The sequence below is a fragment of the Buttiauxella cochleicola genome (assembly GCF_021282435.1).
Classification (GTDB): Bacteria; Pseudomonadota; Gammaproteobacteria; order Enterobacterales; family Enterobacteriaceae; genus Buttiauxella; species Buttiauxella massiliensis.
This window is the reverse complement of record NZ_JAJSOT010000013.1, coordinates 1-57,671: the sequence shown is the minus strand read 5'-3', so window position 1 is coordinate 57,671 and position 57,671 is coordinate 1. Positions and strand designations below refer to the sequence as shown.

At 49.4% G+C, this 57,671-nt stretch carries 53 protein-coding genes, 1 tRNA gene, 1 other RNA gene, 1 pseudogene and 1 other annotated feature; of the genes and pseudogenes, 34 read left to right on the top strand and 22 right to left on the bottom strand.

Annotated features, from left to right (window positions below):
• Positions 1-179 precede the first annotated feature (179 nt).
• The gene (locus LVQ77_RS21265; RefSeq protein ID WP_232905437.1) at positions 180-1,517 is read left to right on the top strand and encodes an NCS2 family permease; all 1,338 of its coding nucleotides are present in this window, start codon (positions 180-182) and stop codon (positions 1,515-1,517) included.
• Between the two features lie 147 nt (positions 1,518-1,664).
• Here the strand turns inward: LVQ77_RS21265 and LVQ77_RS21260 are convergent, their stop codons facing one another.
• Together LVQ77_RS21260 and LVQ77_RS21255 are read right to left on the bottom strand one after the other, a co-directional pair.
• Positions 1,665-2,006: a RamA family antibiotic efflux transcriptional regulator gene (locus LVQ77_RS21260; protein ID WP_232905436.1), complete on the bottom strand. Its 342-nt coding sequence runs from the start codon at positions 2,004-2,006 to the stop codon at positions 1,665-1,667.
• 21 nt (positions 2,007-2,027) lie between these two features.
• Positions 2,028-3,143 (bottom strand): MBL fold metallo-hydrolase, encoded by a 1,116-nt coding sequence (locus LVQ77_RS21255; protein WP_232905435.1) that lies wholly within the window; start codon positions 3,141-3,143, stop codon positions 2,028-2,030.
• A 189-nt stretch (positions 3,144-3,332) separates the two neighbouring features.
• Here LVQ77_RS21255 and LVQ77_RS21250 point away from each other — a divergent pair, with 189 nt between their 5' ends.
• Positions 3,333-3,905, top strand: a complete 573-nt coding sequence (locus LVQ77_RS21250; protein ID WP_232863994.1) for a TetR/AcrR family transcriptional regulator — start codon at positions 3,333-3,335, stop codon at positions 3,903-3,905.
• On the opposite strand, the gene LVQ77_RS21245 is transcribed toward LVQ77_RS21250, so the two are convergent.
• The 7 genes from LVQ77_RS21245 to rpmH form a co-directional block, all read right to left on the bottom strand.
• Positions 3,902-4,468 carry an NADPH-dependent FMN reductase gene (locus LVQ77_RS21245; RefSeq protein ID WP_232863993.1) on the bottom strand — a complete coding sequence of 189 codons (567 nt, stop codon included), beginning with the start codon at positions 4,466-4,468 and terminating at the stop codon, positions 3,902-3,904. The genes LVQ77_RS21250 and LVQ77_RS21245 overlap by 4 nt on opposite strands.
• A 34-nt stretch (positions 4,469-4,502) precedes the next feature.
• Entirely contained in the window at positions 4,503-5,231 is a 729-nt protein-coding gene (locus LVQ77_RS21240) for a 4'-phosphopantetheinyl transferase family protein (RefSeq protein ID WP_232863992.1), read from the bottom strand.
• A 212-nt stretch (positions 5,232-5,443) separates the two neighbouring features.
• The gene (mnmE, locus tag LVQ77_RS21235) at positions 5,444-6,808 is read right to left on the bottom strand and encodes a tRNA uridine-5-carboxymethylaminomethyl(34) synthesis GTPase MnmE (RefSeq protein ID WP_232905434.1); all 1,365 of its coding nucleotides are present in this window, start codon (positions 6,806-6,808) and stop codon (positions 5,444-5,446) included.
• Between the two features lie 107 nt (positions 6,809-6,915).
• Positions 6,916-8,562 carry a membrane protein insertase YidC gene (gene yidC / locus LVQ77_RS21230; protein WP_064514830.1) on the bottom strand — a complete coding sequence of 549 codons (1,647 nt, stop codon included), beginning with the start codon at positions 8,560-8,562 and terminating at the stop codon, positions 6,916-6,918.
• Between the two features lie 2 nt (positions 8,563-8,564).
• Positions 8,565-8,822, bottom strand: coding sequence for a membrane protein insertion efficiency factor YidD (gene yidD / locus LVQ77_RS21225; RefSeq protein ID WP_072009476.1), 258 nt, complete (start codon positions 8,820-8,822; stop codon positions 8,565-8,567).
• Positions 8,786-9,145, bottom strand: coding sequence for a ribonuclease P protein component (gene rnpA / locus LVQ77_RS21220; protein ID WP_034499799.1), 360 nt, complete (start codon positions 9,143-9,145; stop codon positions 8,786-8,788). Before rnpA ends, yidD begins: the two co-directional genes overlap by 37 nt.
• Before the next feature lie 17 nt (positions 9,146-9,162).
• Positions 9,163-9,303 carry a 50S ribosomal protein L34 gene (gene rpmH, locus LVQ77_RS21215; RefSeq protein ID WP_003849659.1) on the bottom strand — a complete coding sequence of 47 codons (141 nt, stop codon included), beginning with the start codon at positions 9,301-9,303 and terminating at the stop codon, positions 9,163-9,165.
• 889 nt (positions 9,304-10,192) lie between these two features.
• Here rpmH and dnaA point away from each other — a divergent pair.
• From dnaA to gyrB, 4 genes are all read left to right on the top strand, one after another.
• Positions 10,193-11,512: a chromosomal replication initiator protein DnaA gene (dnaA, locus tag LVQ77_RS21210; RefSeq protein WP_370639827.1), complete on the top strand. Its 1,320-nt coding sequence runs from the start codon at positions 10,193-10,195 to the stop codon at positions 11,510-11,512.
• 4 nt (positions 11,513-11,516) lie between these two features.
• Entirely contained in the window at positions 11,517-12,617 is a 1,101-nt protein-coding gene (gene dnaN, locus LVQ77_RS21205; protein WP_232863989.1) for a DNA polymerase III subunit beta, read from the top strand.
• Positions 12,618-12,752: 135 nt separating this feature from the next.
• Entirely contained in the window at positions 12,753-13,826 is a 1,074-nt protein-coding gene (gene recF / locus LVQ77_RS21200) for a DNA replication/repair protein RecF (protein WP_154153886.1), read from the top strand.
• Between the two features lie 28 nt (positions 13,827-13,854).
• Positions 13,855-16,269 (top strand): DNA topoisomerase (ATP-hydrolyzing) subunit B, encoded by a 2,415-nt coding sequence (gene gyrB / locus LVQ77_RS21195; RefSeq protein ID WP_232905433.1) that lies wholly within the window; start codon positions 13,855-13,857, stop codon positions 16,267-16,269.
• 41 nt (positions 16,270-16,310) lie between these two features.
• Here gyrB and LVQ77_RS21190 read toward each other — a convergent pair whose 3' ends face one another.
• Positions 16,311-16,940 carry a hypothetical protein gene (locus tag LVQ77_RS21190; RefSeq protein ID WP_232905432.1) on the bottom strand — a complete coding sequence of 210 codons (630 nt, stop codon included), beginning with the start codon at positions 16,938-16,940 and terminating at the stop codon, positions 16,311-16,313.
• Positions 16,941-17,018: 78 nt separating this feature from the next.
• Positions 17,019-18,428, bottom strand: coding sequence for a hypothetical protein (locus tag LVQ77_RS21185; RefSeq protein WP_232905431.1), 1,410 nt, complete (start codon positions 18,426-18,428; stop codon positions 17,019-17,021).
• 173 nt (positions 18,429-18,601) lie between these two features.
• On the opposite strand from LVQ77_RS21185, the pseudogene LVQ77_RS22420 reads away from it, so the two are divergent.
• The 4 genes and pseudogenes from LVQ77_RS22420 to yidA form a co-directional block, all read left to right on the top strand.
• Positions 18,602-18,694 (top strand): annotated as a pseudogene (locus LVQ77_RS22420) (DNA gyrase subunit B family protein); the annotation flags it as partial.
• Between the two features lie 842 nt (positions 18,695-19,536).
• Positions 19,537-20,262, top strand: coding sequence for a fimbrial protein (locus tag LVQ77_RS21180; RefSeq protein WP_232905430.1), 726 nt, complete (start codon positions 19,537-19,539; stop codon positions 20,260-20,262).
• Between the two features lie 135 nt (positions 20,263-20,397).
• Positions 20,398-20,787, top strand: coding sequence for a YidB family protein (locus tag LVQ77_RS21175; RefSeq protein WP_232863986.1), 390 nt, complete (start codon positions 20,398-20,400; stop codon positions 20,785-20,787).
• 252 nt (positions 20,788-21,039) lie between these two features.
• Positions 21,040-21,852 (top strand): sugar-phosphatase, encoded by an 813-nt coding sequence (gene yidA / locus LVQ77_RS21170; protein ID WP_232905429.1) that lies wholly within the window; start codon positions 21,040-21,042, stop codon positions 21,850-21,852.
• 74 nt (positions 21,853-21,926) lie between these two features.
• Here yidA and LVQ77_RS21165 read toward each other — a convergent pair whose 3' ends face one another.
• Positions 21,927-22,994: an FAD-binding protein gene (locus tag LVQ77_RS21165; RefSeq protein WP_232905428.1), complete on the bottom strand. Its 1,068-nt coding sequence runs from the start codon at positions 22,992-22,994 to the stop codon at positions 21,927-21,929.
• A 280-nt stretch (positions 22,995-23,274) separates the two neighbouring features.
• Between LVQ77_RS21165 and dgoR the strand changes: the two genes are divergently transcribed.
• The 6 genes from dgoR to LVQ77_RS21135 all read left to right on the top strand — a co-directional run bounded on the left by dgoR (position 23,275) and on the right by LVQ77_RS21135 (position 29,309).
• Positions 23,275-23,958, top strand: a complete 684-nt coding sequence (dgoR, locus tag LVQ77_RS21160) for a D-galactonate utilization transcriptional regulator DgoR (RefSeq protein ID WP_232863984.1) — start codon at positions 23,275-23,277, stop codon at positions 23,956-23,958.
• The gene (locus tag LVQ77_RS21155; RefSeq protein ID WP_232905427.1) at positions 23,955-24,839 is read left to right on the top strand and encodes a 2-dehydro-3-deoxygalactonokinase; all 885 of its coding nucleotides are present in this window, start codon (positions 23,955-23,957) and stop codon (positions 24,837-24,839) included. Before dgoR ends, LVQ77_RS21155 begins: the two co-directional genes overlap by 4 nt.
• Positions 24,823-25,443, top strand: coding sequence for a 2-dehydro-3-deoxy-6-phosphogalactonate aldolase (locus tag LVQ77_RS21150; RefSeq protein ID WP_232905426.1), 621 nt, complete (start codon positions 24,823-24,825; stop codon positions 25,441-25,443). Before LVQ77_RS21155 ends, LVQ77_RS21150 begins: the two co-directional genes overlap by 17 nt.
• Positions 25,440-26,588 carry a galactonate dehydratase gene (gene dgoD, locus LVQ77_RS21145; RefSeq protein ID WP_232863981.1) on the top strand — a complete coding sequence of 383 codons (1,149 nt, stop codon included), beginning with the start codon at positions 25,440-25,442 and terminating at the stop codon, positions 26,586-26,588. Before LVQ77_RS21150 ends, dgoD begins: the two co-directional genes overlap by 4 nt.
• A gap of 66 nt (positions 26,589-26,654) precedes the next feature.
• Positions 26,655-27,992, top strand: a complete 1,338-nt coding sequence (locus LVQ77_RS21140; protein WP_232905425.1) for an MFS transporter — start codon at positions 26,655-26,657, stop codon at positions 27,990-27,992.
• A 48-nt stretch (positions 27,993-28,040) separates the two neighbouring features.
• Positions 28,041-29,309, top strand: coding sequence for a YidR family protein (locus tag LVQ77_RS21135; RefSeq protein ID WP_232905424.1), 1,269 nt, complete (start codon positions 28,041-28,043; stop codon positions 29,307-29,309).
• Here LVQ77_RS21135 and LVQ77_RS21130 read toward each other — a convergent pair whose 3' ends face one another.
• Positions 29,310-29,630 (bottom strand): YceK/YidQ family lipoprotein, encoded by a 321-nt coding sequence (locus tag LVQ77_RS21130; RefSeq protein ID WP_134185972.1) that lies wholly within the window; start codon positions 29,628-29,630, stop codon positions 29,310-29,312.
• 247 nt (positions 29,631-29,877) lie between these two features.
• Positions 29,878-29,954, top strand: a sequence feature (ROSE (Repression Of Heat Shock gene Expression) occurs in the 5'-region of heat shock genes and acts as an RNA thermometer to modulate expression.).
• On the opposite strand from LVQ77_RS21130, the gene ibpA reads away from it, so the two are divergent.
• The 5 genes from ibpA to LVQ77_RS22415 all read left to right on the top strand — a co-directional run bounded on the left by ibpA (position 29,948) and on the right by LVQ77_RS22415 (position 34,719).
• On the top strand, positions 29,948-30,361 hold the full coding sequence (ibpA, locus tag LVQ77_RS21125) for a small heat shock chaperone IbpA (RefSeq protein ID WP_064514809.1): 414 nt from the start codon (positions 29,948-29,950) through the stop codon (positions 30,359-30,361). It overlaps the preceding feature by 7 nt.
• A 113-nt stretch (positions 30,362-30,474) precedes the next feature.
• Entirely contained in the window at positions 30,475-30,903 is a 429-nt protein-coding gene (gene ibpB, locus LVQ77_RS21120) for a small heat shock chaperone IbpB (protein WP_232863978.1), read from the top strand.
• Between the two features lie 124 nt (positions 30,904-31,027).
• Positions 31,028-32,683 carry a putative transporter gene (locus tag LVQ77_RS21115; RefSeq protein WP_232905423.1) on the top strand — a complete coding sequence of 552 codons (1,656 nt, stop codon included), beginning with the start codon at positions 31,028-31,030 and terminating at the stop codon, positions 32,681-32,683.
• Positions 32,684-32,971: 288 nt separating this feature from the next.
• A complete protein-coding gene (locus LVQ77_RS21110) occupies positions 32,972-33,712 on the top strand; it encodes a pentapeptide repeat-containing protein (protein WP_232905422.1) in 741 nt (246 codons plus the stop codon).
• 113 nt (positions 33,713-33,825) lie between these two features.
• Positions 33,826-34,719, top strand: coding sequence for an HNH endonuclease (locus LVQ77_RS22415; protein WP_232905421.1), 894 nt, complete (start codon positions 33,826-33,828; stop codon positions 34,717-34,719).
• Positions 34,720-34,807: 88 nt separating this feature from the next.
• Here LVQ77_RS22415 and LVQ77_RS21100 read toward each other — a convergent pair whose 3' ends face one another.
• Positions 34,808-35,536 (bottom strand): GntR family transcriptional regulator, encoded by a 729-nt coding sequence (locus LVQ77_RS21100; RefSeq protein WP_232905420.1) that lies wholly within the window; start codon positions 35,534-35,536, stop codon positions 34,808-34,810.
• A 296-nt stretch (positions 35,537-35,832) separates the two neighbouring features.
• Here LVQ77_RS21100 and LVQ77_RS21095 point away from each other — a divergent pair, with 296 nt between their 5' ends.
• Complete coding sequence (locus LVQ77_RS21095) at positions 35,833-37,455, top strand: alpha-glucoside-specific PTS transporter subunit IIBC (RefSeq protein WP_232905419.1); 1,623 nt, start codon at positions 35,833-35,835, stop codon at positions 37,453-37,455.
• A complete protein-coding gene (locus LVQ77_RS21090; RefSeq protein WP_232905418.1) occupies positions 37,452-38,774 on the top strand; it encodes a 6-phospho-alpha-glucosidase in 1,323 nt (440 codons plus the stop codon). The genes LVQ77_RS21095 and LVQ77_RS21090 overlap by 4 nt, the downstream gene beginning before the upstream one ends.
• Before the next feature lie 93 nt (positions 38,775-38,867).
• Here LVQ77_RS21090 and dsdA read toward each other — a convergent pair whose 3' ends face one another.
• Both dsdA and dsdX read right to left on the bottom strand, forming a co-directional pair.
• Positions 38,868-40,196, bottom strand: coding sequence for a D-serine ammonia-lyase (dsdA, locus tag LVQ77_RS21085; protein WP_232905417.1), 1,329 nt, complete (start codon positions 40,194-40,196; stop codon positions 38,868-38,870).
• Between the two features lie 18 nt (positions 40,197-40,214).
• On the bottom strand, positions 40,215-41,552 hold the full coding sequence (gene dsdX / locus LVQ77_RS21080; RefSeq protein WP_232905416.1) for a D-serine transporter DsdX: 1,338 nt from the start codon (positions 41,550-41,552) through the stop codon (positions 40,215-40,217).
• Positions 41,553-41,777: 225 nt separating this feature from the next.
• Between dsdX and dsdC the strand changes: the two genes are divergently transcribed.
• The 4 genes from dsdC (at position 41,778) to LVQ77_RS21060 (ending at position 45,200) form a co-directional block, all read left to right on the top strand.
• On the top strand, positions 41,778-42,701 hold the full coding sequence (dsdC, locus tag LVQ77_RS21075; protein ID WP_034460646.1) for a DNA-binding transcriptional regulator DsdC: 924 nt from the start codon (positions 41,778-41,780) through the stop codon (positions 42,699-42,701).
• A gap of 185 nt (positions 42,702-42,886) precedes the next feature.
• A complete protein-coding gene (locus LVQ77_RS21070; RefSeq protein ID WP_370645074.1) occupies positions 42,887-43,624 on the top strand; it encodes a basic amino acid ABC transporter substrate-binding protein in 738 nt (245 codons plus the stop codon).
• A 102-nt stretch (positions 43,625-43,726) separates the two neighbouring features.
• Positions 43,727-44,491: an amino acid ABC transporter permease gene (locus LVQ77_RS21065; RefSeq protein ID WP_151993883.1), complete on the top strand. Its 765-nt coding sequence runs from the start codon at positions 43,727-43,729 to the stop codon at positions 44,489-44,491.
• On the top strand, positions 44,478-45,200 hold the full coding sequence (locus LVQ77_RS21060; RefSeq protein ID WP_064514790.1) for an amino acid ABC transporter ATP-binding protein: 723 nt from the start codon (positions 44,478-44,480) through the stop codon (positions 45,198-45,200). Before LVQ77_RS21065 ends, LVQ77_RS21060 begins: the two co-directional genes overlap by 14 nt.
• Positions 45,201-45,273: 73 nt before the next feature.
• Here the strand turns inward: LVQ77_RS21060 and emrD are convergent, their stop codons facing one another.
• Both emrD and LVQ77_RS21045 read right to left on the bottom strand, forming a co-directional pair.
• On the bottom strand, positions 45,274-46,458 hold the full coding sequence (gene emrD / locus LVQ77_RS21055) for a multidrug efflux MFS transporter EmrD (protein ID WP_232863969.1): 1,185 nt from the start codon (positions 46,456-46,458) through the stop codon (positions 45,274-45,276).
• A 773-nt stretch (positions 46,459-47,231) separates the two neighbouring features.
• On the bottom strand, positions 47,232-47,528 hold the full coding sequence (locus LVQ77_RS21045; RefSeq protein ID WP_232905415.1) for a hypothetical protein: 297 nt from the start codon (positions 47,526-47,528) through the stop codon (positions 47,232-47,234).
• A gap of 199 nt (positions 47,529-47,727) precedes the next feature.
• Here LVQ77_RS21045 and LVQ77_RS21040 point away from each other — a divergent pair, with 199 nt between their 5' ends.
• Entirely contained in the window at positions 47,728-48,345 is a 618-nt protein-coding gene (locus LVQ77_RS21040; RefSeq protein ID WP_232905414.1) for a hypothetical protein, read from the top strand.
• 57 nt (positions 48,346-48,402) lie between these two features.
• Here LVQ77_RS21040 and LVQ77_RS21035 read toward each other — a convergent pair whose 3' ends face one another.
• Positions 48,403-49,065 (bottom strand): OmpA family lipoprotein, encoded by a 663-nt coding sequence (locus tag LVQ77_RS21035; RefSeq protein WP_232905413.1) that lies wholly within the window; start codon positions 49,063-49,065, stop codon positions 48,403-48,405.
• Between the two features lie 166 nt (positions 49,066-49,231).
• Here LVQ77_RS21035 and LVQ77_RS21030 point away from each other — a divergent pair, with 166 nt between their 5' ends.
• Complete coding sequence (locus LVQ77_RS21030) at positions 49,232-51,562, top strand: molybdopterin guanine dinucleotide-containing S/N-oxide reductase (protein ID WP_255666922.1); 2,331 nt, start codon at positions 49,232-49,234, stop codon at positions 51,560-51,562.
• Here the strand turns inward: LVQ77_RS21030 and LVQ77_RS21025 are convergent.
• Positions 51,531-51,971 carry an N-acetyltransferase gene (locus tag LVQ77_RS21025; protein WP_232863967.1) on the bottom strand — a complete coding sequence of 147 codons (441 nt, stop codon included), beginning with the start codon at positions 51,969-51,971 and terminating at the stop codon, positions 51,531-51,533. The two genes, LVQ77_RS21030 and LVQ77_RS21025, sit on opposite strands and share 32 nt — an antisense overlap.
• Entirely contained in the window at positions 51,968-52,531 is a 564-nt protein-coding gene (tag, locus tag LVQ77_RS21020) for a DNA-3-methyladenine glycosylase I (protein ID WP_232905412.1), read from the bottom strand. Before tag ends, LVQ77_RS21025 begins: the two co-directional genes overlap by 4 nt.
• A 170-nt stretch (positions 52,532-52,701) precedes the next feature.
• Here tag and LVQ77_RS21015 point away from each other — a divergent pair, with 170 nt between their 5' ends.
• Positions 52,702-53,415 carry an autotransporter domain-containing protein gene (locus LVQ77_RS21015; RefSeq protein ID WP_232905411.1) on the top strand — a complete coding sequence of 238 codons (714 nt, stop codon included), beginning with the start codon at positions 52,702-52,704 and terminating at the stop codon, positions 53,413-53,415.
• 238 nt (positions 53,416-53,653) lie between these two features.
• Complete coding sequence (locus tag LVQ77_RS21010; RefSeq protein WP_232863964.1) at positions 53,654-54,856, top strand: L-lactate MFS transporter; 1,203 nt, start codon at positions 53,654-53,656, stop codon at positions 54,854-54,856.
• On the opposite strand, the gene LVQ77_RS21005 is transcribed toward LVQ77_RS21010, so the two are convergent.
• Positions 54,847-55,431, bottom strand: coding sequence for an HD domain-containing protein (locus tag LVQ77_RS21005; RefSeq protein ID WP_151993874.1), 585 nt, complete (start codon positions 55,429-55,431; stop codon positions 54,847-54,849). The genes LVQ77_RS21010 and LVQ77_RS21005 overlap by 10 nt on opposite strands.
• Before the next feature lie 269 nt (positions 55,432-55,700).
• On the opposite strand from LVQ77_RS21005, the gene eptB reads away from it, so the two are divergent.
• From eptB to LVQ77_RS20990, 3 genes are all read left to right on the top strand, one after another.
• Entirely contained in the window at positions 55,701-57,386 is a 1,686-nt protein-coding gene (gene eptB / locus LVQ77_RS21000) for a kdo(2)-lipid A phosphoethanolamine 7''-transferase (RefSeq protein WP_232905410.1), read from the top strand.
• A gap of 100 nt (positions 57,387-57,486) precedes the next feature.
• A tRNA-Pro gene (locus tag LVQ77_RS20995) sits at positions 57,487-57,563 on the top strand.
• A 35-nt stretch (positions 57,564-57,598) separates the two neighbouring features.
• Positions 57,599-57,671: non-coding RNA, RtT sRNA (locus LVQ77_RS20990), on the top strand; the annotation flags it as partial.

Sequence of the window (57,671 nt, the reverse complement as noted above, 5' to 3'; positions counted from 1 at the left end):
ACTTCTTCCTTTTATTAAAGTGAAGGGCCATCTTACCCAATTTGCGCAATTTTTGCGGCACGCAATCGTTGCCGTATAAGAAAATTCAATGAAAAAAATCTGCGTTGGACATCATGTTTTGTCATTTTTGGTATAGGATAGCGACGGATTTTCCCTCTCAATGTTCGGAATTAAGACTAATGAGCCAACCACAATCTACTCCGGCCGCAAATCCGGGGCTGCTCGAGCGCGTGTTTAAACTGCGCGAACACGGCACCACGGCACGCACTGAAGTGATCGCCGGTCTTACGACCTTCCTGACGATGGTGTATATCGTTTTCGTCAACCCGCAGATCCTTGGCGCCGCTGGTATGGATACCCAGGCCGTTTTTGTCACCACCTGTTTGATTGCCGCATTAGGTAGCATCCTGATGGGTATTTTCGCCAACCTGCCAGTGGCACTGGCTCCGGCAATGGGCCTGAACGCGTTCTTCGCCTTCGTGGTGGTTGGCGCGATGGGGATCTCCTGGCAAATCGGGATGGGCGCCATTTTCTGGGGTGCTGTAGGCCTGCTGTTGCTGACCATTTTCCGCGTGCGCTACTGGATGATTGCCAATATCCCAATGAGCCTGCGCGTAGGGATCACCAGCGGTATTGGGCTATTCATCGGGATGATGGGCCTGAAAAACGCCGGTATTATCGTGGCGAACAAAGACACCCTGGTGACCATTGGTAACCTGACTTCGCACAGCGTACTGCTGGGCGCGCTGGGCTTCTTTATCATCGCTATTCTGGCATCACGTAACATTCATGCAGCTGTGCTGGTCTCAATCGTGGTGACTACGCTGCTGGGTTGGATGTTGGGCGATGTTCAATATAACGGCATTGTTTCTGCACCACCAAGCGTGCTTTCGGTTGTTGGTCAGGTTGATTTAGCCGGTTCGCTGAACATCGGTCTGGCGGGCGTTATCTTCTCCTTTATGCTGGTTAACCTGTTTGACTCATCCGGCACGCTGATTGGTGTGACAGATAAAGCAGGTCTTGCCGACGAAAAAGGGAAATTCCCACGCATGAAGCAGGCGCTGTACGTTGATAGCGTGTCTTCCGTGGCGGGTGCGTTTATCGGAACATCTTCCGTTACTGCGTATATCGAAAGTTCTTCTGGCGTGTCGGTTGGCGGGCGTACTGGTCTGACGGCGGTGATTGTTGGTCTGCTGTTCCTGCTGGTAATCTTCCTGTCACCATTAGCGGGTATGGTTCCTGCGTATGCAGCAGCAGGCGCTCTGATTTACGTTGGCGTGTTGATGACATCCAGCCTGTCGCGCGTGAAATGGGATGACCTGACAGAAGCGGTTCCGGCGTTTATTACTGCGGTAATGATGCCATTTAGCTTCTCAATCACCGAAGGCATCGCATTGGGCTTTATCTCTTACTGCGTGATGAAGCTCGGCACCGGTCGCTGGCGTGAAATCAGCCCATGCGTGATTGTTGTGGCGCTGTTGTTCATTCTGAAGATCGTGTTTATCGACGCACACTAATACCCGTCATACTTCAAGTTGCAGGTGCGTTGGCTGCGGCCGCGCGCGCCAGTCACATAGTTATCTATGTTCCTGGGGACTTACGGCCTGGCCGCCTTCCTGCAGCTCGAATTATTTTGGGTATTGGATGTACTATAAAATAGCCAGTTATTGCGACTGGCTATGATTCTCTCTGCGATACCTGCCCGGCGGCTGATTAAACGTACGCGTAAATATCCGCGTAAACGTCTGCTGCGAATCAAAACCATACTTCAAACTAATATCGTAAACCTTGTTATCGGTATCGCGTAAATCACGCGCCGCCAGCAGCAATTTGCGGTCGCGAATGTACTTCCCGAGACTCTCGCCTTTGTACTGCATAAACAAACGCTGCAAGTGCCACTTCGAATAACCCGCATGACCGGCAATATCGTCAATGCGTAATGGCTGGTGCAAATTGTCGTCAATCCATTCAACGATGGTGTCGATAACTTGAGCGGAAATCGTCATACATCCCCCTGCGCGGTTCGCTTACATGGCACTGGTCGGTTCCCACCAGGTGCTAAATTGTTGTGCGTTGTCATTCACCAGTACGGGTTCGCCCTGCTTTGGTGTTAACAGGCGGAATGGTTCGCCGGAACTTGCTTCGGTCAGGCTTTTATAGGGTGCATCCCAGGTATGTTTTGCCAGCACAAAACGGCCTGCATGGCCCGGCAAAATAGCGCGCGCGTTCAAATCTACGGCAGCCTGCGCGGTTTCTTTCGGCATCATATGAATATTGTTCCAGTCATCGTCGTACTGGCCGTTTTCCATAATCGCCAAATCCACTGATCCAAATTGCTCGCCGATAGCTTTGAAATGCGGCCCGTAGCCGGTATCGCCGCTGTAATAGATTTTGTGATCATTAGTCACGAACATAAAACTCGCCCAAAGCGTCTGGTTTCTTTTCAGGCCACGGCCTGAAAAATGACGCGCAGGCAAAACGTGAACGGTCAGTACGTTCGAGACTTTTACGGCCTGATTCCAGTCTTTTTCATGAATGATGTCGTTATTTATTCCCCAGTAACGCAGGTGCGAACCGACACCGAGCGGCGTGATCACCTGGCGGATTTTAGGTTTCAGCGCTTTGATGGTGGCGTAATCCAGATGATCGTAATGGTCATGGGAAATAATCAGCAGATCGATTTCAGGCATCGACTCCGCCGTCCACGGGTAATCCCCTGGGAAGGCTTTATTCAGAAACGGAAAGGGCGCGGCGTAATGACTGAACACCGGATCGATAAGAATGCGTTTTCCCGCCAGTTGCAGATACCACGAAGAGTGGCCGAGCCAAACCATAGTGTCTTGTTCCAGCGGCAAGCTGGCCAGATCGGTTTTCACTAACGGCAACGGCTGCTGCGGGCGCGCGTTTTCAGTGCGCGTGGTTAAAAATTCCCACGATGCCGCGAGGATACTTTTCTTCCCAGTATAACTTTGGGTTGGCACCTGGTTGCGGAATTGGCCGTCAACGTAATGGGCAGAACGTTCGACTAAACTTAAACCTTCTCCCTGCGGAGCCTGACCAAATCCGGCATTCAGGACAAAAGGCAAACTGGCTGCTGTAGCAATCAACATAATAATAACCGCGCAAAAGGAGAGACGTTTCATATCCTGGCCTGCATGTACGCCCCATCCTTTGGAACGTTGCGAACAAAACTTGATAATGAGTGAGTAAGCACTCATTATAGATGGCAAGTGACTTGCGTCAAGATGCTTTTCAAACGCTGACATTCAGCGTTGCAGTGGCGTAGCTCGCGTGATTCAATTCGGTTTCGTAAATTTAGAGGGTTAAACGTTGTGGCTCGTCCGAAGAGTGAAGATAAAAAACTAGCGTTACTGGAAGCGGCGACCATCGCTATTGGTCAGTCGGGTATCGTTGCGTCCACGGCGCAGATTGCCCGTGCCGCAGGGGTTGCAGAAGGCACGCTGTTTCGCTATTTCGCCACTAAGGATGATTTGCTCAACGAGCTTTATCTCCATTTGAAGCAGGGTTTGCTGCTTGCGATGCAGGCGAATCTCGACCGCACGTTGAAGGAACCCAAGGAATACACCCGCTATATCTGGAACAGCTACATCGACTGGGCGATTGCCAATCCGCAGGCGCATCGCGCGATTCGCCAGCTCGCAGTGAGCGATAAAATTGATGAAGAAACTAAGCAGAAAGTGGCTGAGTTGTTCCCGGAATTACACGAAATTTGCTCGCAATCGATCTTAAAAGCCTTCAGCAGCGGGCCGTATCGCGCGTTTAGCGATGCTATTTTTTCTTCACTGGCAGAAACGACGATGGAGTTCGCCAGCCGCGAACCGGAACGAGCTGGCGATTTTAAAGCGCTTGGTTTTGAAACGATGTGGCGCGCTTTGGCTAACTAGCGTTTAACGCGCTGAATATAGTCGCCAAATGCGGTGAGTTGCCCAGCCAGATGGTCGAGCGTGCTTTGATCGACCACTTCACCTGTTTGCGTATCGACTTTATTCTGAATCACGCCGCCCATAAATTCTGGCTTGTTCATGACCATCGCGTCGAGGAACACCAGAATCTGGCGTAGATGGTACTGACAACGTGCGCCGCCAATGGCGCCCATTGAACTGGTTTGAATCAGCACAGGCTTACCCGCCAGAGGCTGCTCAGGCAAACGAGATAGCCAGTCGATGGCATTCTTTAGCCCGCCCGGTACCGAGTAGTTATATTCCGGGGTGACAATCACCACGCCGTCAGCGGCGCGAATTTGCTCGGCAATGGCTTCAACTGTCGCCGGGAAACCCTCTTCTTGTTGCATATCCGCGTCATACAATGGAATGTCTTTAATCGACGGCAACGCATCGATGCTCATTCCCGCAGGAGCGATTCCGGGCAAAGTACGAGCAACCATGGCATTGAATGAGCCATGACGCAGGCTACCTAATAGCGTCACAATCTTTAACGTGTCGGACATGAGTACTCCTTGGTGTCAGTACGTTCGGAAACGATCAGTTTTGATATAACACTTTTTCTGATGGCATGCTGGTTAAGCGAATAATGCTGCCATTGGGATCCCGATAGCGAGATTTTACATCCCCCAGACTATGCCAGTTCTGCGGAGCTTCAAATTCCCACAAACTGAGCTTTTCAATGGCTGGTGACACCACGCATCCCCAGATCAATAGTCCTTCCACATCGCTGATCGCTTCAATTTCTGATTGGTCGTTAGCGCGTATTCGCCCAGCGCCTGGCAGAAGTTGCAAACTTTCTTCGCGGCCTGTCAGTTTAAAAGTGCTTTGATGCAATGTGCGTAGCTGTGCGCGGGCTTCAGCTGGGTTTTTTTGATTGTTTATCCAGATGGATTCATTGCTGCGAAAAGTGGAGCCTGAAGCGACAGAGGGGAGATGGCCAAAAGACTGATTAATCTCAATATCTAATCCACACCGGCCTTCTGTTGTTATCAAAACGGCGACATTGTTTCCGGCATAGGCAATGCTGAAGTCCATCAATGAAGGATCGGCAAAGTGCGGGCGTCCAGCTGCCGTGGCGATTATTCTCGGTAGTTGTTGAATGCCATAAAGCATATGTAGCAATTCAGCTAGCAGGCTACGAGAGGCTAAATACCGTGTTCGGCGATGCTCGGGCATTTGCAGAGCTTCAGCCTGGCACTCTTTATTCAGTCGGCTCGAAAAGGGGTATTTCTGGTTGATCGTCCATCTTGCGAAGTGCGTTGCCATTTGTCTCTCCTTGATAATGGGCACTGTACTTAGCGATAGATTGTAGGTTTTTTAAAGCGGAAACGCACGGACAGGTGTGTGTAAAAAAGCGTCAATAGATCGACCCTATGAATATTTAGCTTTTAATGCACCAGACAAAAGGGCAAAAAAATCCCGCAATACTGGATATATTGCGGGATGAATGAAAAGTAAGCGCCTGCTTACTTTTTCACTTATTTACCGATACAGAAACTCGAGAAGATACGTCCGAGCAAATCATCCGAAGTAAATTCCCCGGTGATTTCGCTCAGGCTCTGCTGAGAAAGACGCAACTCTTCGGCGAGTAATTCCCCGGCCCATGCGCCCAGAAGCTGCGCTTTGCCTTGCTCCAGGTGCGTTGCCGCCTGTTCGAGCGCCTGCAAGTGGCGACGACGCGCCAGGAAGCCGCCTTCCATATTGGTTTCAAAGCCCATGCTCTGTTTTAGATGATCGCGCAGCACATCTACACCTTCACCGGTACGCGCAGACAGGCGTACAAGTGAGTGACCATTCACATCGCTCAGGCCCAGCGTTTCGCCGGTGACGTCTGCTTTGTTACGCACCACGGTAATCGGCAGGCGTGTTGGTAAGCGCGCAATAAAGTCTGGCCAAATATCTGCCGGGTCTGTGGCTTCGGTGGTGGTTCCATCAACCATAAACAGCACGCGGTCTGCTTGTTCGATCTCATTCCACGCACGTTCGATACCGATACGCTCAACTTCGTCACTTGCTTCGCGAAGACCTGCGGTATCGATGATATGCAGCGGCATACCGTCGATGTGGATATGTTCGCGTAATACGTCACGGGTTGTCCCGGCAATATCCGTCACAATTGCCGCTTCGCGGCCAGCAAGGGCGTTCAGCAGGCTCGATTTCCCGGCGTTTGGACGGCCGGCAATCACCACCTTCATCCCTTCGCGCAGCAGACTCCCCTGGCGTGCTTCGGCGCGAACCGCGTCCAGATCGCCGATCACCTGGTTTAGCTGCGCTTCAATTTTGCCGTCAGAGAGAAAATCGATCTCTTCATCCGGGAAATCAATCGCCGCTTCAACGTAAATTCGCAGATGGGTCAACGCTTCAACCAGATGGTTTACGCGAGCCGAGAAAGCGCCCTGCAAAGAATTTAGCGCGGAACGAGCGGCCTGTTCTGAGCTGGCGTCAATCAGGTCGGCAATTGCCTCGGCCTGAGCCAAATCCAGCTTATCGTTAAGGAATGCACGTTCAGAGAACTCGCCAGGCCTTGCGATGCGCAGCCCTGGGAGCGCCAGGATGCGTTTTAATAGCAGATCGAGGATAACCGGGCCACCGTGCCCCTGAAGTTCCAGCACGTCTTCGCCAGTGAAGGAATTCGGGCCGGGGAACCACAGCGCGATGCCTTGATCGAGCACGCTGCCGTCCGCATCACGGAATGGCAAGTAATCGGCATAGCGTGGCTTGGGGAGTTTACCCAGAATCGCTTGCGCGACTTCACGCGCCTGAAGGCCGGAGACGCGCAGAATACCGACCCCACCACGTCCCGGCGGTGTCGCCTGGGCAACGATTGTCTCGTTATGGCTCATGATTTTCCCTTTCGAGATTGAAGGTGGATAGCGCTTCGCTTATCCACCCTACGAAATAAAAAAGGCGGTCAATTGACCGCCTTTCGTAAGCTACTCGCTAATTTTTATCAGGTCTTTTTCTTATCGCGGCTGTGTAAGCCACGTTTCTCAAGACCGCGATAAATCAGCTGCTGCTGGATGATGGTCACTGTGTTACTGACGATATAGTACAGTACCAGGCCTGACGGGAACCACAGGAAGAACACCGTGAAGATGACCGGCATAAAGGTCATGATCTTCTGCTGCATCGGGTCGGTCACAGTGGTCGGCGACATCTTCTGAATGAAGAACATCGTCAAGCCCATCAGGATCGGCAGGATGTAGTACGGGTCTTGTGCAGACAGGTCATGAATCCACAGTGCGAACGGCGCATGGCGCAGTTCCACAGAACCCATCAGCATGTAGTACAACGCCAGGAAGATTGGCATCTGGATAACCAGCGGGAGACAACCACCCAACGGGTTAACCTTCTCAGCTTTATACAACGCCATCATTTCCTGGCTCTGGCGCTGCTTATCGTCACCAATACGCTCACGCATGGCCGCCAGTTTTGGCTGCAACATACGCATTTTCGCCATGGAGGTGTACTGCGCTTTAGTCAGCGGGTACATGATGCCACGAACGATAAAGGTGATAACGATAATGGAGAAGCCCCAGTTACCGATGAAGCTGTGCAGGAATTTCAACAGCTTGAACAGCGGCTGAGAAATAAACCACAACCAACCATAATCCACTGTCAGGTCAAGATGCGGCGCAACGGCTGCCATTTTGTCCTGAATTTCCGGGCCGACCCACAGGGTGCTACCCAGTTTAGCGGTCTGACCTGGCTGAACCAGTTGCGGCGAAGATTTATAACCAATCGCTGCCACATCGTTGTTCAGTTTGGTGGTATAGAAGTTGTTGGTACCCTGATTATTTGGAACCCACGCTGTTGCGAAATACTGCTGCAACATCGCAACCCAACCATTGCTGGCGTTAACGTTCAGGTTTTCACCATCAGCGATTTTATCGAATTTATATTTTTCGTATTTCGCATCTGGAGTCGAGTACGCAGCACCACGGAAGGTATGCAACGCAAAGTTGTTGCTTCCTGTATCGCGGTGAGTCGGCAGATTGATGGACTGCTTCAACTGACCAAAAGTAGCCAGCTCCAGCGGTTTCTCACCGGCGTTCTTCACATCGTAATTCACGCTTACCGCGAACTCGCCGCGTTTCAGGGTGAAGGATTTAGTGAAGGTATTGCCCGCCGCATCGGTATACGTCATTGGGATAACGATTTCGTTCTGGCCTTCTGGCAGCACGAAAGTATCGCTAGCAACGTTATACAGAGGACGCTCACCATTAGCCGGGTTATCCGGGCCATCGCGACCGGTCAGGCCACTTTGTGCCTGGTAGACAAACTCTGGCGTAGTTTCCAGTAACTGGAACGGCTCATTAGATTTGAGCTCTTTCGGGTAGGTCAATAACAGCGCCTGCTCAACATCACCACCACGGGTGTTGATGGAAAGCTCAAGAACGTCAGTTTTAACCGTGATGATTTTACCCTGGCCACTGGTCGGCACACCCTGGTTTGCGGCGTTACCTGCTGCGGTGGTCGTAGTCTGCGTGGTCTGTTGCACCTGAGGTTGTGGAGCGTGGTCCTGCTCCCAGGCTTGCCAGATCATGAAAGACACGAACAACAAAGCGATGAGAAAGAGATTGCGTTGCGAATCCATCGTTAGTGTTCTCTGGTATCAAAAGGTCCAGGTGGGACGGGATCGTCTCCACCGGGGTTCAAAGGGTGGCATTTTAATACGCGTTTCACTGTCAACCAACTGCCTTTTAACACCCCAAACCTGCGCAATGCCTCAATTCCGTAGTGAGAACAGGTTGGAGTAAAACGGCAATGCGGCCCGAGAAGCGGACTTATCAGGCGCTGATAGACCCTAATCAGGCCTATCAAGAGCCGGGAGAAAGGCGACAATGACGGCGCCATAACTTTTCCAATGCTTCCGATAAAGCCCGGTTATCCAGGTCTGCAACCCCTTTCTTAGCCACTACCACGAAATCCATTGGAGGAAGTTCGTGCTGACGCAAACGGAAACTCTCACGCGTCAGACGTTTAATCCGATTGCGTTCGTGTGCACGTTTAACATTTTTCTTAGCGACTGTAAGACCGATGCGGGGATGCCCCAGCGAATTTAGGCGGCCGAGGATGGTGATTTGCGGCGTGCCAGCCCGTTGAGGCTGCTGGAAGACGAAAGTGAAATGAGTGGGAGTTAACAAGCGTAACTCCCTGGGAAATGCGAGCTTAACCACTCAGGGGTTAGCTTTTATTACTTAGAAACGGTCAGACGGGAACGGCCTTTAGCACGACGACGTGCCAAAACCTGACGACCATTTTTAGTTGCCATACGAGCACGGAAACCGTGTGAACGGTTACGCTTCAGTACGGACGGTTGAAAAGTGCGTTTCATGGCGATTTCTACCTAAACTTGGATAAATTTCACTGGGTTAGCGAAGAGCCTTGCAGAAACTGCAAACGACTTACGCCTCAGTGTGGCTGATTAAAGAGGCCGGATTGTAATAATTGTACACTCCGGAGTCAATTCTCTTTCCTTATTCCCGTGCCTTAATTCGCTTTTTGACCCCTGAAACGACCAGGATCTGACCAAAATAAAGCCGTGGTGACACGCGACGGGTGGGGAATTATACGGCGTCCCCACTAAAGCGCAAGGATCGTTGGGGATCTTCCTTAGATCAGATAAGTCGATTTTGTGCACTAGTCATTAAATTTTCCAATATAGGAAGGTAAAGCGCTGCGCGTCTGACAGGATCGTTTACACTTAGACTCCACAAAACAGCCCTGTGGATAAATCGGGAAGAAACTGTGAGAAACAGAAGATCTCTGGCGTACTTTAGGCTATGATCCGCGGTCCCGATCGTGATCCTTTAGCGTTCACCCTGGGGTATACCCGAGTGACTTCAGGATGTAGGTAGGCGGCAATCGAATGACAAATTCGTCGGGAACGAATTTGACCAGCCAAAGGCTGGCCTTCGGTGAGAGACAGGAGTCTCTCATTAATCCCGATGAGCTTACTTCAGTAAGTGATTTGGGTGAACGAGAGCAGCCAACAACCCTACATCTTGAAGGGCGATGGGTATAAACCGCAGATAGCGGTTCGCACGCTTCCCGAATCGGGGTTCCGTTGTGGAAGAGTCGGCGTGTGTCAACAATCATGAATATAAACTTTCAGTCTTCGTCATTTTATCGACTTTGTTCGAGTGGAGTCCGCCGTGTCACTTTCGCTTTGGCAGCAGTGTCTTGCCCGATTGCAGGATGAGTTACCAGCCACAGAATTTAGTATGTGGATACGCCCCCTACAGGCGGAACTAAGCGATAACACGCTGGCCCTGTATGCGCCAAACCGTTTTGTTCTCGATTGGGTGAGAGACAAGTACCTCAATAACATCAATGGCTTGCTCAATGATTTTTGTGGTACTGATGCGCCCGTATTGCGTTTTGAAGTAGGCAGCAAACCGGTCAGCCAAACGCTGAATCAGCAGACTGTTACTACTGCTCCGGCGCATGTACACATTGCACGCCCTACTGCTCATCTTCGCCCAAGCTGGGATAACTCTCCGGCTCCGGCTGAACACTCCTATCGCTCTAACGTTAACGTAAAACATACTTTCGATAACTTCGTTGAAGGTAAGTCGAACCAACTGGCTCGCGCGGCAGCACGTCAGGTGGCAGACAACCCTGGTGGCGCTTATAACCCTTTATTCCTTTATGGCGGCACCGGCCTGGGTAAAACGCACCTTTTGCATGCTGTTGGCAACGGTATTATTGCGCGCAAACCGAATGCAAAAGTGGTGTACATGCACTCTGAACGTTTCGTTCAGGACATGGTAAAAGCACTGCAAAATAACGCTATTGAAGAGTTCAAACGTTACTACCGTTCTGTTGATGCACTGCTAATTGATGACATTCAATTCTTTGCTAATAAAGAACGTTCACAAGAAGAATTCTTCCACACCTTCAACGCCCTGCTTGAAGGCAACCAACAGATCATTCTGACTTCGGATCGTTATCCAAAAGAGATCAACGGTGTTGAAGATCGTCTGAAGTCCCGCTTCGGTTGGGGGTTAACGGTTGCCATCGAACCACCAGAACTGGAAACGCGTGTTGCGATCCTGATGAAAAAAGCAGACGAGAACGATATCCGTCTGCCAGGTGAAGTGGCCTTCTTTATTGCCAAGCGTTTACGTTCAAACGTGCGTGAGCTTGAAGGGGCATTGAACCGTGTTATCGCTAACGCCAACTTTACTGGCCGGGCGATTACTATCGACTTCGTGCGTGAAGCGCTGCGCGATCTGCTAGCGCTGCAAGAGAAGCTTGTCACCATCGACAATATTCAGAAGACGGTGGCAGAGTACTATAAAATAAAGATTGCTGACCTGTTGTCCAAGCGTCGTTCCCGCTCTGTTGCCCGTCCACGTCAAATGGCAATGGCTCTGGCGAAGGAACTGACTAACCATAGCTTGCCAGAAATCGGCGATGCCTTTGGTGGCCGCGACCATACTACGGTTCTGCACGCCTGCCGTAAGATTGAGCAGTTGCGTGAAGAAAGCCACGACATCAAAGAAGATTTCTCTAACCTAATCAGAACATTATCTTCGTGACGCTATGAAATTTACCGTTGAACGTGAAACTTTATTAAAACCGCTGCAACAGGTGAGTGGCCCGTTAGGTGGCCGTCCGACGTTACCGATTCTCGGCAACCTGCTGTTGCAAGTCGCACAAGGAACTCTTTCATTAACAGGTACTGACCTGGAAATGGAGATGGTGGCGCGTGTCGCGTTGGTGCAACCGCATGAGCCGGGTGCCACAACGGTTCCAGCACGTAAATTTTTTGATATCTGCCGTGGTTTGCCGGAAGGTGCAGAAATCGCTGTTACGCTTGAGGGTGACCGCATGTTGGTGCGCTCCGGGCGTAGCCGTTTCTCGCTTTCAACGCTGCCTGCTGCTGATTTCCCGAACCTGGACGACTGGCAGAGCGAAGTAGAATTCACGCTCCCGCAAGCGACCATGAAACGCCTGATTGAAGCCACGCAGTTTTCTATGGCGCATCAGGACGTTCGTTACTATTTGAACGGTATGTTGTTTGAAACCGAAGGCGAAGAACTGCGCACCGTGGCGACCGATGGTCACCGCCTGGCTGTGTGTTCTATGCCGGTCGGTCAGTCTCTGCCAAACCATTCGGTGATCGTGCCGCGTAAAGGCGTGATTGAGCTGATGCGTATGTTGGATGGCGGCGATTCACCGTTGCGTATCCAGATCGGCAGCAACAACATCCGCGCTCACGTCGGCGACTTTATCTTCACTTCCAAGCTGGTTGATGGCCGTTTCCCGGATTATCGCCGCGTATTGCCGAAGAACCCGGATAAACATCTCGATGCCAGTTGCGATTTGCTGAAACAAGCATTTTCACGCGCGGCAATTTTGTCGAATGAGAAATTCCGTGGCGTTCGTCTGCAAGTGATTGCCAATCAGTTGAAAATCACCGCTAACAACCCGGAGCAGGAAGAAGCCGAAGAGATTCTGGACGTCACTTATGACGGCACAGATATGGAAATCGGCTTTAACGTCAGTTACGTGCTGGATGTTCTGAATGCACTCAAATGCGAGAACGTGCGCATTTTGCTGACCGACTCTGTTTCCAGCGTGCAGATTGAAGATGCAGCCTCTCAAGCGGCGGCTTACGTCGTTATGCCAATGCGTCTTTAGTATCGGGCTATCTTACTTGTTATTCTGGTTCCGGGCAGTGTTCACAATCCTCACGTACTTCAGTACGCTCCGGTTGTTGCGCGCTGGCCGTAATCAGACTAACTGCGCCGATAACGCCCTGGTTGTGAGTTAAATATGTCGCTGTCGCGTTTGTTGATTAAAGACTTTCGAAATATCGAAGATGCGGATCTGGCTCTATCTCCAGGGTTTAATTTCCTGGTGGGGGCCAACGGAAGCGGCAAAACCAGCGTGCTTGAGGCGATTTATACCCTCGGGCACGGGCGTGCTTTCCGTAGTCTGAAAATTGAGCGCGTGATCCGCCATGAAACAGAATCCTTTGTACTGCATGGGCGTATACAGAACGGCGAGCGGGAAACCTCTGTTGGCCTGACCAAAGACCGTGCAGGCGACAGCAAAGTGCGTATCGACGGCAGCGACGGCCACAAAGTGGCTGAACTTGCTCTCTTGATGCCAATGCAACTTATCACCCCTGAAGGATTTACATTGCTCAACGGTGGCCCTAAATACCGTAGAGCTTTCCTCGATTGGGGATGCTTCCATAACGAACCAGGTTTTTTTGTTGCCTGGAGCAATCTCAAGCGCCTGCTTAAGCAACGCAACGCTGCGTTGCGACAGGTAACGCGCTATGCGCAACTACGGCCATGGGATCAAGAGCTTATCCCACTTGCGGAGCAAATTAGCCGCTGGCGTGCCGAGTACAGCGCAGCCATTGCTGATGATATGGCTGACACCTGTGCACAATTTCTGCCGGAGTTCTCGCTGAACTTCTCTTTCCAGCGCGGCTGGGAAAAAGAGAGTGACTACGGCGAGCTACTGGAACGCAACTTCGAACGCGATCGTATGCTGACCTACACCGCCCACGGCCCCCACAAAGCTGATTTTCGGATTCGTGCAGACGGTGCGCCGGTAGAAGATACGTTGTCGCGTGGGCAGCTTAAATTACTGATGTGCGCCTTACGACTGGCGCAGGGTGAGTTTCTCACCCGACAGAACGGGCGACGTTGCCTGTATCTGATAGATGATTTTGCCTCTGAACTAGATGATGCACGCCGTGGTCTATTAGCCAGCCGGTTAAAGGCGACGGAATCACAGGTTTTTGTTAGCGCGATAAGCGCAGAACATGTGATGGATATGGCGGACAAAAATTCGAAGATGTTCGCCGTGGATCAGGGTAAAATAACGGATTAACCCAAGAATAAATGAGCGAGAAACGTTGATGTCGAATTCTTATGACTCCTCCAGTATCAAAGTCCTTAAAGGGCTGGATGCGGTACGTAAGCGCCCGGGAATGTATATCGGTGATACGGATGACGGCACCGGTCTGCACCATATGGTATTTGAGGTCGTAGATAACGCTATCGACGAAGCACTTGCCGGTCATTGTAAAGACATCGTTGTCACCATTCATGCTGATAACTCTGTCTCAGTAACCGATGATGGTCGTGGTATTCCTACTGGTATTCACCCGGAAGAAGGTGTGTCTGCTGCCGAAGTTATTATGACCGTGCTTCACGCCGGCGGTAAGTTCGATGACAACTCCTATAAAGTTTCTGGTGGTCTGCACGGTGTTGGTGTTTCTGTCGTTAACGCCCTGTCCCAGAAGCTGGAACTGCTGATTCGCCGCGAAGGCAAAGTGCACCAGCAAACTTACATTCACGGCGTGCCACAGGCACCGCTGGCGGCGACTGGCGATACTGATGCGACCGGTACTCAGGTTCGTTTCTGGCCAAGCCACGAAACCTTCACCAACGTGATTGAGTTTGAATACGACATTCTGGCCAAACGCCTGCGTGAGTTGTCGTTCCTGAACTCCGGTGTTTCTATCCGTTTGATTGATAAGCGTGATGGCCGCCAGGACCACTTCCACTATGAAGGTGGTATCCGCGCGTTTGTTGAGTATCTCAACAAAAACAAAACCCCAATTCACCCAACCGTGTTCTATTTCAGCACTGAAAAAGACGGCATTGGCGTGGAAGTGGCGTTGCAGTGGAACGATGGTTTCCAGGAAAACATCTACTGCTTTACCAACAACATCCCCCAGCGCGATGGTGGTACTCACCTGGCAGGTTTCCGCTCGGCGATGACACGTACGCTGAATGCGTATATGGAAAAAGAAGGCTACAGCAAAAAAGCGAAAGTTAGCGCCACCGGTGACGATGCCCGTGAAGGCCTGATTGCTGTTGTCTCCGTAAAAGTTCCAGACCCTAAATTCTCTTCTCAGACCAAAGACAAACTGGTCTCTTCTGAGGTGAAAACAGCGGTTGAGCAGCAGATGAACGAACTGCTGTCTGAATACCTGTTGGAACACCCGTCTGACGCGAAAATCGTCGTCGGCAAAATTATTGATGCCGCTCGTGCTCGTGAAGCAGCACGTCGTGCACGTGAAATGACTCGTCGTAAAGGCGCGCTGGATTTGGCTGGCTTGCCAGGCAAACTGGCTGACTGCCAGGAACGCGACCCGGCTCACTCCGAACTGTACCTTGTGGAAGGGGACTCTGCGGGCGGCTCTGCAAAACAGGGGCGTAACCGTAAGAACCAGGCGATCCTGCCGCTGAAAGGTAAAATTCTGAACGTTGAGAAAGCGCGCTTTGACAAAATGCTCGCTTCTCAAGAAGTTGCCACGCTGATTACCGCGTTGGGCTGCGGCATTGGCCGTGACGAATACAACCCGGACAAACTGCGTTACCACAGCATCATCATCATGACGGATGCGGACGTCGATGGTTCGCACATCCGTACCTTGTTGCTGACCTTCTTCTACCGTCAGATGCCTGAAATCGTTGAGCGCGGCCATGTGTATATCGCACAGCCACCGCTGTACAAAGTGAAGAAAGGCAAGCAAGAGCAGTACATTAAAGATGATGAAGCGATGGACCAATACCAGATTGCAATCGCTCTGGATGGCGCTACGCTGCACACCAATGCCAACGCACCAGCTATCGCTGGCGAAGCGCTGGAAAAACTGGTGTCTGAGTTTAAAGCCTGCCAGAAAATGATTGGCCGCATGGAGCGCCGTTATCCGCGCAATTTGCTAAACAACCTGGTGTATCACCCAACGCTTGAAGATGCCGATCTGACTGACGAAAGCAAAGTGACTGCCTGGGTTTCTGCTCTGGTTACTCAGCTTAACGAAAAAGAACAGCACGGCAGCACCTGGAATTCCCTGGTTCGTCATAACCGTGAACTGAATCTTTTCGAGCCGGTGATTCGTGTGCGTACCCACGGTGTGGATACTGACTATCCGCTGGAGCAAGAGTTTATCGTCGGTGGCGAATACCGTCGTATTTGCACGCTGGGCGAGAAACTGCGTGGCCTTATCGAAGAAGACGCGTTTATCGAACGTGGCGAACGCCGTCAGCCAGTTGACAGCTTCGAAGAGGCGCTGGAATGGCTGGGTAAAGAATCCCGTCGTGGCCTATCTATTCAGCGTTACAAAGGCTTGGGCGAAATGAACCCGGATCAGCTGTGGGAAACCACAATGGATCCACAAAGCCGCCGTATGCTGCGCGTGACTGTTAAAGACGCGATTGCAGCGGATCAGCTGTTCACTACTCTGATGGGCGATGCGGTTGAACCACGTCGTGCATTTATCGAAGAAAACGCCCTGAAAGCGGCGAACATCGATATCTAAGTTAGTTGATGCTGGTGGGCAATCTGCTCACCAGCTTCACCCTACCACTGAGGTGCTTTACAATAGCTTGTGCTTTTAGTTTTGGGGTAGGTTGTTTTATAACCCTTGTTACCAATATAAAAACTTGTCAGAGAATCTGATAATTTTTTATTATTTAAATAAGGGCGTTCATGATTTTTGCAAAATGCCTCATGATCTTTCTTGGAACATATACCAACAACACAAAGAGTTTGCGTGATAATATATCCGCCGTTATTTGCTTCTAACGCCAGATATAATTTATTTCTCTCCTGCTTACCATTTGTGGTCCATGTCCATGGATATACAGCTCCTGACTTAATGTATTTATTTGATGTGTTGAGTAATGTTTGATATTGCTCTGTTGTTAATCCATCATTTGCACATAGCGTTTCAGCAGCGTTATATGTGTCATTTATAATTTTTGCAGAAAACAGATCGGCTGATTTCAAAAGAGATTTCTGTTCTCCTCGAGAGATTTTATCATTGTTAGCATCAATGATTATTGGAGCGCTGTAATCTGTTTCTTGACTGCTTCTTTTCCCAAATGGACAAAATTTATTCTGATCAAGAGAGTAGCATCCGGACAAAAGTGACATGCTGCTAATCAGGGTGATTAATCTAATCATGCATTTCCAGTTAACCTTAAACATTCAAATTCCTTTTTATTTAATAGTCGGCAATACATCAAGTTAGTAGAATTAAGTATTTATTATTGATTGAATGCGCCATTATTTTTTCGCACCGCAAACTTCCCCGATCCGTTGCGTGCCGTTGCGCATTAAATACCCATCATCCTCCTTAAGGAAATTAGACAACGCTTCCCGGAGTTGCGTACAGGTTATACCCGCGCTATGTAATGCGCTGACCACATGCGAACCTTCCTCATCGGTATAAAACCCGTGAGCAAGCTGTGATGGCGACCATGGTGCACTGTGCTCTAATATGTCACGCATCACGATTGTCAGTACCTGCGGGTCGTCACTATTATATTTTCCTGCTCGACCGATAGCCGCTTCCAGCACCGGATTATTCCCATCTTTGTCTTTATAATCCGCCCACTGCACCACGTTTCGCTCAAGAATGGCCTGGAGCACTGGACGCGGAGTATACTGAACCAGGTACTCCCACAGCGATTTAGAGTATTCAGCGGCAGGCTTCTCCTTAAGAATTTCTGGAGTGGCGGCGATTTTATCCGCGACAATTACCATACCCAACATAGCTTCGGCCTGAATACGGTAGACTGATTTTTCAGGAGGATGGTACCCCCATAAAAACTGAATAAGCTCCGCATTTGCTTCCGGTAGAATTCTGGCATAAACCCCATCACTCAGTAGCTCTGGCATCTTATCGAGGATTACTTTTACGGTGGTTTTATACTGTTGTTTTTGTTCTTCCGTTGGTGTAACCGAGAAGTAGAAATGCTGCTCTAACGGATTGTTCTTGAGCAGAAAAGCTCGGTTGTTTTCAGCCTGTTCATTATCGCCATCCAGTTGCTCGATAAACACGCGAAGCGCATTAAGATTATGATGTTCTACCGCAGTTGAGAAGATGGAGCCATTAAAGGCATAGGTCTGAAATGGATTCGCGCCTCTGGCCAGCAATCCCCGAAATGTTGCTTCAGGCATATCCGGGCGATCCACGGCTTCAACCAACATATCCTGCCGAAATTCCGTATCCTCAAGCTGCCGATTAAATGCCTTGCTACTCTGGGCGATATCACGTAGCTGGTGCATATCTCTGCCAGTCTGCACTTCGGTAAACAAATTGGGATTGAAGCTATTAAAGACGCCGAAAAACAATGCTAGTGCGACGAGATGGCCTATTGCTAGTCCGGCAACGGTTGATTGAAGAGCATTGAAGAGGAGAGCATAAACCACGATCCCCCCCAATATTGTTATACAAGCAGGGAGTAAAATGCTGAAGGTCGTGCCGGCTTCATAGAAATTTAACCCCCACCATAAGATTAGCGTGACCAGAATTTGGGGTAAAACGAGCCATAGCAAAATCTTACGGCTGTCTGAATATGTTAGGGATCTTATAACCAAAAATAGAATCACAGCCCCCAGAATATAAGGGCTCGCTATAAGCACTAATATTTTAAGAACATCAAACCAAGTCAAACTGATGGAACTAAGCATTACCAACACTCCTTGTATGGGTATTCTAGGATACGGGTATAATTGGCAAGAGCAATCGCTTGAGCATCTCGACCGTGGCGCGTTCGGCAAAATCGTCGTAACAGGCTCGTGATTGACTACACTTCTTATTGCACACTTCGTGATTACAAGAGGACACGGCCATGGGTTTATTCGATCAATTGACTGGCCTGATGGGTGATGCGGTTGAACCACGTCGTGCATTTATCGAAGAAAACGCCCTGAAAGCGGCGAACATCGATATCTAATCGTATTAGCCTCTTCTCCCCTTGTGGGGGGAAGAGGTTTTCCTCCCAATCTGCGCTTCTTCTCTTTTTTAAATATACTGTGAAATAAAAAACTTATTCGTACCAAGATATTTGTTTAGGGAATATTGTTTACACTGTTTTCCTAAAGACAAATAATTTCATATGCCTTAAATATGACTCGGTGGTATGATATTTGTCAAGGCGTAATCTAATTAATATAACTCGCGCGTAATTAGATGGATTTTTTATTCTAAATGCATTCGAGAACCATTCATAATAAATAATGTTGTTATTAGGTTAACTACTAATATATTTACTTCATCAATTACCACTATCAAATTATACCGTGATTTTTGTTGCAAGCTTATGAAAAATATTTAAAGGGCAGAGTTATGAGTAATTTAAAATATTTGCTGTTATTCATCTGTCTCTTATGTTGTTTTTCAGCCTCTGCGACGACCGTCAACTGTACGAATCAAACTGGCGCAACACCCATAGTAAACCAGTTGCTGCCCTATAGCAGCTAGCTTGATTCCCTCACGGCGCCCGGCAATCCATCTCAGTACAAGGCTCTTTATACCTGGACTGCATTTATATGGGGGTGGACCTATACTACCGTGACATGTTCCCCCAATGCGCAGGTTAATTATCTTCAATATGTCGTCCCGCCTGCGGGTTCAGTGCCTGTTAAAGATACCGCAAGTGGTAACTGGATATTCCCCATACCGGGCACTGGGTTTGGTTTGTCATTTTATAATTTAGATCAGGTAACTGGCCCTATGGGCAATTTTCAAAACCCTGTGAAGAGCTATACGGGGACCACAACTTCGGGCGGCAGGTTCATGATTAGAGTTATTCTGTGGAAACTACCGGGGGCAGAAAACCCTGGTAACGTTATAAATTTTGATGGCTTCCAGGTGGTGAACGCTTTGCAGCCTGTAAGCGGATCGGATAACTGGGGAAGCCTTCCCAATAATGGCCCTAGTTTGATTAGCAATACCTTCACCACAAACACGGCAGTTGTTTCAGGGAATATCACTCTTTCAACCGGTACTTGCGAATTTGATAATAAAAACGTTCCAATGGGGAGTTATGATGTTTCCTTACAGGGAGCTGACAGAGGAGCGCCTTCGCCATGGAAGGATGCCAGTTTTACTTTGAAATGCCCGCCGGCTATGGGCTATGGCCGAACGGGTTCGGTAAATACCAGCAACAATACCGTATCATCGCGAACCGCGGTTACGACCAGTAACCGGAACCTCAACATTAAAGTCGTACCACGTTCGGAAGTAATTGATAACACGCAGGGAATTATGGCACTTAACAGCGGTGGTGCGGAAGGATATGGCATTCAGCTTGCCTGGGGAAGTTCCGCGCAACCAGCAGTACTTAACCCGGCTCAACCCGTTATATTCAATACCCCTATTCAACGGGCCACGGCAGCTATCGCGATTGGCTCAACGTATACTTCATTCGTGTATATGTCAGCTCGTTACGTTCGCACCGAGGGTGACGTACAGGCTGGACCGGCAAATGCTGTCGTTGAAATTATCGCTAATTATAATTAGTGAACCTGAAAAGATGACATCCTGCGGAAAAACCGTTTTGACCCGTCAATGATTTTTTAGGTTTAAAAGGCGGTTAGTGGTCGGAATTGACTACACTTCTTATTGCACACTTCGTGATTGCAAGAGGACACGGTCATGGGTTTATTCGATCAAGTTACTGGCATGATGGGGGGTGGCGATGCAGGTAAATTCAAAGTCATCCTTACATGGATTAATGAACAAGGCGGCATTCAGGCAATTCTTGAACGGTTTCGGGAAAAGGGATTCTCAGATGTCGTCACCTCCTGGCTGAGCGGCGCGCATAACCAAAGCGTTAGCCCAGAGCAAATGCAAGACGTGCTGGGCACACCAGCAATCAGCGGTCTGGCTGAAAAACTTGGGATTGATGTAGGAAGTGCATCTCAACTGCTGGCAGAGCAGTTCCCGAAAATCGTCGATACTTTATCACCTGCAGGTGAAGTCGCTCACGATGAAGATTTGCTGACTAAAGGCTTCCATATGCTGAAGGATAAATTCTTCAGCTAGTGCCCGTCATTCTTCAAGCCGCAGATGCGTTGGCTGCACATGCTCACCCAAATCACTTAGTTGAGTAAGCTCATTGGGATTCCCGTGTTTGCCGCCTTTCTGCAACTCGAATTATTTTGGGTATCAACGCCACTTTCTTCGGGGGGGCGTTTTTTCATCCAAAAAACGGACCTTTTTCACCCGTAACGTAGCGCTATTTTTGCGAGCTTAATCGCGTTAGCATGAGATAAACTCATTACCTCAGAAAATCCTATGCCTATAAAACTCATTGCTATTGATATGGACGGCACATTGTTGCTACCTGACCACACCATTTCTCCAGCCGTTAAAGCCGCTATCGCCAGCGCGCGCGAACGCGGTGTAAATGTTGTTTTGTGTACCGGACGCCCTTTTGCAGGTGTTGAGAGCTATCTCCGCGAGCTGCACATGGATAAGCCGAATGACTACTGCATCACCTATAACGGTGCGTTAGTGCAGAAGGCCAGCGACGGCAGCACCGTGGCACAAACCGCGCTGAGTTACGACGACTACCGCTATCTGGAACAGCTTTCCCGTGAAGTCGGTTCCCACTTCCATGCGCTGGACAGGCACACCCTGTACACCGCTAACCGTGATATCAGCTACTACACCGTTCATGAATCCTTTATTGCCAATATCCCGCTGGTGTTCAGCGAGCCAGAAAACATGGATAAAAACGGTGCATACCTGAAAGTGATGATGATCGATGAGCCGGCTATTCTGGACAAAGCGATCGCCAAAATTCCAGCCGATGTTTATGAGCGTTATACGCTGCTGAAAAGCTCGCCATATTTCCTTGAGATTCTCGATAAGCGAGTCAACAAAGGTACTGGCGTAAAAGCGCTGGCTGAATCTCTCGGCATCAAACAAGAAGAAGTGATGACGCTGGGCGACCAGGAAAATGACATCGCGATGCTGGAATACGCAGGCATCGGTGTTGCGATGGATAACGCTATCGATAAAGTGAAAGAAGTCAGCAACTTTGTTACTAAATCAAACCTTGAAGATGGCGTTGCGTACGCGATTGAGAAGTTTGTTTTGAATTAATGACGTTGTGGTGGTTTCTGTCAGTCTGGTTGCCTCTGCGGGAGTCAACCAGACTCAATGGCTGAACCGCTGCATTACACGTCCGGTATCACTGGCACATCGGCAAATCGGCTTTTCATGACTAATTTTCTCGACCATGCCGAGGTCAGGATTTTGGCTTTTATCACCTTTGCGAACAGTTTCCTTCTGATTTTCCCCGTTCGTTTCTGATAGACAGCATTTGGTCGTGAATGCTGTTCATTGAAGATATTTCCCAGTATCTCGGCGCTATCAAGCGCATAACTTATCCCTTCGAGCGAACTTGCACTAATAAATACCGCCGCTTCACCAATCAGAAATGCATTGTCTTTCCCGCAAACAAAGTCACGCCACTTTGACGGGCAAAGCACGATACATTTTTCTTCCTTTTCAGGGGTGCTAAAGACAAAACCGCGTTCGGTCATTTTCTCTTTTAGGTGGAAGAACCGCTTTTTGCCTTCTTTCATTGGAAAGGCACCACCAAAAATAAAGTAGCCATCCTTCGACATACTCCATGAATAACAGTCCGTTACCTGATTATCGAAAATGCAGGAATAGAAAGGACGGGCATGCAGCTCCTTAAACCACTGCTGAATGGCCTGATATTTTCGAATATTGAGCTGCGGATAAAGCGTCCGGCGCAGCAATGAATTTGCACCATCGGCACCGACAATATATTGCGCAGTGATTTCCTTAGTTACTCCGTTGTCCTCAAATATGAGGCGATAGCTATCACCCTCTTTTTCAATGCGTTTGCACAGTGTGTCATGGCGAACATCTACCGTTTGCGGGATAAGCGTTTTACGCCATAAATCGAAAGCATGGCGATTGATATTAATGTATGACCGCTGGTAGTTGCAGGTGATATTTGATTGTAAATCAATGGTTTTTACGCTGAATATTTGTGGGTTTGCCAGCACGTGCACGGGCAGGTTTATACCGGAACGGATAAACGAACGTTGAGCATCAGGCGCCAGTAACCCGCCGCAGGGCTTCTGAAACCCATCTTCTCCTTCCCGCCGCTTCTTATCCAAAGCAATTATTTTGAATTGTGGTTCGAGGATCCGCGCAAGCGTAGCCCCTGCGGGGCCGAGGCCAATAATCGCGATATCGTAATGTTCCATTTGAGCGTTCCGTTGGCTGGGGGTTGGAACGGAAACGTAATCTGCTTGTGTGAAGTTGCGATGAAGTGGCGGGTAAGTTTTCTGCGCGTCGGTTTTTTTTCGCCATTTTTTGCTATCAACTGTCCGTTTTGTGATCCAAATTGTAGTACAACATATAATGTTTGTACTACATTAACCCCATCAGAAGCGCTATCAGATTCACATTTGTACTTCAAAATAGCGGTGTTTTTCAGCGCTCGCGGTAAAGTGTGGTTAATACCTAAATTGAACAGGGCAAACCATGACTAAGACCGATCGCATCATCGTGACGCTGGGTAAACAGATTGTCGGCGGCAAATACACTCCGGGCGCAGCATTGCCGTCAGAAGCCGACTTATGTGAGGAGTTCGAAACGTCGCGCAACATTATCCGCGAAGTTTTTCGTTCTCTTATGGCGAAGCGGTTAGTTGAAATGAAGCGTTATCGCGGAGCCTTTGTGCAGTCGCGTAACCAGTGGAATTACCTCGATACCGAAGTGTTGCAGTGGGTGCTGGAAAACGATTATGACCCGCGCCTGATTAGCGCCATGAGCGAAGTGCGAAACCTGGTCGAGCCTGCCATCGCGCGCTGGGCCGCAGAACGGGCTACATCAAGTGACCTGGCGCGAATCGAAGACGCACTCAACGACATGGTGGCAAACAATCAGGATCGGGATGCTTTTAATGAAGCCGATATTCGCTATCACGAAGCGGTGCTGGATTCGGTTCATAACCCGGTGCTACAGCAGTTGAGTATTGCCATCAGTTCACTTCAACGTGCGGTTTTCGAGCGCACCTGGATGGGTGATGAAGCCAACATGCCGCAAACGCTTCAGGAACATAAGCAGCTGTTCGATGCGATTCGTCACCAGGACAGCACGGCTGCAGAAAGAGCGGCGCTGACAATGATTGCCAGCTCCACCAAACGACTAAAGGAAATCACATGACATCACGCTACATCGCTATTGATTGGGGTTCGACTAACCTGCGTGCCTGGCATTACCAGGATGGAATTTGCATTGATAGTCGGCAAACCACAGCGGGCGTTACCCGTCTGAATGGTAAAACCCCAAAAGCGGTGTTCGATGAAGTCACTCAAGGTTGGCGTGAAAAAACCACGCCAGTTTTGATGGCCGGGATGGTGGGCAGCAATGCCGGGTGGAAAATCGCCCCTTATCTCCCATGCCCGGCGCGTTTCTCTGATTTAAGCCAGCAACTGACTCCAGTGCTTGATAACGTCTGGATTATTCCCGGCCTCAGCGTAAAAAGTGACGACAACTGCAACGTGATGCGTGGTGAAGAAACCCAGCTTCTCGGTGCAAAAACGCTTGGCCCGGCTTCGCTTTACATAATGCCGGGTACGCACTGCAAATGGGTGCATGCCGATGAACACACGGTGCAGGATTTCCGTACGGTGATGACCGGTGAACTGCACCATATCCTGCTCAACCACTCCTTAATTGGCGCAGGCCTGCCTGAGCAACAAAGCAGCCATCAAGCATTTTTGGCTGGGCTGGATCGCGGCATTAATGACAGTGCTTTGTTGCCACGACTTTTCGAAATACGTGCAGCCCATGTGCTGGGCGAATTGCCGCGTAGCGAAGTCAGCGAATTTCTTTCCGGGTTGTTGATTGGTAACGAAGTGGCGGCGATGACTCGCCAGTACGCTCCGGACACTCAACAGCCTGTCACCATTGTTGCTAATCCATCCCTGAGCCAGCGTTATAGCAACGCGCTCGAGTTATTGGGCTACCAGGCAAAAGTGTTGGATGGCGACAATGCATTCCAGGCAGGAATAAGGAGTATTGCAAATGCAGTGGCAAACTAATCTTCCGCTCATCGCCATTTTGCGCGGTATCACGCCAGGCGAAGCGCACGCACACGTTGCGGCGTTGCTGGATGCGGGATTTGATGCGATAGAAATCCCAATGAACTCACCAGACTGGCAGCAAAGTATCGCGGCGATGGTGACCGAGTTTGGCCATCGGGCGTTGATAGGCGCGGGTACCGTTTTGAAAACCGATCAGGTTAATGAACTGGCCGCCATGGGTGGCAAACTGGTGGTAACGCCGAATACGCAGCCTGAAGTTATCCGCCGTGCGGTCGCCAGCGGAATGACAGTATGCGCGGGCTGTGCAACGGCAAGCGAAGCCTTTACCGCATTGGATGCCGGTGCTCAGGCGCTGAAAATTTTCCCTTCTTCCTCTTTTGGCCCGGATTACATCAAAGCGCTGAAAGCCGTATTACCGCCAGAAGTGCCGGTCTTTGCGGTCGGTGGTGTGACGCCTGAAAACCTGGCTATTTGGCTAAAAGCCGGATGTGTCGGTGCCGGGCTCGGTGGCGATTTATATCGGGCGGGGCAATCTGTGGAATGCACCGCTGAGAAGGCAAAAGCATTTGTTAAAGCGTATGAAGAGGCTGTGAAGCAATGAAAATCACTAAACTGACGACCTACCGTTTACCACCACGTTGGATGTTCCTGAAAATTGAAACCGATGAAGGTATTGTCGGCTGGGGTGAGCCGGTAATTGAAGGGCGAGCAAAAAGCGTTGAAGCTGCGGTACATGAGCTGAGTGAATTATTAATCGGCCAGGACCCGGCGCGTATAAATGATTTATGGCAAGTGATGTATCGCGGCGGTTTTTATCGTGGTGGGCCTATTTTAATGAGCGCAATTTCCGGTATTGACCAGGCATTGTGGGATATTAAAGGAAAAGTATTAAATGCACCTGTCTGGCAATTAATGGGCGGCCTGGTTCGCGATAAAATAAAAGCCTACAGCTGGGTTGGTGGCGATCGTCCGTCAGATGTGATCGACGGTATTAAATCACTGCGTAACATCGGCTTTGATACGTTTAAATTAAATGGCTGCGAAGAAATGGGGATTATTGATAATTCCCGTAAAATTGATGAAGCCGTGAATACCGTAGCACAAATTCGTGAAGCATTCGGTAATGAAATTGAATTTGGCCTTGATTTCCATGGCCGTGTTAGCGCGCCAATGGCAAAAGTATTAATTAAAGAGCTTGAGCAATATCGCCCGCTGTTTATTGAAGAACCGGTGCTGGCGGAACAGGCTGAATACTATCCGCGTCTTGCGGCTCAAACGCATATTCCTATCGCTGCGGGTGAGCGTATGTTCTCGCGCTTTGAGTTCAAGCGTGTGCTGGAAGCGGGCGGACTGGCGATTCTCCAGCCTGATTTGTCACACGCAGGCGGTATTACCGAATGCTATAAAATTGCCGGAATGGCAGAGGCCTATGACGTGGCGCTGGCTCCGCATTGTCCGCTCGGGCCGATTGCGCTGGCTGCCTGCCTGCATATCGATTTTGTCTCCCGCAATGCCGTGTTCCAGGAGCAAAGCATGGGCATCCATTATAACAAGGGCGCTGAATTGCTCGATTTCGTTAAAAATAAAGAAGACTTCAAAATGGATGGCGGCCACTTTATGCCATTAATGAAGCCAGGCCTTGGCGTTGAAATAGACGAAGAACTGGTTATCGAGCGCAGTAAAAATGTGACTGATTGGCGTAATCCTTTATGGCGCTATCCAGACGGGTCTGTAGCCGAATGGTGATAGTTATTTTATAAAAAACTAGTCATACCCAAATAAATATAAAACACCCTCTGTATATAACAGGGCATGGTGGCCGGTATTGCCATGCTCAAATTCTGGAGACAGAACACGATGGATATTTCTGTAACCGCTACAAAACCTACGCGTCGCCGTTATGTGACGCTCATTATGATCTTTATTACCGTGGTTATTTGTTATGTCGACCGCGCGAATCTGGCCGTCGCCTCTGCCCATATTCAGGAAGAGTTTGGCATTACAAAAACTCAAATGGGTTATATCTTCTCGGCTTTTGCCTGGCTCTATACTTTATGCCAGATTCCTGGCGGCTGGTTCCTTGACCGCGTCGGCTCGCGCATGACCTATTTCATCGCTATTTTTGGCTGGTCGGTGGCAACGCTATTCCAGGGTTTTGCCACCGGTTTAATGTCGCTGATTGGTTTGCGTGCAATTACCGGTATTTTCGAAGCACCCGCATTCCCGACCAACAACCGTATGGTCACGAGCTGGTTCCCGGAACATGAGCGTGCGTCTGCAGTAGGCTTTTATACCTCCGGCCAGTTTGTCGGGCTGGCGTTCCTCACGCCACTGCTTATCTGGATTCAAGAAATGTTGAGCTGGCACTGGGTGTTTATTATCACCGGTGGTATCGGCATCATCTGGTCGTTTATCTGGATTAAGGTTTATCAGCCACCGCGTGCCAGCAAAGGCATCAATCAGGCTGAACTGGATTACATTCGTGATGGTGGTGGTCTGGTTGATGGCGATGCGCCAGCCGAGAAAAAATCCCGCATTCCAATGACGGCTGCCGACTGGAAACTAGTCTTCCACCGCAAACTGGTTGGCGTGTATCTCGGCCAGTTCGCGGTTACGTCCACGCTGTGGTTCTTCCTGACCTGGTTCCCGAACTACCTGACGCAAGAAAAAGGCATTACCGCCCTGAAAGCCGGGTTTATGACTACCGTTCCATTCCTTGCCGCGTTTGTGGGTGTGCTGCTTTCTGGTTGGGTAGCAGACCGTCTGGTGCGTAAAGGATATTCGCTGGGTATCGCGCGTAAAACGCCAATCATCTGCGGTTTGCTGATCTCGACCTGCATTATGGGCGCGAACTACACCAACGATCCGGTCTGGATTATGACATTAATGGCTATCGCCTTCTTTGGTAACGGCTTTGCCTCGATCACATGGTCGCTGGTCTCTTCGTTGGCACCAATGCGTCTGATTGGCTTGACCGGTGGAGTGTTTAACTTTGTTGGCGGCTTGGGTGGGATCACCGTTCCACTGGTTGTAGGTTACCTTGCTCAGGGATATGGTTTTGCACCTGCGCTGGTTTATATCTCAGCCGTGGCACTGCTTGGCGCACTCTCCTACCTCCTGCTGGTCGGCAAAGTAGAAAGGGTGGGATAAAAACCATCAATGATTTACCCTGAGGCGTCCAATATCTCGGGGTAAATCATGACCAAACAACTCACCTTTGCACCACGTAACCACCAACTCACTAACATCAATACCTGGACACCAGATAGCCAGTGGTTGGTGTTTGATGTTCGCCCTTCTGGCGCCTCGTTTACCAGTGAAACGATTGAAAGGGTTAACGTGATGACTGGCGAAGTGGAACTGATCTATCAGGCATCGCATGGCGCGCATGTCGGTGTGGTGACCGTGAACCCGCAGCAACCCGAGCGCTATATCTTCATTCACGGCCCGGAAAACCCCGACGAAAGCTGGCATTACGATTTCCATCACCGCCGTGGTGTGGTGGTCGAAAACGGTATCGCAACCAATCTCGATACAATGGATATTACCCCACCGTTTACCCCCGGAGCTTTGCGTGGCGGCAGCCATGTCCACGTCTGGAGCCCAGATGGTGCGCGCGTGAGCTTCACCTATAACGACCATGTGATGCATGAATATGATGCGGCAAAAGATCTGCGTAACGTCGGTATTGCGCTACCATTCGGCCTGGTGACGCCTGTTAAACAGCATCCTCGTGAATATGATGGTAGCCATTATTGCGTGCTGGTAAGCCGTACTACGCCATTACCACAACCTGGAAGTGATGAAATAAACCGTGCCTATGAAGAAGGTTGGGTGGGCAACCATGGCTATTTAAAACCTGATGGGAGCCAACAGCGTTGGGCACTGGTGTTTATTGGCGACACGCTTTCAGCCAAAGGCGAGAAAGTGCCCGAGCTGTTTATCGTTGATTTGCCTGAAAAAAAAGAAGCTTATTTCCAGGCGGGTTCTGAGCCAATTGAAGGGACGCTAACCGCGCTGCCTGCACCACCTGCGGGTATTGCGCAAACACGCCTGACTTTCACTCATCAGCACCGTTACCCAGGATTAGCTACCCAGCCAAGGCATTGGGTGCGAAGCAGCCCGGACGGCAGCTTACTGGCGTTCTTGATGCGCGATGATGCAGGTATTGTGCAAATGTATCTGATTTCACCAAACGGTGGGCAGCCACGCCAACTTACGCATGGGCAAGATGATATCCAGTCGGCATTTAACTGGCATCCGTCAGGGCAAGCGTTGGGCTTTGTGAGGAAGGAGCAGATTGTCTTGTGTGATTTAAACGATGGTGAAATCACGACGCTTACAGCAACCGATGGTTGTGCGCCTTCAGCGGATGCGGTGGTGTTTTCACCTGATGGCAAATACATCGCCTGGATGCAGGATGTAGACGGATTCCGTCAGTTATTTATGACGCAAACAGGGCTTTAATTACTGAACAGGCGGGATCACAGAATTGGTTGCCAGGTTCTGCTTCTCGCTTGCTTCTACTTTGGATTTTATAGACTTGTCGGTGCGGAACATATCCCACGGTAACAGAACGGTATCCATTACTGCCGTAAACGGCATATCCAGCGCGACAAAAGGTTTGTATCCCCAGCTTGTCTCGCCATCGGCCAGCATTTCGTAACTGGCACGTGTGCCGGGATAGTATCCCTCTTGCCCACCAGTGTGAGTCATCACACTTGAACATCCGCTGACTGTTAGCAATCCGCTGCCGAGAATTAATGTTGGAAGATAGCTTTTCATCATTAGTGTTGCTTATCGTTTCTGGGGGGCCATTTCCGGCCAGGCTGCTCTGGTTTATATCACCCATGCAGATAATTAATATATTGCTCTTGCCACTCTGTGGCGGCTATCGCAGATAAATCCTGTTTACTACCAGGACAGTCTATGTACTGACAGCAGAAGCCGCAAAAAATTTCTTTCTGTGGCCTTGAAAAGTGCGAATAAGGACCGATTTTAGAGATGTAGTCAGAAAAAGTACGCCGTAAGGGTACTTGGTTTTAGAAGCCTGTCCATGATGGAAGGCAATGTTTGATTCTCGCTGATTTCAGGAGTTTTTATATATGCGTAATTTCGACCTATCCCCGCTTTATCGTTCAGCTATTGGTTTTGACCGTTTGTTTAACCTGCTGGAAAACAACCAAAGCCAGAGCAACGGCGGCTATCCTCCATACAATGTTGAATTAGTTGACGAAAATAACTATCGCATTGCGATTGCTGTTGCCGGTTTCGCAGAAAGCGAACTGGACATTACAGCCCAGGATAACCTGCTCGTTATTAAGGGCGCGCATGCAGATCCGCAACCAGAGCGCACTTATCTCTATCAGGGGATAGCTGAGCGCAACTTCGAACGCAAATTCCAGTTAGCGGAAAACATCCACATCCGTGGTGCTAACCTGGTTAACGGCCTGCTGTATATCGACCTGGAACGCGTGATTCCGGAAGCGATGAAACCGCGCCGTATCGAAATCAATTAATTCAGTGGGTCGCATTGTGCGGCCCAGGCAATAAAGGCTGGCTTGCCGATAGGGAGCCAATACCAGTTCGCATACTGGTAAGACTTAACTCGCTTCAAAGAAGGAGAAAACTTATGCGTAACCACGATTTATCACCTCTGCTGCGTCAATGGATCGGTTTTGACAAACTGGCTAATGCTTTACAAACAAGCACTGAAGGCCAGTCATTCCCGCCTTACAACATTGAAAAAGGCGATGACAATCATTACCGCATTACGCTTGCGCTGGCAGGGTTCCGCCAGGAAGATCTCGAAATTGAACTCGAAGGTACGCGTCTGCATGTGAAAGGGACGCCGGTTAAACCCGAGAAAGAGCCAACCTGGCTGCATCAAGGATTAGTGACTCAGCCATTTAGCCTGAGCTTCACCCTTGCTGAATATATGAAAGTATCTGGCGCGACCTTTACTAACGGTCTGCTGCATATAGATCTGGTGCGTGAAATCCCTGAAGCCGTTGCGCCAAAACGCATTGCTATCAGCGAACGTCCGGCACTCAACAGCTAAACTGAGTATCCCCTTTGAGGCCCCATTTTATGGGGCCTTTTTTTGTGCTCTGTACCCCATTAACTCCTTCTCCTCTCTGCCAGAATCCCTTGTAACGATGATGTTATTCACAGGGAAATCTTCGATGAGTGGAATAGCGTTAACTGTCAGTATGTTGGCTCTGGTCGCAGTTGTCGGTTTATGGATTGGAAATATCAAAATCCGCGGCGTCGGATTTGGTATCGGTGGCGTGCTGTTCGGGGGGATTATTGTTGGCCATTTCGTCAGTGAGGCTGGGGTAAGCCTGAATGGAGATATGCTTCATTTCATTCAGGAATTCGGCTTGATCCTCTTCGTCTACACCATTGGTATTCAGGTTGGGCCAGGCTTCTTTTCCTCGCTACGCGTTTCCGGTTTACGCCTTAATCTATTTGCTCTTCTGATTGTAGTGATTGGTGCGCTGGTCACGGCACTCGTCCATAAAATCTTCGATGTTCCGCTTCCCGTGGTGCTGGGTGTTTTCTCTGGAGCGGTAACTAACACTCCAGCGTTAGGTGCAGGTCAGCAAATTTTGACCGACCTCGGCACACCTTCAGAGTTGGTCGATAAAATGGGGATGAGCTACGCGATGGCTTATCCGTTCGGTATTTGCGGGATTCTTCTGACCATGTGGTTAATTCGCATGGCATTTAGAATTAATGTCGATCAAGAAGCACAACGCTTTGATAACAGTAGTGGGCAAAACCACGCGCAACTCCAGACCATGAATATCTGTGTTGCCAACCCTAACCTTAACGGATTACCTATTCAGGAAGTGCCGGTCCTTAATAGCGACACTATTATTTGTTCGCGTTTGAAACGTGGGGAATTGCTGATGGTGCCAGCGCCTGGCACGGTTATTCAAACCGGAGATTTACTACACCTCGTCGGCCAGGAAAAAGATCTGCACTCTGCATTGCTGGTGATCGGCCAGCAGGTGGATACCTCGCTTTCGACTCGTGGCACAGACCTGCGCGTTGAACGTGTGGTGGTGACCAACGAGAAAGTGCTCGGCAAGAAAATTCGCGATCTGCATTTAAAACAAAAGTATGACGTGGTGATTTCGCGCCTGAATCGTGCAGGTATTGAACTGGTCGCAAGCAGCAATGCCAGCCTGCAATTTGGTGACATCCTGAACCTGGTGGGCCGCCCAGAATCAATAGAAGCGGTAGCCGCTGAAGTCGGTAACGCGCAACAGAAACTCCAACAGGTACAAATGCTTCCGGTATTTATCGGCATTGGTCTTGGAGTGTTGCTTGGTTCTATCCCGCTTTTCATCCCTGGTTTCCCTGTGGCTCTACGTCTTGGGCTGGCAGGTGGGCCGCTTATTATGGCGATCATTCTTGGGCGAATTGGCAGCATCGGCAAGCTGTATTGGTTTATGCCACCGAGTGCGAATCTGGCGCTGCGTGAATTGGGGATTGTGCTGTTTCTGGCGGTCGTCGGTTTAAAATCTGGCGGTGATTTTGTCAGTACTTTGCTGCACGGAGACGGAGTGAGTTGGATTGGCTACGGAATTCTGATTACGGGAATTCCATTGCTGGTTACTGCATTGTTGGCAAGATTGCTCGCCAAAATGAATTATCTGACACTGTGCGGAATGTTGGCAGGCTCAATGACCGATCCCCCTGCACTGGCTTTTGCCAACGGCTTGCACGCAACCAGTGGAGCTGCAGCGCTCTCTTATGCCACTGTTTATCCACTGGTCATGTTCCTGCGCATTATTACGCCGCAGCTACTGGCTGTATTGTTTTGGATGTGAATTTAACTCGTTGCGATAGCCATTTCTCCATGACGTTTTTTTGCTGGAAGATGGCTATCGCCGATTACGCATTTGCTGTTACAGGGTGATAAACAAAATCATTGAGGGTGTGATTTTTATGTAATCAATTGAACTACATGATTTTTTTATTTTCAATTTTGCAAATAATAGGACGAAATAGCGATTGTAGTGCCATCGATTTTTTTGCTATAACCGACAAGTGTTCTCATCATCGTTATCGTCACCGCTTACTTTTGTTAGCGGTTTTTTTTGCGTCCAGGAGCTATCATGTTGACCCCCCAAGTTATCAGGGAGGCGACTTCTTTCGCCTTCAATAATGCCATTCTAAAAAATGAAAAAATAATTGCATATAATCTAATTGGTACTTCCATTATTAATAAGTGCAATTTGAATAACTGTCTGATTGATACATATAGAGACCATGGTAGCTATTCGGGGATAGAGGTACTTAATGGTAAGGTAGTAAACTCATTGTTTAAAATAGATGGTGACCTCTTACTATTTGAGAACTTCATCGAAAACTCAGTGTTAAATTCAAAAGGAAAATTGCATATTAAAAATGGAGTATTACAAGATTCTTTTATAAGGCTAAATTCAGGTATTTCATTGCAATTGGAAGGAGTTGAGTCTCGGTCGATTGATATTGATAATACAGGAGAGCGCTTGTCGGAATTTTCTATTAAGGGATTGCTTGTTGATTGCGTCTTACGTGGTCTGGTTACTTTCTCTGGTATTGTTAATGCGATCATCTATTCATCTGTTCTACGAAGTTGCTTTTTTGAAAACACCTCATTCGAAAGCACGGTTATAAATAAGTGTAATTTACAACGCGTAGTCTTTATGAATTGCAATCTAAAAAATACCACTTTTTCACATTGCAACATTGTTGAACGCTCATTGGTATTGGAGGGTTGTGATGTTACAGGTGCTCGTTTTCTTAACATACCTAAGGGTGCCGTTAATTTTATAAACTGTTATGGTGCTGAAAAAGTACATTTCATCAAATAGCTGAATCCATTTTATGTATTAATTTCTAAAGAAAAATCACGCACGGTCGATAATGATACACAACACGTAGAATTCTGTTGCATATCGATCTACCCTATATAAGGAAGTGTATTGTGGAAAAGAATAATATCAGCTTTAATAAAATCTCTCCATCCAGACTTGCAGTAATTGTTGAAACAAGTGGCGCCAATTTTCATATGGAAGGAAAAGATGGGCACTCCGGAAAATGGGTTATTGGTAAAGGTAAAGTTCCGGAGGTTATTATTATTCGCAAGGAAGATGATGTAAATAAATCTCAATTCGATATTATAGTTGCAGATATAGTCAAGATTCATGAAGTTGAAGGCGTAAAAGTAAATAAGAAAGTAGTGTATTTTACAAATGCTCATATTCATGGGAAAACAACTTTGAATTGGGAAGAGTTCACAGGTAACCGTTCATATGGTTCAAAAATAAAATATATTAATGTTCCAGCAGGAATTCCCACGGATATTATTGCGTCAACGTTAACTGCTAAAAGACACGCGCCAAACAGAGACATTTATACAACTGTTATGACGAGTATATATGCTCCGGAAGTTGAGGACGTTGAAGAAATCCTTACTGATGTATCTCTGAGTGAAACAGAGAAACTGACGTACATTGAAGCGCGTCGGGGTCAGGGGATGTTCCGGGTGGAATGTTTGAAAATTTATCCAGCATGCCCTGTGACTGGTGTTTCTTTCCTTCCCCTACTTAAAGCAAGTCATATCAAACCCTGGCGCGCTTGTGAGACTGGTTCAGAACGGTTGAATCCTTATAACGGGATTATGCTCGCTGCTCATATAGACGTGCTTTTCGATAATGGTTACTTGTCGTTTACCAACGATGGCTTAGTAATGCTAAGCCCATGCTTTGACAGTAAAATATGGCAAGATTTAAACATCAAAATCCAACGGGTTCGCGAATTTCATCCAAAGGCTTACACATTTCTTGAATGGCATAGAGAAAATGTATTTAAGAAGTAAAAACGAATTCAGAGCTTTTAACGAAATTGCTGCCCATTAGGGCAGCAATTATCTTATTGTTATTAAATTAGTTATCAGCAAGCTATGTTTATTCCTCATCTCTTATTCTATTCATATGCACCCGCCGCAAATGGTAATCCACCTGGTATTCGCTGGCATTTCGGAACATCACTGAATAATTCACATAGTCACCGCTGTCGCTGTATGACAGTGACGTGATGCGCAGAATGGGTGTTAGCTCATCGATATTGAGCAGTTTTGCCATTTTCTTGTCGGCCAGCACGGGTGTGAGGCTTTCGTAGTTACCACAGACGATGATGTGGCACTCATCTTCGATATAACTGAATTTAGAACCTTCCAGATGTGCGACGGACAAATTACGGAATAATTTCACCGGCATATAGCTGTCTTCTACCATTAACGGCTTGCCATCTACCGAGCGAACCCGGCGCGAGAAATAGATCCGTTCATCAATATTAATGCGTAATTGGCTGGCGATTGCTGGCGGGGCGGGCATCACATTGAACTCCAGCACGTTGCTCACCACCTCTTTGCCCTGGTTGCGCATCACCTCAATAAACCCGGTCAGATTCGTGGTTTCATGGTGAACATCTTTCTTCGCTACATAAGTGCCACTGCCATGGCGGCGTACGACCAACCCCCAGCCCACCAACAAATCGATGGCTTTACGAATCGTCATACGTGAAACACCAAACTCGCCTGCCAGGCGAACTTCAGAAGGTAGCGGGCTGCCAATATTGTAATCAGCAGAATTTAGCCGGATGCGTAACCGATCGGCGATAGATTTGTAGATCACCTGTAGACCTCTTAGCCGCTTCGAATGGGGTTTATAGAACCGTCATTTCATTAATCAAATTCATAATTTAAATGGTTTTTATTTCATATTTTCATGATGAATAAGAAATTAAAAATCATCGTGTCTATTTAACTATAAAAAAGTAGACAACTTACCCCAAATAAAAACTATGAAAGCGATCACGAATCGGTGCGACGGGCAACGATAAGTCACCTGTGTCTCCCTACTCTCAGTCGCAGGCCAGCGTTAAAAAATAAGGCCATTTACCCTACAGGTTGTTACGTGAGGATTTAAAAATGCTCAGTCAAATACAACGTTTTGGTGGCGCAATGTTTACCCCGGTTTTGTTGTTTCCGTTCGCCGGGATTGTCGTAGGCATCGCCATTATGTTGCGCAATCCGATGTTCGTCGGCGAAGCGCTAACCGCACCCGATAATTTATTCGCGCAAATTGTTCACATTATTGAAGAAGGTGGCTGGACGGTATTCCGCAATATGCCGCTGATTTTTGCCGTCGGCTTACCGATTGGCCTCGCTAAGCAAGCGCAGGGCCGTGCTTGCTTAGCCGTACTGGTTAGCTTTATGACCTGGAACTACTTCATTAACGCCATGGGGATGACCTGGGGCCATTACTTCGGTGTTGATTTCAGCGCCGATCCGGTGGCGGGAACCGGGCTAACCATGATTGCCGGGATCAAAACGCTTGATACCAGCATCATTGGCGCGATTGTTATCTCCGGTTTTGTCACGGCTATCCATAACCGCTATTTCGAAAAACAACTCCCCGTCTTTCTTGGCATCTTCCAGGGCAGTTCATTTGTCGTGATTGTCGCCTTCTTTGCCATGATTCCTTGCGCCTGGCTCACCCTTTATGGCTGGCCAAAAGTGCAAATGGGCATTGAATCCCTACAGGAATTCTTGCGTAGCGCCGGTTCGCTTGGCGTCTGGGTTTATACCTTCCTGGAACGCATTCTGATTCCAACCGGCTTGCATCACTTCATCTACGGTCCGTTTATCTTTGGCCCGGCGGTAGTTGAAGGCGGTATTCAGGTTTACTGGGCGCAGCATTTGCAGGAGTTCAGCCAGAGCACGCTGCCGCTGAAAACTCTGTTCCCGGAAGGCGGGTTTGCACTGCACGGCAACTCTAAGATCTTTGGCTGCCTGGGGATTGCGCTTGCTCTGTACGCCACCTCAGCACCTGAAAATCGCGTAAAAGTTGCTGGCCTGCTGATACCTGCAACACTCACCGCGATGCTGGTAGGTATTACCGAGCCACTTGAATTTACCTTCCTGTTTATCTCGCCAGTCTTGTTTGCCGTCCACGCCTTCCTTGCCGCAACCATGGCGACCGTGATGTACATGTGTGGCGTGGTGGGCAACATGGGTGGCGGGCTTCTCGACCAGTTCCTGCCGCAAAACTGGATACCGATGTTCCACAACCATGCATCAATGATGTTTATCCAGATTGGTATTGGCCTCGTCTTCACCGGCATCTACTTCTTGGTGTTCCGCACCCTCATCTTGCGCTTCAACCTGAAAACACCAGGACGTGAAGACAGTGAGGTCAAGCTGTACAGCAAGGCGGATTACCAGGCATCACGCAAGCAAACCACCGCTGCTGCGACCAAAGAGACCAAACAAGGTCAGGCCGCAGGCTTCCTCGAAGCGCTCGGCGGTACCGGCAACATTCTTAGCGTCAATAACTGTGCGACTCGCTTGCGTATCACCCTCGCAGATATGGCCCTGACGCACAGTGACGACATTTTCAAAGCGCTGGGCGCCCACGGTGTGGTGCGACGCGGCAACGGTATTCAGGTGATTGTGGGCCTGCATGTCCCGCAAGTCCGAGACCAACTTGAAACTCTGATGAAAGACACTTCTTCGACCGAACTTAAATCCATGACGGAGGCAGTATCATGAAAAAATTCTCTGTAGTAGTAGCCGGTGGCGGCAGCACATTCACTCCTGGTATCGTATTGATGTTACTGGCAAACCAGCACCGATTCCCGCTGCGCGCCCTGAAGTTTTATGACAATGACGGCGCGCGCCAGGAAACGATTGCAGAAGCTTGCAAAGTTATCCTCAAAGAGCAGGCTCCTGAAATCGAGTTCAGCTATACCACCGACCCGAAAGAAGCCTTTACCGATGTGGACTTCGTGATGGCACACATCCGCGTGGGTAAATACCCGATGCGTGAACAAGATGAGAAAATCCCACTGCGCCATGGCGTTCTGGGCCAGGAAACCTGTGGACCAGGCGGGATTGCCTACGGTATGCGCTCCATCGGTGGTGTATTAGAGCTGGTTGATTTCATGGAGAAATACTCGCCAAACGCCTGGATGCTTAACTACTCCAACCCGGCAGCGATTGTGGCTGAAGCGACTCGTAAACTGCGCCCGAACGCGAAGATTCTCAACATTTGCGATATGCCAATCGGTATTGAAAGCCGCATGGCGCAAATTGCTGGCCTGAAAGATCGTAAAGAGATGCGCGTACGTTATTACGGCCTTAACCACTTTGGCTGGTGGACATCAATCGAGGATAAAAATGGCAACGATTTGATGCCGAAGATCCGCGAACATGTAGCTAAATTTGGTTATGTTCCGCCATCAGATGAGCATGGAACCGAAGCCAGCTGGAACGATACATTCTCTAAAGCAAAAGATGTGTGGGCCCTGGACCCGAGCACCTTCCCTAATACTTACCTGAAATATTACCTGTTCCCGGATTATGTGGTTGAGCACTCCAACCCGGAACACACCCGCGCCAACGAAGTGATGGAACACCGTGAAAAACACGTGTTTGGTTCGTGTAATGCCATCATTCAGGCAGGGAAATCATCAGCAGGGGAGCTGGAGATTGACGAACATGCGTCGTACATCGTCGATCTGGCGGCGGCAATTGCCTTTAATACACAAGAACGCATGCTTTTGATTGTGCCAAACAACGGCGCGATTAATAACTTTGACCCGGAAGCGATGGTTGAAATTCCATGTCTGGTTGGGAAAAGTGGGCCGGAGCCGCTGGTTGTCGGCAATATTCCACAGTTCCAGAAAGGGTTGATGAGCCAACAGGTGGCGGTAGAAAAACTGGTGGTTGAAGCCTGGGAAGAGCGCTCATACGTGAAGTTATGGCAGGCGATCACGCTGTCGAAAACCGTGCCAAGTGCATCGGTTGCCAAAGCGATTCTTGATGATTTGATTGTAGCGAACAAAGAGTACTGGCCTGAACTGAAATAGCGGCGAACTGGAGTAAGGGGCTGCCCCTTACTCCAGATTTTTTCGTAGGTTGGATTAGCGTTAGCGACATCCGACAACTTCGCCGTAAACGGGTTACTTCGCTTTCGCCAGATATTGCGCCATCTCCGCTTCTGGCACCATGCCGCCGCCTGTCGCCCAAACGATATGAGTAGCATTTTGCAGTTGCTGCGCGGTGAAGCCATGCATCTGCTGGTAAGCCGTATCTGCACTTACGTGCAGCGGGCCTGGCATTCCTGCTAATGCTGAAGGCTCAAGACGAATATTTTCTTCTTCCGCAAGCCAGCCGAGCAACCGGTACATGGTCTGGTCTTCAAGAGTATAAAAACCATCGAGTAACCGTTGCATTGCGCGCCCAACAAACCCGGATGCACGCCCCACCGCCAGGCCATCAGCGGCAGTAACATTATCAATACCCAAATCTTGCACGGATATCTCATCATGCAGGCCGGTATAAACCCCCAGCAGCATACAAGGCGAATGCGTCGGTTCTGCAAAGAAGCAGTGAACGTTATCACCGAACGCCATTTTCAGACCAAATGCCACACCACCAGGCCCACCGCCCACGCCGCACGGCAGGTAAACAAACAGCGGGTGTTCTTTATCCACAACGCGACCTTGCTGGGTAAACTGGTCTTTTAAGCGCTGACCGGCAACTGAGTAGCCGAGGAAAAGCGTGCGGGAATTCTCATCGTCGATAAAGAAACAGTTAGGGTCGGATTCAGCCGCTTTGCGACCTTGTTCAACGGCAACACCGTAATCTTGCTCGTATTCCACAACCGTCACGCCATGGCTACGCAGTTTGGCTTTTTTCCACGCTCGGGCATCGGCAGACATATGCACGGTGACATTAAAGCCAATGCGCGCGCTCATGATGCCGATGGATAACCCCAGGTTGCCGGTTGAGCCAACCGCGATGCTGTACTGGCTAAAGAAAGCTTTAAATTCAGGTGATAGCAGTCTGGTGTAATCATCTTCGGTGGTCAGTAAACCGGCTTCGATTGCCAGTTTTTCGGCATGAGTCAGGACTTCATAAATCCCGCCACGCGCTTTGATGGAACCTGAAATTGGCAGATGGCTGTCCTTTTTCAGCAGCAACTGGCCGCAGATTTTCTGATCAAACTCTTGTTCCAGGCGTTTTTGCATTGCTGGAATGGCGACCAGTTCGGACTCGATAATGCCGTTAGTCGCAGCGGTTTCCGGGAATGCCTGCGCCAGATAAGGCGCAAAACGCGTCAGGCGTGCATGGGCATCCTGCACATCTTCGGCGGTCAGCCCCACGTACGGTAAGCCTTCGGCGAATGTTGTGGTTTCCGGGTTAAACCAACGGGTTTCTTGCAAATCAATCAGATCGCGAACCAGCGGAAACTGTTGAATCAATGTGTTTATTTCAGCGTTTTTCATAAGACAATCTCTTTGCGCTTAGATGATAAAGGAAAGCAGGAACGTCGCGCCCAGTGCTAACAGAGAGGCGATAAAAGTCGCCGTTGTATAGTATTTGAATGTTTCGTTAAGCGTTGCGCCGCAATATTGCTTCACCAGCCAGAACAGTGAGTCTGTGACGATGGTGCAGCCAATTGCGCCGGAGCCAATAGCAATGGTGATAATTTCCGGGCTGACGTTGGGATAAAGCGGCAGCATCGGTGCCACAATCGCGGTTGCGCCCATCATAGCCACTGTTGCAGAGCCTACAGCCGCATGCAAAATCAGGGCGACCAGCCATGCCAGCAAAATCGGGTGCATATGCAAATTGGAGAGCAACACCGCCAGCGAATCTGCCAGGCCACTGGTTTTCAGAATGGCGTTAAACGCACCGCCCGCACCGATAATCAGCAAAATGTTGGCGATAGAACCAAAGCCATTCTCGGTATGGGTTAACAGTTGGCTCATGCCGATATGCTGGCGTAATCCAAGCACGTAATAGGCGACAAACACCGCAATAAACATGGCTGTGATTGGGTTGCCGATAAACTCCAGCAGTGTATATAACGCCCCTCCTTTCGCCATATTCAGCTCGGCGAGGGTTTTGATCAGCATCAGGCCAATCGGCAGTAAAATCGTAAACAGCGTCGCGCCCAATGAAGGCAGCGTTTCTTCGTTACGCACTTTCAGGTCAGAAAATTCAGCAGGGACCGCTTTAAACGGCAGACGATTTCCAACGATTTTCAGGAACAGCGGCCCGCCGACTAACGATGCGGTTAAACCCACCAGTAAACCATACACAATCACTGTGCCGACATCCGCACCCAGTTTGTTGGTGACAAACATCGCCGCTGGGTGTGGCGGAACCACGCAATGCACTGCCATTAACGCAGTACACAATGGAATAGCCAGTTTCAGCAAAGAGGTATTGGTCTTTTTGGCGATAGAAAATGCCAGCGGAATCAGCAACACCACACCGACCTCCACAAATAGCGTGATACCGCAAATCAAGCCAACCAACACCATTATCACATCAGCCGATAACCATCGGCAGCGCTGTAACGCCAGGCCAATCCGCTCGGCGCCGCCTGACACTTCCATCATCTTGCCCAGAATCGTGCCAAGGCCAATGACTGCTGCGAGGAAGCCCAACGTACTGCCAATGCCGTTTTCAATGGCGTTCACCATATCCAGCGGGCTCATACTCATCATGGTGCCGACAAAAAAACTGGCCAGCAACAAAGCGAGGAAAGGGTGAAACTTCAGTTTTACGATAGTAAAGACGATTAAAATTATGCTGCTAAGCAGCGTTCCCACAACCCAAATCTGAGATTCCATACCCACCTCACTCTGCGATTTATCTGCCGCTATTGGATAAAAATTGCTCCTGGCTGACAAACGATATAAATAGCATCTCAGATGAGCCAGATTGAGGCAAAAGAGTGATTCAGGTCGAAATCAGGGGTGTTAAATTGATGTTGGTTCGATTTTTCACATCTTAAAACGACGTTTTCGAGGGCGTATTTTACAATGTCGCCATGATTTATCTTTCAGGAAAGCGCTATGGACCCGATTCGTGAAGTCAGAAACCGCCTGCTCAACGGCTGGCAGCTATCAAAACTCTACACATTTGAAGTCGCAGCTCGGCATCAATCCTTCGCGCTGGCAGCGGCAGAGCTTTCGCTAAGTTCGAGCGCGGTCAGCCATCGGATTAATCAGCTTGAGCAGGAGTTGGGGATCCAGCTGTTTGTGCGTTCACACCGTAAAGTTGAGTTAACACATGAAGGAAAACGAGTTTTTTGGGCGCTGAAATCATCGCTGGATACGTTAAATCAGGAGATCCTGGATATCAAAAACCAGGAGCTGTCGGGCTTACTGACTATTTATTCGCGTCCTTCAATTGCTCAGTGTTGGCTGGTGCCGATTTTGGGCGATTTTACGCGGCGCTACCCTTCCATTTCACTGACCATTCTCACTGGCAACGACAACGTGAATCTGCAACGTGCTGGAGTCGACCTGGCGCTTTATTTTGACGATGCCCCTTCATCACAGCTAACCCATCATTTTCTGATGGATGAAGACATCTTGCCGGTTTGCAGTCCGGAATACGCACAGCGATTCGAATTGCATAATAAACCAGAGTTCTTACGAAACTGTACGCTGCTACATGACCGCCAGGCGTGGAGTAACGATTCGGGCACGGACGAATGGCATAGCTGGGCGCAACATTTTTCCATCGATTTACCTTCATCTTCAGGCATTGGATTTGATCGTTCAGACTTAGCTGTTATTGCCGCCGTAAACCAGATAGGTGTGGCAATGGGGCGCAAAAGGCTGGTGCAAAAGCGCCTGGATCGCGGCGAGTTAGTTGCTCCATTTGGTGATATGACGTTGAAATGTCATCAACATTATTACGCAACCACGCTACCCGGGCGGCAATGGCCAAAAATTGAAGCATTTATTCACTGGCTGCAATCACAAGTTTAATTTGGTGCTGTCACAGCGTTGTTTCATGTGCGGGACGAACTCCGAAAAATGAGTCTGTTGTAACTTTCAGTTGATGCCTTCCGTCAATTTATGTATTTTTATGCAAATTAAATGCATAACTAAATAACTTTTCGGAGTGCAAAATGTTCAGGAAATTAGTTAAATCAGTTGTTTTCGCCGGGTGCATGTTGTCCTCCGTTGTCTCTTCCGCTTATGCCGCGCAGCAGACTTATGTTGTGGGCTCTGGCGGTACATACCGCCCATTTGAATTTGAAAACAGCCAGAAACAGCTGGAAGGTTTTGATATCGATATCATCAAAGCTATCGCCAAAGCAGAAGGTTTTGATATCAAACTGGTTAATACTCCGTGGGAAGGTATTTTTGCCACGCTGAACTCCGGCGACCGTGACATTATTATTTCTGGCATCACTATCACCGATAAACGCAAAGCGATGGTTGATTTCTCCGCGCCATATTTCCCGGCGGAGCAGTCCATCGTGGTACCTAATGACTCCAAAGTGGATTCCGTTAACGCGCTCAAAGGTAAGAAAGTCGGCGTGGTGAACTCTAGCGCAGGCGATACTGTCGTGTCCGATACGCTGGGTAAAAACAGCACTGATATCAAACGCTTTGATAATACGCCGCTGATGCTGCAAGAACTTGCTGAAGACGGCATAGACGCGGCAGTTGGCGATGTGGGTGTGGTGAAGTACTACATCAAATCTCACCCGGAAAAAGCGTTGAAAGCGGTTAAAGATGACAAATTCGAACGCCAGTATTTCGGCATTGCCGTAGCGAAAGATAACCAGGAACTGCTGGGTAAAATCAACGCAGGCCTGAAGAAAATCGTCGCCGACGGGACCTACGCAAAAATCTATTCCACGTGGTTTGATAGCAACGTTCCAACTCTCCCCGCTGAATAATTTGCGATACCCGTTAGCATTTGAGTTGCAGCCAACACCCCTGCAGCTTGAAGGATAATGGGTATATGACTTGGGGCCGTTTTGGCCCCAACAAGGACAGGTATGACCGGATTTCGCTGGGAGATAATCTCAGAATACGCGCCGCTATTTATGCAAGGCGCGATCATGACCATCAAGTGCACCATCATCTGCGTTATTTTAGGCACTACATGGGGTTTGCTGCTTGGTCTGGGCCGCATGGCGCATGCCGAAGATGGCCCGTGGAAACACGTGCTGCGTTATGCGGTGCAGTGGCCGGTGCGCGTTTACGTGAGTGCGTTCCGTGGCACACCACTGTTTGTGCAAATCATGGTGGTTCACTTTGCGCTGGTGCCGCTGTTTATCAACCCGCGTGATGGCATGTTGGTGACCAGTGGGCTGATGTCGGTGGATTTTGCCCGTGCACTGCGCTCTGAATATGGCGCATTTCTCTCGTGCGTGGTGGCGATTACGCTCAACGCCGGGGCTTATGTCTCTGAGATTTTCCGTGCGGGTATTCAGTCTATCGATAAAGGCCAGATGGAAGCTTCCCGCGCTTTAGGTATGGGCTGGGGCAAAACGATGCGCAAAGTGATTTTGCCGCAGGCATTCCGCCGGATTCTGCCGCCGCTAGGTAATAACGCTATCGCCATTGTGAAAGATTCTTCCCTGGCTTCAGCGATTGGCCTTGCAGATTTGGCCTACGCCGCACGTACCGTCTCTGGCGCTTATGCGACTTATTGGGAACCGTACCTGACGATCTCGCTGGTGTATTGGGTGCTGACGTTCATGCTCTCGCTGATGGTGCAACACATGGAAAAGAGGTTTGGCAAAAGTGATTCACGTTAAGGATTTACAGAAACAATTTGGCAAAACCCATGTGCTGCGTGGCATTTCCTGTGATATCGCGCCACAGGAAGTGGTGTGTGTGATTGGTCCGTCCGGTTCCGGTAAGAGTACCTTTCTACGCTGCCTGAATGCGCTGGAAAAGCCGGATGGTGGTGAGGTTATGGTGAACGGTTTTGCCGTACACGACCCAAAAACTAACCTCAACACGCTGCGCGAAAGTATTGGCATGGTATTCCAGCGTTTTAACCTGTTCCCACATATGACAGTGCTGGAAAACCTGACGATGGCGCCGATGTCGCTTAAAGGTTTATCGAAGGCTGAAGCCGTGTCGCGTGCGGAAAAACTGCTGCAAAAGGTTGGGTTGATAGACAAAATCGACGCCTGGCCGTCAAGCCTTTCCGGTGGGCAGCAGCAGCGTGTGGCGATTGCCCGTGCGCTGGCAATGGAGCCGTCGATCATTCTGTTTGATGAGCCAACTTCAGCACTCGACCCGGAACTGGTAGGTGAAGTGCTAGCCGTGATGAAACAGCTGGCTCTGGAAGGAATGACGATGGTTATCGTCACTCACGAAATGGGGTTTGCCCGTGAAGTGGCAGATCGCGTGGTGTTTATTGATCAGGGTGTGATTCAGGAGCAGGGGCCACCGTCGCAACTGTTTAGCAACCCGACTAACCCACGTACCAAAGAGTTTTTGAGTAAAGTGCTTTAAGTTGGATAGTGTCGGGTAGCGCTACGCTTACCCGACCTACGCTTGCGTTTCACCTTCTCGGGTTGAGCGGAAATTACACCGCTTCACCATGCCGCTGAAACTTATGCGACAACGGAAGCCAGCAAAACAAAATCATCACACCCATCGCGGTCATCAACATGCCGAGGCTGAATTGCCCGGTTTGTGGCAGCAACGCAGAAAACCACGCCATTGCACCAGAACCGATATTTTGTAGCCCCCCAACCAGCGCGCCCGCGGTGCCAGCGAGGAATGGGAACGGCTCCATTGCGCCGCTGGTCGCCAATGGGAATAACATCCCTGCACCGAAGAAGAACAGCGCGGCTGGCACCAGTAATGTCCAGATGTTCATAATTCCAAGCCAGCCTGGAATCCACATTAAAATGCCGGCAAACAGGCAGCTCAATACGGCTTGCCACATCAATGAAGAGAAGCGCGCATTCTCCCGGCCAGCATACCAGGAGCCAAAGAAGGCTGCTGGGATAGGGAGAATAAACAGAATACTCACTACTACGCCATTGAGCCCAAGAACGCCGCCCATCAATACACCGGAACAGGCTTCAAATACGGCTACGCCTGCCAGTCCACCGACCAGCATCAGCAGATAACAATTAAACGAACCGCTGCCTAGTAAGGCTTTATAGCTCGTAACCAGTCGTTGAGGTTTAGCCTGAACCGGGCGCGTTTCAGGTAACCAGCGCAACATGCAGAAGGTGACAATGGTGCAAAGCACCAGCAAGAAGCCGTAGCAAGCACGCCAGCCCCATACGGAATCAAGCATCCCCCCAATGACCGGAGCCAATAGCGGGCTGACCAGAATCCCCATATTCAGCAGACTGTTGGCTGAACGGAGCGATGCACCTTCGTAAAGGTCACGCGGCATGGTTCGTGCCATCACACCTGCAACGCCTGTCCCCATTCCCTGCAACGCACTGGCAATCACCAGAGCCGTTAAATTAGTGGTGAACAGAGCCCAAAGTGTGGCGAGGATGAAAATACTCATCCCGGTGAGAATGACCGGGCGGCGGCCGATGCGGTCTGAGATCGGCCCGTAGACAAGTTGCGACACGCCATAGGTCAGCAAATACGCCGCCATCACTTGCTGAATTGCCCCACTGCGCACGCCGAAGTCGTGAGCCATATCGGGAATTGAAGGGATATAAATGGTTTGCGTCATTTGCCCGACAGCAACCAGCAGAATCAACATCATCAGCAGGTGAATATTGGCTAACTTTTTCATTTTCTCAGGTGTTATTTGTGGTGTTGATGCCAATCGTCAGTTTATAAAACTGACTACGCCAAAAAATCGAGAGGAATCTACCACACAAAGACGATGAAACCCTATGGCCTGGCACCTTTTGAATGAGAGATAAATTGGCAGCATGTAAAGCCTGAACGGCAATTTATGTTGCCAGCGAAACGGCAACAGAGGTTTATTAAAAGGAGGCGGTTTCCCGCCTCCTTTTGGTGCGACTTGAAGACGATGAATTACTTGAAGTATTTCATGGCGACCTCAAGCAGTTGCAGTAACGCAACCATGAGTTTCAGAAACGCAATAGCCAGTCCCATCAAGCCCATACGCTTTCTCCTGTTACCAGGAGCACTTTCAGCAGACGAGCCTTTCCGCTGCCTGTAGCCTGCTGAATTTGTTGAGGTGATCCGATGTGCTCCACTGAGGTTAAGGCACTGACGGCACCACCCGTTTCAGCCAGGACTTAAATTGCGCGGCGGTTTGCGGCCTCAGAGCACATCACATTCAACACAATCAGTATACCCATTGTACTGTATAAATAAACAGTAAAAAGATGAAAATGCGAACAGCTTCGCAAGCCATAGATTTATGCGTTGTTCACATTAGCAGCAAGTATTTGCACCACGGTGGGTTTCGTCGTATATTTTGGAGGTTGATGTGATCTGGTGTGCGAAGCAGTAAAAGCACTAGTAGCAAAAACAAAAAACCTCGCCTCACCAGCGGGGTTTTTTGTTTTTGTAGGTTCTGAAATTGACGGAGTTCTAAAACCCGTGGGGAACGGATTGCCCGAAGCCATCGCCGCTGTCAGTGCTGTTATCCTGCCGTCCTCGTGCTTCCAGCCTGTCTGCACGCATTTTCTCGCTTATTTCTCTGCGCTGCTCAGTGGTTAAATTTTCACGGCCATAATACTGATCCGGATATTGCGAGCGCATGATTAATGCCTCGTTAGTCTCTGCCGGGCTAATGGTTTTATGCCCGTCATAGCCTGAGGTATCAGTCGATGAACAGCCAATCACGGCAAGTGGGATAAGCACTATCAGAGCAAATTTGTAAGCCATATCTCTTCCTGAAGCAGCACGATGGTAAGCGTATTCACGCAGCGTATCATGGTTAGTTTAGCTGCGACTGCCTGGCGTCACACGATTTGGCGAAATGTTTAAACACACTCTTTCAAACGACTTTCCTCACCGGTTTTCATTTGCGAATTACCCTTAATAAGCTTGCTAATGATTCATAAACTGAATACTGGAGAGAAAAATGACTAAGCATTGTTTTTCCGCTTTGCTGCTCAGCGCATTGCTGCTGAGTGCTGGTTCTATGGCGACGGCAGCTGAAAATGTTATCAGACCGGTGCGTGGCATTATCGATGCTATGAATGGTAATACGCTCAAAATCACCACGCGGCAGGGGGAGAAGCTCGATGCCGCACTGACCGATCAAACTAAAGTGAATAGCGTCAGCGAGGCAAAAGTAAGTGATATCAAACCTGATAGTTTTATTGGCACAGCGGCGGTGCAGCAGGCTGATGGCACGCTGAAAGCGTTAGAAGTACATGTATTCGCGCCGAGCTTGCGGGGATCGGGTGAAGGGTTTAACCCTTTTGAGTCTGCCGACGGCAATGTAAACACCATGACCAACGGTACGGTCGGAAAACTGGTTAATAGTCATGGCCGTACGATGACGGTGAAGGTTAAAGATCAGGAAAAAACAGTCATTGTTCCGGATGACGCACCGGTCGTGCTGATTACCCCAGCGGATAAATCACTGTTGAAACCAGGTACTAAAGTCGTTTTACATACCACGAAAGATGACAAAGGTCAGTTGGTTGCACGCGGTATATCCGCTGGTACAGATGGCCTGACACCGCCGATGTAAATGCAGAGTTTTTCGCCCTGGCAATGAGCCAGGGCGAGATACAGCCAAATCCAATGCTTAAGACAGTGGGCTCAGCGTAATTTCTACGCGGCGGTTCTGCGCTTTGCCTTCAGCCGTGCTGTTGCTGGCGATTGGATTCGCCGGGCCTGCACCTGAGGTACGCACACGGTTTGCTGCCACACCTTGTGTGATCAGCGCGCTACCCACACCATCTGCACGCTGCTGGGAAAGTTTCATGTTCAGCTCCTGGCTGCCGGTGCTGTCAGTGTAACCAACGATATTAACCGCAGTTTTTGGGTATTCTTTTAATACCATTGCCACGCCGGTCAGGGTATTCGCACCAGCCGGTTTCAGTGTTGCGCTGCTGCTGTCGAAGGTGACATTGTTTGGCATGTTAAGCACGATGTTGTCGCCACTACGCGTCACACTCACGCCTGTTCCCTGCATTTTTTCGCGAAGTTTCGCTTCCTGCACATCCATGTAATAACCGACGCCACCACCTAATGCAGCACCTGCTGCGGCACCAATCAAAGCGCCTTTGCCGCGATCTTTTTTCGATGAGGAGAGAGCGCCAACGCCTGCGCCTACCAGCGAGCCAATACCGGCTCCAATGCCTGATTTCCCTGCTTCACGTTCGCCGGTGTAAGGGTTGGTAGTACAACCAGAAACTGCTAACGTGCCGCAAACAATGGCGGCAATCATCATGACGCGTTTTTTCATCTCATTTCCTTTGTGAATTTAATAACTCAACCGCGACTTCAGCGGCGGTTGATTATGCCGTGTGAATGTGTAGAAATTTCTATAGAGTCGTCTGAATTTGTAAACAAAATATTGAGTGGCCATCAGGCCGCCACCTGCACAACACCTGCAAATAAGGGAGCCCGAATTGGCTAACGCATTCTCATCAAACAAGAAAATTCTAACTGCCGCACACTGGGGCCCGATGATCGTTGAAACTGACGGAGAGCGAGTTCTCGCTTCCAGAGGGGCATTGGAAACCGGGCATGAGAATTCATTGCAAAGCGCAGTTCCGGACCAGGTACACAGTAAAGCTCGTGTGCAGTATCCCATGGCCAGGAAAGGTTTTCTTGTCTCACCCGAGGCACCACAAGGTGTGCGGGGTGAAGATGAGTATGTGCGTATCAGCTGGGATGAAGCGCTCCAGTTGATTCACCAGCAGCACCAACGCATTCGCAAGACTTATGGAGCAGCGTCTATTTTCGCGGGTTCCTACGGCTGGCGCTCCAATGGGGTGCTTCATAAAGCGTCTACGTTATTACAGCGTTATATGAATCTGGCGGGCGGCTATACCGGGCATTTGGGGGATTATTCCACCGGTGCGGCACAAGTCATTATGCCGTATGTGGTTGGCTCAAATGAGGTTTATCAGCAGCAAACCAGCTGGCCGTTGGTGCTTGAGCATAGCGATGTGGTGGTGCTGTGGAGCGCCAACCCATTGAACACACTAAAGATTGCCTGGAACGCCAGCGACGAACAGGGCGTGAAGTTTTTTGAGCAACTGAAAAACAGCGGTAAAACCGTGATCGCCATTGATCCGATGCGATCGGAAACGGTGGATTTCTTTGGTGAAAATGCCCAGTGGATTGCTCCAAATATGGGAACTGATGTCGCGCTGATGTTGGGTATCGCGCATACGCTGGTTAAACACGGCTGGCACGACACAGACTTCCTGGTGCGCTGTACTCATGGCTACGAAAAATTCGCCGCTTATCTGACGGGTGAAACCGATGGCCAGCCGAAAAACGCCGAATGGGCGGCGAAGATTTGTGGTGTGCCGGTGCAAACCATTGAATATCTGGCGCAGGTGTTTAGCCGCAATCGCACCATGCTGATGTCGGGCTGGGGGATGCAGCGCCAGCAGTATGGCGAGCAAAAGCACTGGATGCTGGTCACGCTTGCAGCGATGCTGGGGCAAATTGGTACGCCGGGCGGCGGTTTTGGTTTGTCTTATCACTTTGCGAACGGCGGCAACCCGACGCGACGCGCGGCGGTGCTGGGTTCAATGCAGGGAACGGTGGCAAACGGTACAGATGCTGTCGAGAAAATCCCGGTGGCACGCATTGTTGAGGCGCTGGAAAACCCAGGTGGCGAGTATCAGCACAATGGGCAGCAAAAAATATTCCCGGATATTCGCATGCTCTGGTGGGCGGGTGGCGGCAATTTTACCCACCATCAAGATACCAATCGTCTAATAAAAGCCTGGCAGAAACCGGAGTTGGTCGTTATTTCCGAATGCTTCTGGACGGCGGCCGCAAAACACGCAGATATTGTGTTGCCGATCACCACATCGTTTGAGCGCAATGATTTAACGATGACCGGTGATTACAGTAACCAGCATTTAGTGCCGATGAAGCAGGTCGTTTCCCCACAAGGGGAGGCGCGCAATGATTTCGATGTTTTTGCCCAACTCAGTGCATTGTGGGAAGAGGGCGGTGAAGCCCGTTTTACGGAAGGAAAAACCGAGCTGCAATGGCTGGAAGAGTTCTATGACATTGCGCGCAAGCGCGGTGCGACACAGCAGGTCGAACTGCCGGAATTTAAACAGTTCTGGGAAGCTAACCAACTGATAGAAATGCCGGAAAGTGAAAAGAACGCCGGATTTATCCGTTTCGCTGATTTCCGCCATGATCCGCAGGCTAATCCATTAAAAACACCAAGCGGAAAAATCGAAATTTATTCTGAGCGTATTGCCAGTTTTGGTTACGCTGATTGCCCTCCGCATCCGACCTGGCTTGCGCCAGACGAATGGCAAGGCAATGCGCAGTCCGGCCAGCTTCAACTGCTTTCATCTCATCCGGCACACCGCCTGCACAGCCAACTCAACTATGCGGCATTGCGTGACAAATATGCCATTGCCGGGCGTGAGCCGTTAACGTTGCATCCAAAAGATGCGGCTGAACGTGGCATTGCGGATGGTGATTTAGTGCGTGTCTGGAATGCGCGTGGGCAGGTGCTGGTGGGTGCGCTGGTAACAGAAGGCATCAAGCCCGGAGTAGTCTGTATTCACCAGGGGGCGTGGCCGGATTTAGACGATGAAAAGCTGTGTAAAAACGGTGCGGTGAATGTGCTGACGCTCGATATTCCGACTTCGCGGTTGGCAAATGGCTGTGCTGCAAATTCGTCTCTGGTGTGGGCCGAAAAGTATCTCGGCCCGGTACCGGACGTTACGGCATTTGTTCCGCCTGCCAGCTCATAATCCAGGTCGGGTGGTGCGTTTCGTTTTGCCAGGCGCTTTCTTCAATGCGAAAGCCCTGGTGATGGTAGAAATGTACTGCCCGATGATTCTTCTGGTAAACCTCAAGGCTCAGTGCGGGATAAAGCGCTTTGACGTGCTCCATTAACGCTTGCCCGATTCCTTTGCCAATAAAAGGTTCGCTAACAAAGAGTGCGCCAATAAATAGCGAATCCAGCACGCTAATAAATCCCACCATTTTGTCCTGGTGCAGATAAACCCAGGTCGCAGATTGCGGAATATAAACATTCCGTACAATGGACTCACTTTCGTGCCAGTAATTTTCGCTAATAAATGGATGAGCCTGAATCGTGCTGGCAAGCCAGATTTCAATCAGTTCATCCATTTCACCAGGCTGTAGGCGGCGAATCATTTGAGATTATCGGGATGGCAGAAGCAAGTGGTGACGTGGTCATTGACCAGCCCGCAGGCCTGCATAAACGAGTAGCAAATGGTTGACCCCACAAACTTAAAACCGCGTTTTTTCAGTGCTTTTGATAACGCGTCGGAAGCGGGGGTGGTGGTAGGGATTTCTGCAAGCGTTGCCGCCTGTGTAATCTGCGCCTGGTTATCGACAAACGACCAGACAAACTCCGGGAATTTCTCACCGTTGGCTTCCATCGCCAGATACGCTTTCGCGTTATTGATGATGGCTTCTATTTTCCCGCGATGGCGGATAATACCGGCATCCTGTACCAGTTCGTCGACATCTTCCGGTTGCAGTAAAGCCACGGCTTGAGGATCGAAATTTTTAAAGCAGCGACGGTAGTTTTCGCGTTTTTTCAGCACGGTTATCCATGATAAACCGGCCTGTTGTCCTTCAAGGCAAATCATCTCAAACAGGTGTTGCCCGTCAGTCATCGGCACACCCCATTCCTTATCGTGGTACTCCATATAGAGCGGGTCATTGGATACCCATCCACAACGCAGCATACGTTTCTCCTTTGATGAAATTTCTCGTGCCAACTTGACGTGCGAAATAAAGCGACAATAGTTAATTCAGGGCCATCTTGATACACCATGAGTTATTTAGGGGTTATCCGCAAGCCCGACAAAAAGACTAATAATATCGCCGGATTTGGCTCTTTTCTGGAGTCGTTTTGATGATCAAAATTATACGCAGTGGTCGCCGTGTCACTTTCTCCACGGTGCTGGCTTTGTGTTGCCTGTCACACGCTACGAATGTATTTGCCTGGCAACAAGAATATGTCGCCGAAGAAACTTCGGGCGAAGCGCAGGATCGTTACACTTGGGACAGTAATCGCCAACCAAGCTACAACGATATTCTCGCAGAAAGGATTAATTCTTCTTTTACCTCCCAAAACCAGGAGGGGCTGATGCTCGTTTCTGGTAACGATAATATTAGCGCTGATACCTCACGTTTGGGCATCGGCTGGAATATCTCTTTGCCTGGCAATATCACAACCGGCCCGACAGCAAAATACAGTTGGGATGGCTCATCCACGAGTATTTACAACGAATATGGTGACTCTGCTGTTGCCACGCAATTTACCGATCAACTCTGGCATGCCAGTGTCTCTACTGTGGGTTGGCGTCTGGATTCGTCGGTCGGCTATCTGCGCCCGTGGGCCCAGGTTAGCTATAACCATCAATATGGTGAAAATCTTTGGAAGGCACAGTCAGGACTGCGAACAAATGTCGTGACGAGTCAGGATGCGAGCTGGATGGATGTGACCGTGGGTGCCGATATGCCAATTGGTAAAAATATGGCAGCTTTTGCTTCTATGTCACAAGCCGAAGGATTAACGACGGGTGAGGCATATATATATAACGTTGGCGTCAGTGCGCGTTTTTGATCATTAACGTAACCTTCAATTGATATATTTAACATTTAATAATCAGTGTTTACGCACCTTATATTGATAGTAATTACTAACGTTATTCATTTTTGAATCAACGTCCAGGCCATTCATACCCTCTCAGGTGCATTTCATTCCGGCCTGAGTGCACTTCATGCCTTTTTCTCCTGGAATAAAATGCACTTCGTTACTCTTGGCAGCAGAAGATTTCTCTTAAATTTTGCGGACATCTGCCATGAATAATTCTACCTACAACCGTACTCGTTGGTTAACTCTGATCGGCACCATCATTACCCAGTTTGCATTGGGTTCCGTTTATACCTGGAGCTTGTTCAACAGCGCACTGTCGCAAAAGCTGGGTGAGCCAATCAGCCAGGTGGCATTCTCCTTCGGTTTACTCAGCCTTGGCCTTGCGATTTCTTCCTCTGTTGCGGGTAAATTGCAGGAACGTTTTGGTGTACGAAAAGTAACGATGGCGGCAGGTGTGCTGCTGGGTGTTGGTTTCTTCCTTACCGCCCACTCCAACAATCTGCTGATGTTGTGGTTGAGTGCGGGTGTGCTGGTGGGCCTGGCAGATGGTGCAGGTTACCTGTTAACGCTTTCCAACTGCGTGAAATGGTTCCCTGAGCGTAAAGGTCTGATTTCCGCATTTGCCATTGGCTCTTACGGCCTCGGCAGCCTGGGCTTCAAATATATCGACAGCCATTTGCTGGCGACCGTCGGCCTGGAAAGCACCTTCATGATCTGGGGTGGCCTGGCGATGGTGATGATTCTGTTCGGTTCAATGCTGATGAAAGATGCGCCATTGCAGGAAGTTAAAACCGCAAATGGTGTGGCTGAAAAAGATTACACCCTGGCTGAATCCATGCGTAAACCGCAGTATTGGATGCTGGCAGTAATGTTCCTGACAGCTTGCATGAGTGGCCTGTACGTGATTGGTGTGGCGAAAGATATCGCACAAGGCATGGTGCATTTAACTGCTGAATCTGCGGCGAATGCGGTAACCGTTATCGCCATTGCTAACCTGAGTGGCCGCCTGGTGCTGGGTATTCTGTCCGATAAGATTGCTCGTATCCGCGTTATCACTATCGGTCAGGTCATTTCTTTAGTCGGTATGGCTGCACTGCTATTCGCTCCACTTAATGAAGTGACTTTCTTTGCCGCGATTGCCTGCGTAGCGTTTAACTTCGGCGGCACCATCACCGTTTACCCATCACTGGTGAGCGAGTTCTTTGGTCTGAATAACCTGACTAAAAACTACGGTGTGATTTACTTAGGATTCGGTATTGGCAGTATTTGTGGTTCGATTATCGCTTCCATCTTCGGCGGCTTCTACGTGACCTTCTGCGTCATCTTTGCCCTGCTGATTTTGTCTCTGGCGATTTCAACTACCATCCGCACTCCAGCGCGCGAAGTTTATCAAGAAGCTCACGCTTGATAGCGAGCCATTAACGCCGCAAACCATGCCGCCGGGACGTTATACGGCGGCATCATTAATTGTGAAATCCCCTGCTCTATAATGCCTTCAGCTTGTGCTTTTAAAATCTCATTTCCCCGCTGTAACCCTGCCAACTGAATACGTTTTTCTATCAAATAGACTCGAGCAAAGTGCGGGTCGTAGAGCAAAATTTCACGCGTGTTATCGATGATGTCAGCCAGTTTGATGGTTTGCGCTTCCTGGCTTGCGTTGGCGGTATGCAGGAAGTGAGCACGTTTACGATGCATGCGATTGGTGCCGGGGAGTTGTTCAGGGTTGGTAACCATTGCCACCAAAGTCGCCACATCCGGGCCAAAGTGCTCCTGAATGTCGATAAGCGTGGTGCCGGTGTCCTCAACAGTGTCGTGCAACCAGGCTGCCGCGAGCACTTCCTCAATGGGAGAAACGCTCCTGACTATCTCCACCACGGCTGCTGGATGGACGATATATGGCTCAAGAGTATATTTGCGGCGCTGATCGCAAGCTGCATGAGCTTTCGTTGCATATCGGCGTGCGCGTTCTTCTAAAGACAGCATGACTACCTCTCTGCATCACCAATATTGCCTGATATGTTCCATAACCCACCTGCGTTGAGCCAGCATGAGATATGTAAACAAGCGTGTGAATCACGAATTTTGCCGATACTTTTTACTCTCCCTATGTTCTACTAATCCGCGCCAAAAATTGGCTAAGAATCATCCTGATTCGGACTCTATTTTTTATTGCTCAGAATTTTCTTCACCAGGGGGAGTCTGAGTGATGTTTATAACATCTCCTTTTTGCTTTATTTTTTCGGACAACCTGCATGAATTACATTAAATCGATGACCCAGCAGAAACTCTGTTTTCTGTTAGCGGTATACATCGGCATATTTTTAAACCTCTCGGTTTTTTATAATCGTTTCATGGGATTTGCTCAGGACTTTAGTCGCCTGAAAGGTTTCTCCATGGTTGCTGAGGTTGTGGCTTGCGTTCTGGTCACTTTCTTTTTATTCCGCGTGTTATCCCTGTTCGGTCGTACCGTCTGGCGCATCCTCGCTACATTAATCGTGTTGTGCTCCGTCGGTGCCAGCTATTACATGACGTTGCTTAACGTCGTTATTGGCTACGGTATTATCGCCTCGGTGATGACCACAGATATCGACCTCTCGAAAGAAATTGTCGGGTATCAATTCGTCTTGTGGATGGTTTTGGTCAGTGCTATTCCGTTGGTACTAATCTGGGGAAGCAAAACACGCGATACCCTCCTCAACCAATTGAAAACCCCAGGTCAACGCATCAAAAACGTGGCCATTGTGCTGTTGGCTGGACTGATGGTTTGGGCACCACTGCGTTTACTCGATAAACAACAAAATCGCACAGAAAAACGCTCCACGGTAGATATGCCAAGCTACGGCGGCGTGGTGGCTAACTCTTATCTGCCATCAAACTGGGTCTCAGCGTTGGGTCTTTTTGCCTGGGCTCAGGCTGATGAGTCCAACGATAATAGTTCGTTGCTCAACCCAGCGAAGAAGTTTACTTATGTCGCGCCAAAAGAGCTCGATGATACCTATGTTGTGTTTGTGATTGGCGAAACCACTCGCTGGGATCACATGGGTATTCTGGGCTATGACCGTGACACCACACCAAAACTCGCCCAGGAGAAAAATCTGGTCGCGTTCAGAGGTGAATCTTGCGATACCGCGACTAAGCTTTCGCTGCGTTGTATGTTCGTGCGTGAAGGCGGCGCGGAAGAGAATCCGCAGCGTACTCTGAAAGAGCAGAACGTCTTTGCGGTACTTAAACAGCTTGGTTTCAGCTCAAACCTTTTTGCGATGCAAAGTGAAGTCTGGTTCTACGGCAACACCATGGCAGATAACTTCTCTTACCGTGAGCAGATTGCCGCTGAACCGCGTAACCGTGGCAAGCAGGTCGATGATATGTTGCTGGTTGAAGAGATGAGACGCTCTGTTGACGAGCATCCAAAGGGTAAGCATTTGATTGTGCTGCACACCAAAGGCTCGCACTTCTCTTACGTACAACGTTACCCGCGCAGCTATGCGAAATGGACTCCAGAGTGCGTCAGCATTGATAAAGAGTGCAGCAAAGAGCAGCTGATTAACGCTTTTGATAACTCAGTGCTGTATACCGACAGTGTGCTTGAACAAGTGATTTCTGAGCTGCGTGATAAGCGTGCGATTATTTTCTATGCCTCTGATCACGGTGAGTCTATCGACGAGCACAAACACTTGCATGGTACGCCACGTAAAATGGCTCCACCTGAGCAGTTCCGTGTGCCGTTACTGGTTTGGGCATCTGATAAATATTTGGAAAACCCGGATCGCGCACGTGAGTTTGCACATATGCAGGAACAGGCAAAAATGAAGGTGCCGCATCGCCATGTTGAACTGTATGACACCATCATGGGTTGCTTGGGTTACACGTCTCCAGACGGTGGTATCAACCAGAACAACAACTGGTGCCATGTGCCGGAAAAGAAAGCCGCACAGTAACTTTTTAGCCACATGTGCTGGAATTTAAAGCAAACAGACAGGATTTTGAATTTCAGGGATTGACGGGTAAAACGGTGCGCAGTAAGATGCGCTCCGCATTCGGCGAGTAGCGCAGCTTGGTAGCGCAACTGGTTTGGGACCAGTGGGTCGGAGGTTCGAATCCTCTCTCGCCGACCAAATTTAGAAAAGACCAACCTTCGGGTTGGTCTTTTTGCATCTGGAGTTTGAAGAGGATGAGAACCTCCGAAGGAGGTTTGAGCCGAGCGAAGCGAGACAACGTTGCTT

Excerpts from the sequence above, each read along its gene's own strand:
- LVQ77_RS21185 (WP_232905431.1), bottom strand. The coding sequence starts at position 18,428 with ATGCTTAGTTCCATCAGTTTGACTTGGTTTGATGTTCTTAAAATATTA.
- LVQ77_RS21265 (WP_232905437.1), top strand. The coding sequence starts at position 180 with ATGAGCCAACCACAATCTACTCCGGCCGCAAATCCGGGGCTGCTCGAG.
- LVQ77_RS21065 (WP_151993883.1), top strand. The coding sequence starts at position 43,727 with ATGACCGGATTTCGCTGGGAGATAATCTCAGAATACGCGCCGCTATTT.
- LVQ77_RS21090 (WP_232905418.1), top strand. The coding sequence starts at position 37,452 with ATGAAAAAATTCTCTGTAGTAGTAGCCGGTGGCGGCAGCACATTCACT.
- LVQ77_RS21155 (WP_232905427.1), top strand. The coding sequence starts at position 23,955 with ATGACATCACGCTACATCGCTATTGATTGGGGTTCGACTAACCTGCGT.
- LVQ77_RS21140 (WP_232905425.1), top strand. The coding sequence starts at position 26,655 with ATGGTGGCCGGTATTGCCATGCTCAAATTCTGGAGACAGAACACGATG.
- dnaA (WP_370639827.1), top strand. The coding sequence starts at position 10,193 with ATGTGGATACGCCCCCTACAGGCGGAACTAAGCGATAACACGCTGGCC.
- emrD (WP_232863969.1), bottom strand. The coding sequence starts at position 46,458 with ATGAAAAAGTTAGCCAATATTCACCTGCTGATGATGTTGATTCTGCTG.
- LVQ77_RS21150 (WP_232905426.1), top strand. The coding sequence starts at position 24,823 with ATGCAGTGGCAAACTAATCTTCCGCTCATCGCCATTTTGCGCGGTATC.
- yidA (WP_232905429.1), top strand. The coding sequence starts at position 21,040 with ATGCCTATAAAACTCATTGCTATTGATATGGACGGCACATTGTTGCTA.
- LVQ77_RS21015 (WP_232905411.1), top strand. The coding sequence starts at position 52,702 with ATGATCAAAATTATACGCAGTGGTCGCCGTGTCACTTTCTCCACGGTG.
- LVQ77_RS21255 (WP_232905435.1), bottom strand. The coding sequence starts at position 3,143 with ATGAAACGTCTCTCCTTTTGCGCGGTTATTATTATGTTGATTGCTACA.
- LVQ77_RS21130 (WP_134185972.1), bottom strand. The coding sequence starts at position 29,630 with ATGATGAAAAGCTATCTTCCAACATTAATTCTCGGCAGCGGATTGCTA.
- yidC (WP_064514830.1), bottom strand. The coding sequence starts at position 8,562 with ATGGATTCGCAACGCAATCTCTTTCTCATCGCTTTGTTGTTCGTGTCT.
- LVQ77_RS21260 (WP_232905436.1), bottom strand. The coding sequence starts at position 2,006 with ATGACGATTTCCGCTCAAGTTATCGACACCATCGTTGAATGGATTGAC.
- dsdA (WP_232905417.1), bottom strand. The coding sequence starts at position 40,196 with ATGAAAAACGCTGAAATAAACACATTGATTCAACAGTTTCCGCTGGTT.
- eptB (WP_232905410.1), top strand. The coding sequence starts at position 55,701 with ATGAATTACATTAAATCGATGACCCAGCAGAAACTCTGTTTTCTGTTA.
- dgoD (WP_232863981.1), top strand. The coding sequence starts at position 25,440 with ATGAAAATCACTAAACTGACGACCTACCGTTTACCACCACGTTGGATG.
- LVQ77_RS21035 (WP_232905413.1), bottom strand. The coding sequence starts at position 49,065 with ATGAAAAAACGCGTCATGATGATTGCCGCCATTGTTTGCGGCACGTTA.
- LVQ77_RS21095 (WP_232905419.1), top strand. The coding sequence starts at position 35,833 with ATGCTCAGTCAAATACAACGTTTTGGTGGCGCAATGTTTACCCCGGTT.
- LVQ77_RS21245 (WP_232863993.1), bottom strand. The coding sequence starts at position 4,468 with ATGTCCGACACGTTAAAGATTGTGACGCTATTAGGTAGCCTGCGTCAT.
- mnmE (WP_232905434.1), bottom strand. The coding sequence starts at position 6,808 with ATGAGCCATAACGAGACAATCGTTGCCCAGGCGACACCGCCGGGACGT.
- LVQ77_RS21025 (WP_232863967.1), bottom strand. The coding sequence starts at position 51,971 with ATGATTCGCCGCCTACAGCCTGGTGAAATGGATGAACTGATTGAAATC.
- LVQ77_RS21190 (WP_232905432.1), bottom strand. The coding sequence starts at position 16,940 with ATGTTTAAGGTTAACTGGAAATGCATGATTAGATTAATCACCCTGATT.
- yidD (WP_072009476.1), bottom strand. The coding sequence starts at position 8,822 with ATGGCGCCGTCATTGTCGCCTTTCTCCCGGCTCTTGATAGGCCTGATT.
- rpmH (WP_003849659.1), bottom strand. The coding sequence starts at position 9,303 with ATGAAACGCACTTTTCAACCGTCCGTACTGAAGCGTAACCGTTCACAC.
- recF (WP_154153886.1), top strand. The coding sequence starts at position 12,753 with ATGTCGCTGTCGCGTTTGTTGATTAAAGACTTTCGAAATATCGAAGAT.
- LVQ77_RS21240 (WP_232863992.1), bottom strand. The coding sequence starts at position 5,231 with ATGGCAACGCACTTCGCAAGATGGACGATCAACCAGAAATACCCCTTT.
- LVQ77_RS21040 (WP_232905414.1), top strand. The coding sequence starts at position 47,728 with ATGACTAAGCATTGTTTTTCCGCTTTGCTGCTCAGCGCATTGCTGCTG.
- LVQ77_RS21175 (WP_232863986.1), top strand. The coding sequence starts at position 20,398 with ATGGGTTTATTCGATCAAGTTACTGGCATGATGGGGGGTGGCGATGCA.
- ibpA (WP_064514809.1), top strand. The coding sequence starts at position 29,948 with ATGCGTAATTTCGACCTATCCCCGCTTTATCGTTCAGCTATTGGTTTT.
- LVQ77_RS21115 (WP_232905423.1), top strand. The coding sequence starts at position 31,028 with ATGAGTGGAATAGCGTTAACTGTCAGTATGTTGGCTCTGGTCGCAGTT.
- LVQ77_RS21135 (WP_232905424.1), top strand. The coding sequence starts at position 28,041 with ATGACCAAACAACTCACCTTTGCACCACGTAACCACCAACTCACTAAC.
- LVQ77_RS21005 (WP_151993874.1), bottom strand. The coding sequence starts at position 55,431 with ATGCTGTCTTTAGAAGAACGCGCACGCCGATATGCAACGAAAGCTCAT.
- LVQ77_RS21180 (WP_232905430.1), top strand. The coding sequence starts at position 19,537 with ATGATTAGAGTTATTCTGTGGAAACTACCGGGGGCAGAAAACCCTGGT.
- LVQ77_RS21110 (WP_232905422.1), top strand. The coding sequence starts at position 32,972 with ATGTTGACCCCCCAAGTTATCAGGGAGGCGACTTCTTTCGCCTTCAAT.
- dsdX (WP_232905416.1), bottom strand. The coding sequence starts at position 41,552 with ATGGAATCTCAGATTTGGGTTGTGGGAACGCTGCTTAGCAGCATAATT.
- dgoR (WP_232863984.1), top strand. The coding sequence starts at position 23,275 with ATGACTAAGACCGATCGCATCATCGTGACGCTGGGTAAACAGATTGTC.
- LVQ77_RS21010 (WP_232863964.1), top strand. The coding sequence starts at position 53,654 with ATGAATAATTCTACCTACAACCGTACTCGTTGGTTAACTCTGATCGGC.
- tag (WP_232905412.1), bottom strand. The coding sequence starts at position 52,531 with ATGCTGCGTTGTGGATGGGTATCCAATGACCCGCTCTATATGGAGTAC.
- gyrB (WP_232905433.1), top strand. The coding sequence starts at position 13,855 with ATGTCGAATTCTTATGACTCCTCCAGTATCAAAGTCCTTAAAGGGCTG.
- LVQ77_RS21070 (WP_370645074.1), top strand. The coding sequence starts at position 42,887 with ATGTTGTCCTCCGTTGTCTCTTCCGCTTATGCCGCGCAGCAGACTTAT.
- LVQ77_RS21165 (WP_232905428.1), bottom strand. The coding sequence starts at position 22,994 with ATGGAACATTACGATATCGCGATTATTGGCCTCGGCCCCGCAGGGGCT.
- ibpB (WP_232863978.1), top strand. The coding sequence starts at position 30,475 with ATGCGTAACCACGATTTATCACCTCTGCTGCGTCAATGGATCGGTTTT.
- dsdC (WP_034460646.1), top strand. The coding sequence starts at position 41,778 with ATGGACCCGATTCGTGAAGTCAGAAACCGCCTGCTCAACGGCTGGCAG.
- LVQ77_RS21045 (WP_232905415.1), bottom strand. The coding sequence starts at position 47,528 with ATGGCTTACAAATTTGCTCTGATAGTGCTTATCCCACTTGCCGTGATT.
- dnaN (WP_232863989.1), top strand. The coding sequence starts at position 11,517 with ATGAAATTTACCGTTGAACGTGAAACTTTATTAAAACCGCTGCAACAG.